The organism is Mycolicibacterium llatzerense (assembly GCF_000878195.1).
Taxonomy (GTDB): Bacteria; Actinomycetota; Actinomycetes; order Mycobacteriales; family Mycobacteriaceae; genus Mycobacterium; species Mycobacterium llatzerense.
This window is the reverse complement of sequence record NZ_JXST01000004.1, coordinates 1-56,049: the sequence shown is the minus strand read 5'-3', so window position 1 is coordinate 56,049 and position 56,049 is coordinate 1. Positions and strand designations below refer to the sequence as shown.

55 protein-coding genes and 3 pseudogenes (1 of these 58 only partly in view) are annotated in these 56,049 nt (G+C 67.0%); 32 read left to right on the top strand and 26 right to left on the bottom strand.

Features of this window, described 5'->3' with window-relative positions; all coding sequences use genetic code 11:
* Together TL10_RS03735 and TL10_RS03730 are read right to left on the bottom strand one after the other, a co-directional pair.
* Positions 1-447: the beginning of a HAMP domain-containing sensor histidine kinase gene (locus tag TL10_RS03735; RefSeq protein ID WP_043984558.1), read on the bottom strand. The gene continues 576 nt to the left of window position 1, outside the view; only the first 447 of its 1,023 coding nucleotides appear in the window; it begins with the start codon at positions 445-447; its stop codon lies off the left edge, out of view.
* Entirely contained in the window at positions 444-1,109 is a 666-nt protein-coding gene (locus TL10_RS03730) for a response regulator transcription factor (RefSeq protein ID WP_043984557.1), read from the bottom strand. Before TL10_RS03730 ends, TL10_RS03735 begins: the two co-directional genes overlap by 4 nt.
* Positions 1,110-1,207: 98 nt before the next feature.
* Between TL10_RS03730 and TL10_RS31915 the strand changes: the two genes are divergently transcribed.
* On the top strand, positions 1,208-1,336 hold the full coding sequence (locus TL10_RS31915) for a hypothetical protein (RefSeq protein WP_267884319.1): 129 nt from the start codon (positions 1,208-1,210) through the stop codon (positions 1,334-1,336).
* Entirely contained in the window at positions 1,333-1,968 is a 636-nt protein-coding gene (locus TL10_RS03725) for a hypothetical protein (RefSeq protein WP_043984556.1), read from the top strand. The genes TL10_RS31915 and TL10_RS03725 overlap by 4 nt, the downstream gene beginning before the upstream one ends.
* A 114-nt stretch (positions 1,969-2,082) precedes the next feature.
* Here the strand turns inward: TL10_RS03725 and TL10_RS29985 are convergent.
* Positions 2,083-2,217: pseudogene (locus TL10_RS29985) on the bottom strand (TetR family transcriptional regulator); the annotation flags it as partial.
* A gap of 252 nt (positions 2,218-2,469) precedes the next feature.
* Between TL10_RS29985 and TL10_RS03720 the strand changes: the two are divergent.
* The gene (locus TL10_RS03720) at positions 2,470-3,711 is read left to right on the top strand and encodes a CaiB/BaiF CoA transferase family protein (RefSeq protein WP_043984555.1); all 1,242 of its coding nucleotides are present in this window, start codon (positions 2,470-2,472) and stop codon (positions 3,709-3,711) included.
* Positions 3,712-3,847: 136 nt separating this feature from the next.
* Here TL10_RS03720 and ipdF read toward each other — a convergent pair whose 3' ends face one another.
* Positions 3,848-4,636: a (5R,7aS)-5-hydroxy-7a-methyl-1-oxo-2,3,5,6,7,7a-hexahydro-1H-indene-carboxyl-CoA reductase gene (ipdF, locus tag TL10_RS03715; protein WP_110788954.1), complete on the bottom strand. Its 789-nt coding sequence runs from the start codon at positions 4,634-4,636 to the stop codon at positions 3,848-3,850.
* Positions 4,636-5,784 carry an acyl-CoA dehydrogenase IpdE1 gene (ipdE1, locus tag TL10_RS03710; RefSeq protein WP_043984554.1) on the bottom strand — a complete coding sequence of 383 codons (1,149 nt, stop codon included), beginning with the start codon at positions 5,782-5,784 and terminating at the stop codon, positions 4,636-4,638. The genes ipdF and ipdE1 overlap by 1 nt, the downstream gene beginning before the upstream one ends.
* A gap of 191 nt (positions 5,785-5,975) precedes the next feature.
* Here ipdE1 and TL10_RS03705 point away from each other — a divergent pair, with 191 nt between their 5' ends.
* From TL10_RS03705 to TL10_RS03685, 5 genes are all read left to right on the top strand, one after another.
* Complete coding sequence (locus TL10_RS03705; protein WP_043984553.1) at positions 5,976-7,100, top strand: acyl-CoA dehydrogenase family protein; 1,125 nt, start codon at positions 5,976-5,978, stop codon at positions 7,098-7,100.
* 14 nt (positions 7,101-7,114) lie between these two features.
* Positions 7,115-8,080, top strand: a complete 966-nt coding sequence (locus TL10_RS03700) for an acyl-CoA dehydrogenase family protein (RefSeq protein ID WP_043984552.1) — start codon at positions 7,115-7,117, stop codon at positions 8,078-8,080.
* Positions 8,081-8,082: 2 nt separating this feature from the next.
* Complete coding sequence (gene ipdE2 / locus TL10_RS03695; protein ID WP_043984551.1) at positions 8,083-9,021, top strand: acyl-CoA dehydrogenase IpdE2; 939 nt, start codon at positions 8,083-8,085, stop codon at positions 9,019-9,021.
* Positions 9,022-9,046: 25 nt separating this feature from the next.
* Positions 9,047-10,213, top strand: a complete 1,167-nt coding sequence (locus TL10_RS03690; protein ID WP_043984550.1) for a pyridoxal phosphate-dependent aminotransferase — start codon at positions 9,047-9,049, stop codon at positions 10,211-10,213.
* 78 nt (positions 10,214-10,291) lie between these two features.
* Positions 10,292-11,107, top strand: a complete 816-nt coding sequence (locus TL10_RS03685) for an Abi-alpha family protein (protein ID WP_110788953.1) — start codon at positions 10,292-10,294, stop codon at positions 11,105-11,107.
* Between the two features lies 1 nt (position 11,108).
* Here the strand turns inward: TL10_RS03685 and TL10_RS03680 are convergent, their stop codons facing one another.
* Genes TL10_RS03680 through hsaA form a run of 4 tightly spaced genes read right to left on the bottom strand, consistent with a single transcriptional unit; the run spans position 11,109 to position 15,169 of the window.
* On the bottom strand, positions 11,109-12,440 hold the full coding sequence (locus tag TL10_RS03680) for an MFS transporter (protein ID WP_043984549.1): 1,332 nt from the start codon (positions 12,438-12,440) through the stop codon (positions 11,109-11,111).
* A gap of 7 nt (positions 12,441-12,447) precedes the next feature.
* Positions 12,448-13,014, bottom strand: coding sequence for a 3-hydroxy-9,10-secoandrosta-1,3,5(10)-triene-9,17-dione monooxygenase reductase subunit (hsaB, locus tag TL10_RS03675; RefSeq protein ID WP_043399985.1), 567 nt, complete (start codon positions 13,012-13,014; stop codon positions 12,448-12,450).
* 46 nt (positions 13,015-13,060) lie between these two features.
* Complete coding sequence (gene hsaC, locus TL10_RS03670; protein WP_043984548.1) at positions 13,061-13,963, bottom strand: iron-dependent extradiol dioxygenase HsaC; 903 nt, start codon at positions 13,961-13,963, stop codon at positions 13,061-13,063.
* A 15-nt stretch (positions 13,964-13,978) separates the two neighbouring features.
* A complete protein-coding gene (gene hsaA / locus TL10_RS03665; protein WP_043984547.1) occupies positions 13,979-15,169 on the bottom strand; it encodes a 3-hydroxy-9,10-secoandrosta-1,3,5(10)-triene-9,17-dione monooxygenase oxygenase subunit in 1,191 nt (396 codons plus the stop codon).
* Positions 15,170-15,323: 154 nt separating this feature from the next.
* Between hsaA and TL10_RS03660 the strand changes: the two genes are divergently transcribed.
* Both TL10_RS03660 and TL10_RS03655 read left to right on the top strand, forming a co-directional pair.
* Positions 15,324-16,385, top strand: coding sequence for a ferredoxin--NADP reductase (locus TL10_RS03660; RefSeq protein ID WP_043984546.1), 1,062 nt, complete (start codon positions 15,324-15,326; stop codon positions 16,383-16,385).
* Between the two features lie 22 nt (positions 16,386-16,407).
* On the top strand, positions 16,408-16,980 hold the full coding sequence (locus TL10_RS03655) for a hypothetical protein (protein WP_043399996.1): 573 nt from the start codon (positions 16,408-16,410) through the stop codon (positions 16,978-16,980).
* Between the two features lie 53 nt (positions 16,981-17,033).
* On the opposite strand, the gene TL10_RS03650 is transcribed toward TL10_RS03655, so the two are convergent.
* Positions 17,034-23,738 carry a BTAD domain-containing putative transcriptional regulator gene (locus tag TL10_RS03650; RefSeq protein ID WP_052506292.1) on the bottom strand — a complete coding sequence of 2,235 codons (6,705 nt, stop codon included), beginning with the start codon at positions 23,736-23,738 and terminating at the stop codon, positions 17,034-17,036.
* Between the two features lie 76 nt (positions 23,739-23,814).
* Positions 23,815-24,255, bottom strand: coding sequence for a MarR family winged helix-turn-helix transcriptional regulator (locus tag TL10_RS03645; protein ID WP_052506291.1), 441 nt, complete (start codon positions 24,253-24,255; stop codon positions 23,815-23,817).
* Positions 24,256-24,340: 85 nt separating this feature from the next.
* Here TL10_RS03645 and TL10_RS03640 point away from each other — a divergent pair, with 85 nt between their 5' ends.
* The gene (locus TL10_RS03640; RefSeq protein ID WP_234711358.1) at positions 24,341-25,105 is read left to right on the top strand and encodes an amidohydrolase family protein; all 765 of its coding nucleotides are present in this window, start codon (positions 24,341-24,343) and stop codon (positions 25,103-25,105) included.
* On the opposite strand, the gene TL10_RS03635 is transcribed toward TL10_RS03640, so the two are convergent.
* Positions 25,066-25,554: an Rv1443c family protein gene (locus TL10_RS03635; protein ID WP_043400002.1), complete on the bottom strand. Its 489-nt coding sequence runs from the start codon at positions 25,552-25,554 to the stop codon at positions 25,066-25,068. The two genes, TL10_RS03640 and TL10_RS03635, sit on opposite strands and share 40 nt — an antisense overlap.
* An 83-nt stretch (positions 25,555-25,637) precedes the next feature.
* On the opposite strand from TL10_RS03635, the gene TL10_RS03630 reads away from it, so the two are divergent.
* Positions 25,638-26,255: a TetR/AcrR family transcriptional regulator gene (locus TL10_RS03630; protein ID WP_043400111.1), complete on the top strand. Its 618-nt coding sequence runs from the start codon at positions 25,638-25,640 to the stop codon at positions 26,253-26,255.
* A gap of 10 nt (positions 26,256-26,265) precedes the next feature.
* On the opposite strand, the gene TL10_RS03625 is transcribed toward TL10_RS03630, so the two are convergent.
* Complete coding sequence (locus TL10_RS03625) at positions 26,266-27,270, bottom strand: bile acid:sodium symporter family protein (RefSeq protein WP_043400004.1); 1,005 nt, start codon at positions 27,268-27,270, stop codon at positions 26,266-26,268.
* Positions 27,271-27,341: 71 nt separating this feature from the next.
* Here TL10_RS03625 and TL10_RS03620 point away from each other — a divergent pair, with 71 nt between their 5' ends.
* Entirely contained in the window at positions 27,342-28,196 is an 855-nt protein-coding gene (locus TL10_RS03620) for a LysR family transcriptional regulator (RefSeq protein WP_043400007.1), read from the top strand.
* 14 nt (positions 28,197-28,210) lie between these two features.
* On the opposite strand, the gene TL10_RS03615 is transcribed toward TL10_RS03620, so the two are convergent.
* Together TL10_RS03615 and TL10_RS03610 are read right to left on the bottom strand one after the other, a co-directional pair.
* Positions 28,211-29,089: a TIGR03620 family F420-dependent LLM class oxidoreductase gene (locus tag TL10_RS03615; protein WP_043400010.1), complete on the bottom strand. Its 879-nt coding sequence runs from the start codon at positions 29,087-29,089 to the stop codon at positions 28,211-28,213.
* 141 nt (positions 29,090-29,230) lie between these two features.
* Positions 29,231-29,695: a MarR family winged helix-turn-helix transcriptional regulator gene (locus TL10_RS03610; protein ID WP_043400012.1), complete on the bottom strand. Its 465-nt coding sequence runs from the start codon at positions 29,693-29,695 to the stop codon at positions 29,231-29,233.
* Between the two features lie 156 nt (positions 29,696-29,851).
* Here TL10_RS03610 and TL10_RS03605 point away from each other — a divergent pair, with 156 nt between their 5' ends.
* From TL10_RS03605 to TL10_RS31615, 3 genes are read left to right on the top strand one after another with little or no spacing between them, the layout of a single operon-like run.
* Positions 29,852-30,274 (top strand): organic hydroperoxide resistance protein, encoded by a 423-nt coding sequence (locus TL10_RS03605; RefSeq protein WP_043400015.1) that lies wholly within the window; start codon positions 29,852-29,854, stop codon positions 30,272-30,274.
* Between the two features lie 37 nt (positions 30,275-30,311).
* A complete protein-coding gene (locus tag TL10_RS03600; RefSeq protein ID WP_081936803.1) occupies positions 30,312-30,863 on the top strand; it encodes a DUF1097 domain-containing protein in 552 nt (183 codons plus the stop codon).
* Positions 30,864-30,906: 43 nt separating this feature from the next.
* Complete coding sequence (locus TL10_RS31615; protein ID WP_231575658.1) at positions 30,907-31,419, top strand: DUF6130 family protein; 513 nt, start codon at positions 30,907-30,909, stop codon at positions 31,417-31,419.
* Positions 31,420-31,651: 232 nt separating this feature from the next.
* Here the strand turns inward: TL10_RS31615 and TL10_RS03590 are convergent, their stop codons facing one another.
* Positions 31,652-33,769 carry an acyl-CoA dehydrogenase family protein gene (locus tag TL10_RS03590; RefSeq protein ID WP_043984544.1) on the bottom strand — a complete coding sequence of 706 codons (2,118 nt, stop codon included), beginning with the start codon at positions 33,767-33,769 and terminating at the stop codon, positions 31,652-31,654.
* A gap of 195 nt (positions 33,770-33,964) precedes the next feature.
* Here TL10_RS03590 and kstR point away from each other — a divergent pair, with 195 nt between their 5' ends.
* The gene (gene kstR, locus TL10_RS03585) at positions 33,965-34,630 is read left to right on the top strand and encodes a cholesterol catabolism transcriptional regulator KstR (RefSeq protein WP_043400021.1); all 666 of its coding nucleotides are present in this window, start codon (positions 33,965-33,967) and stop codon (positions 34,628-34,630) included.
* A 3-nt stretch (positions 34,631-34,633) separates the two neighbouring features.
* The gene (otsB, locus tag TL10_RS03580; protein WP_043400024.1) at positions 34,634-35,377 is read left to right on the top strand and encodes a trehalose-phosphatase; all 744 of its coding nucleotides are present in this window, start codon (positions 34,634-34,636) and stop codon (positions 35,375-35,377) included.
* Here otsB and TL10_RS03575 read toward each other — a convergent pair.
* The gene (locus TL10_RS03575) at positions 35,374-36,474 is read right to left on the bottom strand and encodes an Rv3575c family transcriptional regulator (protein WP_043984543.1); all 1,101 of its coding nucleotides are present in this window, start codon (positions 36,472-36,474) and stop codon (positions 35,374-35,376) included. The two genes, otsB and TL10_RS03575, sit on opposite strands and share 4 nt — an antisense overlap.
* Positions 36,475-36,571: 97 nt before the next feature.
* Between TL10_RS03575 and TL10_RS03570 the strand changes: the two genes are divergently transcribed.
* The 3 genes from TL10_RS03570 to TL10_RS03560 are packed head-to-tail and all read left to right on the top strand — an operon-like array spanning position 36,572 to position 39,139.
* Positions 36,572-37,471 (top strand): metal ABC transporter solute-binding protein, Zn/Mn family, encoded by a 900-nt coding sequence (locus TL10_RS03570; protein WP_043984542.1) that lies wholly within the window; start codon positions 36,572-36,574, stop codon positions 37,469-37,471.
* A gap of 20 nt (positions 37,472-37,491) precedes the next feature.
* Complete coding sequence (locus tag TL10_RS03565) at positions 37,492-38,304, top strand: metal ABC transporter ATP-binding protein (RefSeq protein WP_043984541.1); 813 nt, start codon at positions 37,492-37,494, stop codon at positions 38,302-38,304.
* A complete protein-coding gene (locus tag TL10_RS03560; RefSeq protein ID WP_043984540.1) occupies positions 38,297-39,139 on the top strand; it encodes a metal ABC transporter permease in 843 nt (280 codons plus the stop codon). Before TL10_RS03565 ends, TL10_RS03560 begins: the two co-directional genes overlap by 8 nt.
* On the opposite strand, the gene TL10_RS03555 is transcribed toward TL10_RS03560, so the two are convergent.
* A complete protein-coding gene (locus TL10_RS03555) occupies positions 39,126-39,929 on the bottom strand; it encodes a sulfurtransferase (RefSeq protein ID WP_043984539.1) in 804 nt (267 codons plus the stop codon). The two genes, TL10_RS03560 and TL10_RS03555, sit on opposite strands and share 14 nt — an antisense overlap.
* 24 nt (positions 39,930-39,953) lie before the next feature.
* Between TL10_RS03555 and TL10_RS03550 the strand changes: the two genes are divergently transcribed.
* The 5 genes and pseudogenes from TL10_RS03550 (at position 39,954) to TL10_RS03530 (ending at position 44,834) form a co-directional block, all read left to right on the top strand.
* Complete coding sequence (locus tag TL10_RS03550) at positions 39,954-40,712, top strand: LamB/YcsF family protein (protein ID WP_043984538.1); 759 nt, start codon at positions 39,954-39,956, stop codon at positions 40,710-40,712.
* Entirely contained in the window at positions 40,712-41,647 is a 936-nt protein-coding gene (locus TL10_RS31610) for an MBL fold metallo-hydrolase (RefSeq protein ID WP_043984537.1), read from the top strand. The genes TL10_RS03550 and TL10_RS31610 overlap by 1 nt, the downstream gene beginning before the upstream one ends.
* Positions 41,590-42,768 (top strand): annotated as a pseudogene (locus tag TL10_RS03540) (SLC13 family permease); the annotation flags it as partial. The gene TL10_RS31610 and the pseudogene TL10_RS03540, both read left to right, overlap by 58 nt.
* A gap of 23 nt (positions 42,769-42,791) precedes the next feature.
* Positions 42,792-43,187 carry a nitroreductase family deazaflavin-dependent oxidoreductase gene (locus TL10_RS03535; protein WP_043984535.1) on the top strand — a complete coding sequence of 132 codons (396 nt, stop codon included), beginning with the start codon at positions 42,792-42,794 and terminating at the stop codon, positions 43,185-43,187.
* A 90-nt stretch (positions 43,188-43,277) separates the two neighbouring features.
* Positions 43,278-44,834, top strand: a complete 1,557-nt coding sequence (locus TL10_RS03530; RefSeq protein WP_043984534.1) for a purple acid phosphatase family protein — start codon at positions 43,278-43,280, stop codon at positions 44,832-44,834.
* Here TL10_RS03530 and rlmB read toward each other — a convergent pair.
* From rlmB to carD, 4 genes are read right to left on the bottom strand one after another with little or no spacing between them, the layout of a single operon-like run.
* Positions 44,831-45,772: a 23S rRNA (guanosine(2251)-2'-O)-methyltransferase RlmB gene (gene rlmB, locus TL10_RS03525; RefSeq protein ID WP_043400050.1), complete on the bottom strand. Its 942-nt coding sequence runs from the start codon at positions 45,770-45,772 to the stop codon at positions 44,831-44,833. The two genes, TL10_RS03530 and rlmB, sit on opposite strands and share 4 nt — an antisense overlap.
* A 2-nt stretch (positions 45,773-45,774) precedes the next feature.
* Positions 45,775-47,208 carry a cysteine--tRNA ligase gene (gene cysS, locus TL10_RS03520; RefSeq protein ID WP_162625486.1) on the bottom strand — a complete coding sequence of 478 codons (1,434 nt, stop codon included), beginning with the start codon at positions 47,206-47,208 and terminating at the stop codon, positions 45,775-45,777.
* The gene (gene ispF / locus TL10_RS03515) at positions 47,204-47,677 is read right to left on the bottom strand and encodes a 2-C-methyl-D-erythritol 2,4-cyclodiphosphate synthase (RefSeq protein WP_043984533.1); all 474 of its coding nucleotides are present in this window, start codon (positions 47,675-47,677) and stop codon (positions 47,204-47,206) included. The genes cysS and ispF overlap by 5 nt, the downstream gene beginning before the upstream one ends.
* 20 nt (positions 47,678-47,697) lie before the next feature.
* Entirely contained in the window at positions 47,698-48,186 is a 489-nt protein-coding gene (carD, locus tag TL10_RS03510; protein WP_043400059.1) for an RNA polymerase-binding transcription factor CarD, read from the bottom strand.
* Between the two features lie 358 nt (positions 48,187-48,544).
* Between carD and TL10_RS03505 the strand changes: the two genes are divergently transcribed.
* From TL10_RS03505 to disA, 3 genes are all read left to right on the top strand, one after another.
* Positions 48,545-49,141, top strand: a complete 597-nt coding sequence (locus TL10_RS03505; protein ID WP_192830171.1) for a copper chaperone PCu(A)C domain-containing protein — start codon at positions 48,545-48,547, stop codon at positions 49,139-49,141.
* A gap of 100 nt (positions 49,142-49,241) precedes the next feature.
* Positions 49,242-50,636, top strand: a complete 1,395-nt coding sequence (gene radA / locus TL10_RS03500) for a DNA repair protein RadA (RefSeq protein ID WP_043400064.1) — start codon at positions 49,242-49,244, stop codon at positions 50,634-50,636.
* Positions 50,637-50,666: 30 nt separating this feature from the next.
* Positions 50,667-51,788, top strand: coding sequence for a DNA integrity scanning diadenylate cyclase DisA (gene disA, locus TL10_RS03495; protein ID WP_043400066.1), 1,122 nt, complete (start codon positions 50,667-50,669; stop codon positions 51,786-51,788).
* 2 nt (positions 51,789-51,790) lie between these two features.
* On the opposite strand, the gene TL10_RS03490 is transcribed toward disA, so the two are convergent.
* Positions 51,791-52,588: a hypothetical protein gene (locus TL10_RS03490; protein WP_043984532.1), complete on the bottom strand. Its 798-nt coding sequence runs from the start codon at positions 52,586-52,588 to the stop codon at positions 51,791-51,793.
* 95 nt (positions 52,589-52,683) lie between these two features.
* A complete protein-coding gene (locus TL10_RS03485; RefSeq protein ID WP_043400125.1) occupies positions 52,684-53,301 on the bottom strand; it encodes a carbonic anhydrase in 618 nt (205 codons plus the stop codon).
* Between the two features lie 37 nt (positions 53,302-53,338).
* On the opposite strand from TL10_RS03485, the gene TL10_RS03480 reads away from it, so the two are divergent.
* Together TL10_RS03480 and TL10_RS03475 are read left to right on the top strand one after the other, a co-directional pair.
* Positions 53,339-54,226 carry an iron-sulfur binding domain-containing protein gene (locus tag TL10_RS03480; protein WP_110788952.1) on the top strand — a complete coding sequence of 296 codons (888 nt, stop codon included), beginning with the start codon at positions 53,339-53,341 and terminating at the stop codon, positions 54,224-54,226.
* A 104-nt stretch (positions 54,227-54,330) separates the two neighbouring features.
* Positions 54,331-54,681, top strand: coding sequence for a hypothetical protein (locus TL10_RS03475; protein ID WP_052506290.1), 351 nt, complete (start codon positions 54,331-54,333; stop codon positions 54,679-54,681).
* Here the strand turns inward: TL10_RS03475 and TL10_RS03470 are convergent.
* Positions 54,678-55,652 carry a helix-turn-helix domain-containing protein gene (locus tag TL10_RS03470; RefSeq protein WP_043984530.1) on the bottom strand — a complete coding sequence of 325 codons (975 nt, stop codon included), beginning with the start codon at positions 55,650-55,652 and terminating at the stop codon, positions 54,678-54,680. The genes TL10_RS03475 and TL10_RS03470 overlap by 4 nt on opposite strands.
* 72 nt (positions 55,653-55,724) lie before the next feature.
* Here TL10_RS03470 and TL10_RS03465 point away from each other — a divergent pair, with 72 nt between their 5' ends.
* The gene (locus TL10_RS03465; protein ID WP_043400075.1) at positions 55,725-55,925 is read left to right on the top strand and encodes a hypothetical protein; all 201 of its coding nucleotides are present in this window, start codon (positions 55,725-55,727) and stop codon (positions 55,923-55,925) included.
* Here the strand turns inward: TL10_RS03465 and TL10_RS30515 are convergent.
* Positions 55,922-56,049, bottom strand: a pseudogene (locus tag TL10_RS30515) (IS5 family transposase); the annotation flags it as partial. The gene TL10_RS03465 and the pseudogene TL10_RS30515 overlap by 4 nt on opposite strands.

The following is a 56,049-nucleotide window of genomic DNA, read 5'->3' as shown; positions in this document are numbered from 1 at the left end:
GTCCACCACGTTCTCCAGCACCGCCTGCAATGCGGTGATGGGCGTGCGCAGTTCGTGCGACACGTTGCCGATCAGCCCGCGCCGGTACTCGTCGGCGGCGCCGAGATCAGCTGCCATCTGATTGAATGCCGTTGCCAGCTGGCCGATTTCATCACGCGAGGTGGCTCGGACCCGAATACTGTAGTCGCCCTTGGCCATTGCGCGGGCGGCGGCGGTCATCTGCCGCAGCGGAGAGGTCATGCCGTGCGCCAGAAACTGGGTGAACAGTAGTGAGGTCAGCAGTGCGGACAGCAGCGCGTACCGGAACTGCCAACTCGCGCCGATCCAGAAGGTGAACGAAGCCAACAGGATTGCCCCACCCACCAGCAGTCCCATCTTGATTTTGAAGGACGCGAACGGGTCCAGCGGTCTGGGCAGCCGGTCCCACAGATCGCCGAGGGCGCTCACCGCGGCACCTCGAGGGCATAGCCAACCCCGTGCACGGTCCGGATCAGTTCCGCACCGAGCTTGCGGCGCAACGCCTTGACGTGGCTGTCGACCGTGCGTGTCTCGGCCCCCGACCCCCAGCCCCAGACGTGTTCCAGCAGCGTCTCCCGGGCCACCGCGGCCCGGGGACGTCCGGCGAGGAAGGCCAGCAGATCGAATTCGGTTCGGGTGAGATGGATTTCGTTGTCACCCTGATGCACGCGACGCTCGGCGAGGTCGATGCGGTACTCCCCCATCGACAGCGGCTGGTCTCCGGTCGCCCGGTCCACGCGACGCAGCAACACCCGCACCCGCGCAACCAGCTCGCGCATGCTGAACGGTTTGGTCAGGTAGTCGTCGGCCCCGATCCCCAGACCGATCAGCATGTCGGTCTCGTCGGTGCGCGCGGTCAACATGAGCACCGGCACCGGACGCTCCGCCTGGATGCGCCGGCACACCTCCAGCCCGTCGAAGCCGGGCAGCATGACATCCAGCACCACCAGGTCAGGCTGCGTCGCTGCTGCCGCGGCCACCGCCGAAGGCCCGTCGACGGCCGTCTCCACCTGGAACGATTCGGCCCGCAGCCGGGTCGCGACCGAGGACAGGATGGTCGGCTCGTCGTCGACCACCAGGATTCGCTTCACGCTTTACGACTGTAAGCGCGGTTTGTGGGGCTTACCGGCAGCGATTGTGAAGAAACTGTGCAGACTTGCGACGAGTGCCCGCACTTAGGCTGGCGGTCGTGAAGGAAGATCGTGGTGCTCCGGCGGGCCCGGTTGGAGTCTTGGTACTCGCGTTCGTCGGCGGCACCGTCGGCTCATTCATCGGCGAGTCCACCGCCGAGGCGGTCTATAAGAAGGTATTCGGGTGAACCAGGTCGACACGGGACTTGTTGTAGCTCTATTGGGGCTCGCGGTGATGGCCATCGCCGGCTTCAACGAAGAAGCTGATTACGCGCGCAAGATGTACTGGGTCGGCGCGGTGATCATGGCCACAGCCACTGCCTTCGCGGTGTTACCCCAAGGGCGGATGCCGGCACTCAACGCGGGTGTGGGAATGGCTGGAGCTTCCGTTTTCGTCGCATACGCCCGGACACCATTTCTCCGCATTCGCGGGAAAACACGTCGATTGTTCAGCGACGGCCCTGAGGCGTACGGGTGGGGCCTCAGCACGCCTAAGACGTGGTGGCTCTTCGTTATCGGAGCGGTACTTTTCGGGTACCCGGCATACGACTTCGCCAACCAGCGCTACCCCTACTTGATACTGGGTCTATACATCGCGTTCATGCTGTCGGTCGGCGCACGCTTCGGATATGTCGACCGATTGCTTGACCACTCATTCGCGGCTCGCCAGTACGTGCAGTTCGCGCTCGTCTCGATCCTGACGCTCGGGCTATTCCCCGCGAGCTACCTGGCGATGTACTTCGGCGGTCAGCACTGGATCACAAAAAGTGAAGCGTACGAACGGCATTTGCGCGCACGCACCAGCCGCGAGCAGACGTAAAACTGTCGAATTCGCGTCGAAACCGACAGTTTTGTGTCTGTTCGCGAAAGAAAACTACGCGCGCTGGCTGGACACCGAGATGATCTCGCCGGTCAGGTAGCTGGAGTAGTCGCTGGCCAGGAATGCGATGGTCGACGCGATGTCCCGGACAGTGGTTGCCTTCAGCCCACGCTCAGCGAACATCGCCGCGGCGAGCACGAGAAGCTCGTCGCGCCTGCTCGCGGGTTGACTGGGCGATTCAGACGCCATCACAACAGCCTGGAAACCAAGCGCTTGCTAGGGTAGGTCGGGCCGGTGTTGACTTGGCCACTACGTACACAGAGATCGAGTGCTCACAGGGGTCGCGCACGTTGAGGCGATCGCGGCCCTGAGAGCGGGCGAGGTCACACGCGCGGTTCTCGACCGCGACCGATAGATGGGGTGCGTAAAGCGTCGGGCGCTTCGATTCGAGCCCTATGCTTGCGCGCAGCACGACTTGAAATGGATGAGTAGCAGGAGATCATGAGCACGACACAGCCTGCCCTGGAGGGTATCCGGGTCATCGACATGACCCGCGTCTTCGCCGGCCCGATCAGCGCGCAGATACTGGGCGACCTCGGCGCTGACGTCATCAAGGTGGAGCGGCCGGGCAGCGGTGACGAAGGGCGCGGCTACGGTCTTGCCTCGGTCGAGGGCAAGGATGGCAAGGACCTTCGCCAGTCCGGCTTCTTCACCGCGTCGAACCGCAACAAGCGGTCGATCACGGTCAACCATTCCAAGCCGGAGGGGCAGGACATCCTGCGTGCCCTGGTCAAGACCGCGGACATCCTGATCGAGAATTACAAGGTCGGCGACCTCAAGCGGTTCGGGCTGGACTACGAGAGCCTGAAGGCGATCAATCCCCGCCTCATCTACTGCTCGATCACCGGCTTTGGCCAGACCGGGCCGATGGCGGCGCGCGCGGGCTACGACGGGTTGTTCCAGGCGAGCGGCGGCATGATGGCCGTGACCGGCATCCCCGAAGGCCAGCCCGGCGCGGGACCAGTGAAAGCCGGTCCCAGCCTGGTCGATTTCGTGACCGGCCACAACAGCGCCATCGCGATCCTCGCCGCGCTGAACCATCGCAACAACACCGGCGAGGGCCAGCACATCGACATGGCGCTGCTCGACAGTTCCGTAGCGATGATCTGCCACATCATGCAGGACTACCTCATCAGCGGCGTCCAGGCGGAGCGTCTGGGCAATGGCGGCAACGGCGGCGGACCCGCCGACCTCATCCATGCGCGCGACGGCATGACGTACATTACGGCCGGCAGCGACGCCCACTGGCGGCGCATGTCGGAGTTGATGGGCCAGCCCGAGCTCTACGCCGACCCGCGCTTCGACACCAACGCCAAGCGGGCCAAGATCAATCGCGCGGAGTTGATCGACATCATCAACGTGTGGAGCCGGCAGTTCACGACGGAGGAGCTCCAGGCGAAGTTCGACAGCGTGGGCATCCCGGCCGCGCGCTATAACGATCTGGCGGAGGTCTGGGATGATCCGCAGGTCCAGCACCGGGGCCTGCGCGCGACGACGCCGCATGCATGGGCCGCCGCCGGATCGGTCGACCTGATCGGCAGCCCGCTGGCGGGTATGGGTGCCACGCCAGCGACGATCCGCCTCGCGCCGCCAGTGATCGGCGAGCACAACGCGGAGATACTCGGCGAACTGGGCTACGACGCGGCGCGGATCGCGGGCTTGCAGGAGCAGGCGATCATCTGATCGAGAGGGTCCGCCACCAGGTCAGGCTCGCGAGATCGCGAGCCAGCCGCACATGAAAATGCCCGCCCAATTGCGGCAACATTGTCGCAATTGGGCGGGCAAGTGCATATATCCGAACCTCGCGGCCGGATGAAAACTACGCCCGCTGGCTCGACACCGAAATGATCTCACCGGTCAGGTAACTGGAGTAGTCACTGGCCAAATACGCGATGGTGGTGGCGATTTCCCACGGCTCGGCGGCACGGCCGAATGCCTCGTCGGAGGACAGCCGGTCCAGCAGCGCGGCATCGGCCGACTTCTCCAGGAACTTGTGCCGCGCGATGCTCGGGGACACCGCGTTGATCCGCACCCCGTACTCGACGGCTTCGATTGCGCTGCAACGGGTCAGGGCCATCACCCCGGCCTTGGCGGCGGCGTAGTGCGACTGCGAGTGCTGGGCGCGCCAGCCCAGGACACTGGCGTTGTTGACGATCACACCACCGTGCGGGGCACCGCGGAAGTACCGCAGCGCCGCCCGGGTCGCGCGCATCACCGAGTTCAGCGTGACGTTCAGGACGCGGTCCCACTCGTCGTCGGTCATGTCGACCAGCGGAGTCTCGCCACCGAGGCCGGCGTTGTTCACCAATACGTCCAGGCGGCCCATCTTTTCGACGGCCGACGCAATCAGCGCGTCAACGGCCTCGGTCGAGGTGACATCACACACCACAGCCTCAACCCGGCCCAGGCCAAGCTCCGCCAGCTGATCACGGGTCTCATTCAGACGCCGCTCGTGGTAGTCCGACACCACAACATCGGCACCTTCGAGAAGCGCACGACGCGCGGTCGACGAACCGATGCCTGTACCGGCGGCGGCAGTCACCAGAACAACCTTGCCCTTCAGCAGGCCGTGGCCCTCAACCTCGGTGGGAGCGATTGACAGATCCATCAGCCCTTGGCCTCTCGGGGTAGGCCGAGCACGCGCTCGGCGATGATGTTGCGCTGGATTTCGTTGGACCCGCCGTAGATGGTGTCCGAACGCGAGAACAGGTACAGGCGCTGCCACTCGTCGAACTCGCCGCCGGGCAGCGTCAGCCCGGCCATGCCCTGCACGTCCATGGCGATCTCGCCGAGCTCGCGATGCCAGTTGGCCCACAACAGCTTTGACACGTTGTCCTGACCGGGCTGCTCGACGTCCATGGTGGCCATCGCGTACGACCGCATGGCCTGCAGGCCGGTCCACGACTCGGTCAGCTTGTGCCGGATCAGCGGGTCGTCGATGACGCCGGACGTCTTGGCGACGCCGATCAGGCCTTCGAGTTCACGCTTGTAGCGGATCTGCTGGCCGAGCGTTGAAACACCGCGCTCGAAGGTCAGCGTCGCCATCGCCACGCCCCAGCCCTGACCGGGCTCACCGACGACCAGCGACGCGTCGCAACGGGCGTCGTCGAAGAACACTTCGTTGAACTCGGAGTCGCCGGTCAGCTGAACGATCGGACGGATCTCGACGCCCGGCTGGTCCAGCGGCACCAACAGGTAGGACAGGCCGTGGTGACGCTTTGAGCCCTTTTCGCTGCGCGCCACGACGAAGCACCACTGCGCCCAGTGCGCCAGCGAGGTCCACACCTTCTGGCCGTTGATGACCCATTCGTCGCCGACGAGTTCGGCCGAGGTCGAGACGTTCGCCAGGTCGCTGCCGGCGCCGGGCTCCGAATAGCCCTGGGCCCACAGTTCGGTGACGTTGAGGATGTTCGGCAGGAAGCGCTTCTTCTGCTCCTCGGTGCCGTACGCGATGAGCGTCGGGCCGAGCAGTTCCTCACCGAGGTGGTTGACCTTGTCCGGGGCGTCCGCCTTGGCGTACTCCTCATAGAAGGCGACGCGGTGCGCGACCGACAAGCCGCGGCCACCATGCTCCTCCGGCCAGCCCAGGCAGGTCAGGCCCGCCGCGGCCAGGTGCTGGTTCCACGCGCGTCGCTCTTCGTAAGCCTCGTGCTCCCGACCGGGGCCACCAAGGCCTTTCAGAGCTGCGAATTCACCGACGAGGTTGTCGGCAAGCCATTGCCGGACCTCAGCCCGGAACGTCTGGACCTCTATCACCCTTGTAGGCTAACCTACCAAGCACTTGCTTTGTTAGAGGGAGTTCCGATGAGTGGGTCCGACGGCACCCAGCAGCCTGGTCGGCAGACCCCACCGGAGACCTACACCAAAGAACATTTGGCTAATTTCAAGACTCCGCGGTCAGGGCGAGCGAAGCGACAGGAAAGACAAACGGAGAGACGAGTCGGTAAATGGATCTGACATTCGACGACGAAACCGAGGAATTCCGGGCCGAGGTCCGCGACTTCTTGGCGTCCAACAGGGACAAGTTCCCCACCAAGTCCTACGACATCCGTGAAGGCTTCGAGCAGCACCGGGTCTGGGACAAGGTGCTGTTCGACGCCGGCCTGTCGGTCATCGCGTGGCCCAAGGAGTACGGCGGCCGCGACGCCACCATGCTGCAGTGGGTGGTGTACGAGGAGGAGTACTTCAAGTCCGGCGCTCCCGGCCGGGCCTCCGCCAACGGCACCGCGATGCTGGCGCCGACGCTGTTCGCGCACGGCACGCCGGAGCAGATGCAGCGGATCCTGCCGAAAATGGCCTCCGGCGAAGAGATCTGGGCGCAGGCCTGGTCCGAGCCCGAGTCCGGCAGCGACCTGGCCTCCCTGCGCTCGACCGCGACCAAGGTCGAGGGCGGGTGGAAGCTCAACGGCCAGAAGATCTGGAGCTCACGCGCCCCGTTCGGCGAGCGCGGCTTCGGCCTGTTCCGCTCCGACCCAGAGGCCCAGCGGCACAAGGGCCTCACCTACTTCATGTTCGACCTGAAGGCCGAGGGCATCACGGTCCGTCCGATCGCCCAACTGGGCGGCGAGACCGGCTTCGGCGAGATCTTCCTCGACGACGTGTTCGTCCCCGACGAGGACGTCATCGGCCAGGTGCACAACGGCTGGACCGCCGCCATGAGCACGTCGAGCAACGAGCGCGGCATGTCGCTGCGCAGCCCGGCCCGCTTCGTCGCACCGGCCGAACGCCTTGTCGCGCAATGGAAGGTCGACCAGAACCCGGCCCACGCCGAGCGCGTCGCTGACGCCTGGATCAAGGCTCAGGCCTATCGTCTGCACACCTTCGGCACCGTCACGCGGCTGGCCAGCGGTGGCGAACTGGGCGCCGAGTCCTCGGTGACCAAGGTGTTCTGGTCCGAGCTGGACGTCGCCCTGCACCAGACCGCGCTCGACCTGCGCGGCGCCGACGCCGAGCTGTACGACCACTGGACCGAGGGATTGCTGTTCGCCCTGGGCGGCCCGATCTACGCCGGTACCAACGAAATTCAGCGCAACATCATCGCCGAGCGCCTGCTGGGCCTGCCCCGCAAATAAGAGAGATTCAGACCGTGTTCTTTGAATTGGACGAATCGCAGCGCGATTTCGCTGCGAGCATCGATGCCGCGTTGGGTGCCGCCGATGTCCCCGCCGCGGTGCGCGCATGGGGCGGGGTCGAGAAGGCGGCCGACGCCGCCCCCGGCCGCAAGGTCTGGTCGACCCTGGCCGACCTGGGCGTCACCGCACTGAACGTGCCGGAGGAATTCGACGGCATCGGCGCGCATCCGGTGGATCTGGTTGTCGCCCTTGAGCGGCTGGGCTACTGGGCCGTGCCCGGTCCCGTCACCGAATCCATTGCCGTGGCCCCGGTGCTGCTGGCATCGGATAAGCGTTCCGAGGGGCTGGCCTCCGGCGAGCTCATCGCCACCGTCGCCCTGCCGCCGCTGGCCCCGCGGGCCGTCGACGCCGACACCGCCGGCCTGATCCTGCTGGCCGGCGACGGCCAGGTGCAGGACGCGACCATCGGTGCCGAGCACCAGTCGGTCGACCCGGCCCGCCATCTGTTCGACGTGACCGCCACCGGCGAGGCCCAATCGGCCGACACCGCAAAGGCTTTCGAGTTCGGTGCACTGGCCACCGCCGCACAGCTGATCGGCGCCGGCCAGGCGATGCTCGACCTGGCCGTCGAGTACGCCAAGCAGCGCACGCAGTTCGGCACCGTGATCGGCTCCTACCAGGCCATCAAGCACAAGCTGGCCGACGTGCACATCGCCGTCGAGCTGGCCCGTCCGCTGGTCTACGGCGCCGCTCTGGCGCTGGCCGACGGCTCGCCGACACTGGCCCGCGACGTGAGCGCCGCCAAGGTCGCCGCGAACGAGGCCGCGCTGCTGGCCGCTCGCTCGTCGCTGCAGACCCACGGCGCCATCGGTTTCACCCAGGAACACGACCTGTCGCTTTTGCTGCTGCGCACCCAGGCGCTGCGTTCGGCGTGGGGCGACTCGACGTGGCACCGGACCCGCGTACTGGAAGGGCTGTGACTGTGAGCGAAGAACGGGAGATGCTGCGCGCCACCGTCGCAGCGCTGGTCGAGAAGCACGCGGGCCCTGAGGCCGTCCGGGCCGCCATCGAGTCCGACAAGGGCTACGACGAGAACCTCTGGCAGCTGCTGTGCGAGCAGGTCGGCGCCGCGGCGCTGGTCGTGCCCGAGGAGCTGGGCGGCGCCGGTGGTGAATTGGGCGACGCCGCAGTCGTGCTCGAGGAGCTGGCCAAGAACCTGGTCCCGACGCCACTGCTCGGCACCACGCTGGCGGAACTGGCTCTGCTCGCCGTCGGCGAGGAAGAGCCGCTCGAGGGCCTGGCCGAGGGAACCTCCATCGGCACAGTCGTTTTCGATGCCGGTTACGTCATCAACGGCGACGTCGCCGACGTGGTGATCGCCGCGCAGGACGGCCAGCTGACCCGCTGGACCGACAACACCGTCACCCCGGCCACCGCGATGGACCCGACCCGCCGGCTCGCCGCCGTGGCGCCCGGCAGCACCGCTGCCCTCGGTGCCGACCCCGGTCTGGCGGACACCGCGGCCATCCTGATGGCCGTCGAGCAGGTGGCTGCCGCGAGCCGCTGCCTGGACCTGACCGTCGCCTACTCCAAGGACCGCGTGCAGTTCGGCCGCCCGATCGGCAGCTTCCAGGCGCTCAAGCACCGGATGTCGGACCTGTACGTCAAGGTGTCGGCCGCCCGGTCGATCGTCAACGACGCCATCGCCGACCCGACGCCCACGAATGCGTCGCTGGCCCGGTACATGGCCACCGAGGCGTTCAATGCCGTTGCCGGCGAAGCGATCCAGATGCATGGCGGCATCGCCATCACCTGGGAGAGCGACATCCAGTTCTACTTCAAGCGGGCGCACGGCAGTGCCCAGCTGCTCGGGTCGTCGCGGGAGCACCTGCGTCGCCTCGAAGCCGAAGTTCTGCTCTGACGTCGTCCTGCTTTAACGTCGAAGCATGACCAATCCGGTAGCGCTGCGCGCGGGCATCCCACCGTTCTATGTCATGGACGTGTGGCTGGCCGCGGCCGAGCGCCAGCGCAGCCACGGCGACCTGGTGAACCTGTCGGCGGGACAACCCGCCGCACAGGCACCGGCGCCCATCCGGGCCGCCGCCGCTGAAGCGCTGGCCAACGACAACCTCGGATACACCGTCGCCCTGGGTATTCCGGAGCTGCGTGAGGCCATCGCCAAGTCGTACCTCGACCGGTACGGCGTCGAGGTCGAACCGGACGCGGTCGTCATCACCACCGGGTCCACCGGCGGCTTTCTGCTGGCGTTCCTGTCGTGCTTCGACGTCGGCGACCGCGTCGCGGTGGCCAGCCCGGGCTATCCCTGCTACCGAAACATCCTGTCGGCCTTGGGCTGTGAGGTCGTCGAGGTGCCCTGCGGCCCCGAAACCCGGTTCCACCCAACCATTTCCATGTTGGAGCAGCTGGACCCGCCGGTGAAGGGGCTGATCATCGCCAGCCCCAACAACCCGACGGGCACCGTGCTGCCGGCCGAGGATCTGGCTGCCATCGCCACCTGGTGCGACGACAACTCCGTGCAGTTGATCAGCGACGAGCTCTACCACGGCCTCATCTACGACGGCGCGCCCGCGACCAGCTGCGCCTGGGAGACCTCGCGCAACGCCATTGTGGTGAACAGTTTTTCGAAGTACTTCGCCATGACCGGCTGGCGGCTGGGCTGGCTGCTGGTACCCGAGCCGCTGCGCCGGGCCGTCGATTGCCTGACCGGCAACTTCTCCATCTGCCCGCCGACGCTGCCGCAGTACGCCGCCGTCGCGGCGTTCACGCCGGAGGCCATCGCCGAAGCCGACGCCCTGGTGCACCACTATGCGGAGAATCGGGTCCTGCTGCTCGCCGGGCTGGCCGAGGTGGGCCTCGACAAGCTGGCACCGGCAGACGGCGCGTTCTACGTGTACGCCGACATCTCGAAGTACTCGACGGACTCGCTCGCGTTCTGCGAGAAGCTCCTGGCCGACACCGGTCTGGCGATCGCACCGGGCGTCGACTTCGACACCCAGCACGGCGGCTCGTTCGTGCGGTTGTCGTTCGCCGGACCGAAGTCCGACATCGAAGAAGCGCTGCGCCGCCTGCGTCCCTGGCTCGCCGCGTACTGACGTGCCTGTTGCCGGCCGCTGAGGCGTTTGCCACACAACCACCGAGATCAGACGGCAGCCCGGTACCATCGGTCCGCAATGTCCCAGGAAACCGACAACCCAGAACCGGAAGTTACTGACGACTTACCGGTGAACCGCGAGGGCCTAGAACGGCACGGCATCAAGCTGTCCACGCCCATCGGGGAGATCGCCATCGCGATCTCGACGCCGCGCGGCGGTTTGGCGATCCCGAAGCGATTCGATCCGCTCGGCCTGGCCAACCGCGCCCTCGGCGTCGCGAAGTTCGGTTTCAAGCTGGCGGCCTGGGGCGGCGAGCAGATTGCGATCGCGACCAAGACCACCGTCGAAGCCATCGAGATGTCCCCGGACCGCACTCCGGCGCCGGCGCCGCAGAAGCAGCAAAAGCAGCCCGCCACCCAGTCACTGCACGGCAAGCTCGGCGGCCTGCTCGACCGCGCCCTTGATCAGAGCACTTCCGACGGTAAGACCGAGCTCTATCACCGACTGCTCGACCAGCTGGTGGCCGACGAGGCCCGCATCATCGGCGCGCTGTCCGACAACGAGTCGTCACCGCTGGTGAACATCTACCCCCGGAACCGCAGTGTCGCGACGCTGGAGAACGCGTGCCTCATCGGCCGCACCGCCAATGTCGCCCTGCCGCTGATGGTGCCGCAGTACGTCAGCCACCTGCTGGCGCTCGGGTTGGTCGAGACCGTCCCCGAGGACCCGGATCTGAAGGCCGACTACGAAATCCTCAGCGCGGAATCGATGGTGCTGAAGGCCATCAAGGACGCCTCGCGCGGTCCCTTCCCGGCACGGGTGGAGAAGCTCGCGCTGCGGCTGTCGGAACTCGGGCGCGGGCTGTGGGAAGCCGCGATGCAGGACGGGTCCTAGCTCACCCGACCACTGCTCGCTCGCTGTCGGCGCGGTCGACGTCGGCCAGATCGATCCCCTTGGTCTCCTTGGCGAACGCCAGCGCGACCAGCGTCACCACGCAGGCCCCCGCCAGATACAGCGCGATCGGCACCGATGAGTGGAAGTCCTTCAACAACCGCACCGCGATGATCGGCGCGAGTGAACCGGCGAAGATCGCCGTCACCTGATAGCCAAGGGACACACCGGAATAGCGCATCCGGGTCGGGAACATCTCGGACATCAACGCGGGCTGCGGCGCATACATGAAGGCGTGCGCCACAAGGCCCGCGGTGATCGCGCTCATGATGACGAAGTAGTGCTTGCTGTCCATCATCGGGAACGCGACGAAGCCCCAGACCGCGGTGAGCAGCGTCCCGATCAGGTACACGGGCCGGCGGCCGATGCGGTCGGAGAGCTTTCCCACCAACGGGATGGCCACCAGGTGCGCCGCGTGGGCCACCAGCAGGTACCACAGGATCAACGAAGTGCTCACGCCCGCATGCACTTTCAGATAGGTGATCGAGAACGTGACCACCAGGTAGTACATGATGTTCTCTGCGAACCGCAGACCCATGGCGGTCAGCACCTTGCCCGGGTAGTACCGGAGCACCTCCACCACGCTCAATGACGATGCCTTGAACGCCTCGGCTTCCTGTTGCGCCGCAACGAAAATCGGCGCATCGGTCACCTTGGTCCGGATGTAGTAGCCGACCAGCACCACCACCGCCGACAGCCAGAACGCCACCCGCCAGCCCCAGGACAGGAACTCCGATTCGGGCAGCGCTCCGGTCAGCGTCAGCAGCACGACGGTCGCCAGGATGTTGCCCACCGGCACCCCGGCCTGCGGCCAGCTGGACCAGAATCCCCGGCTCTGCGCGGGACTGTGCTCGGCGACCAGGAGCACCGCGCCGCCCCATTCGCCGCCGACCGCGAAGCCCTGAATGAACCGCAGTACCACCAACATGGTCGGCGCCCAATAACCGATCTGCCCGAAGGTCGGCAGGCAGCCCATCAGGAAGGTGGCCGAACCGACCAGCAACAGCGAGAACTGCAGCAGCGTCTTGCGGCCGAACTTGTCACCGAAGTGACCGAACACCACACCGCCGAGCGGGCGCGCGACGAAGCCCACCGCGTAGGTGACGAAGGCCGCGAAGATCGCGTCGAGATCGCTGCCGCTCTGCCCGAAGAACACCTTGCTGAACACGATCGTGGCAGCGGTGCCGTACAGGAAGAACTCGTACCACTCCACGACGGTGCCGGCCATGGAGGCCAGGACAACCCGCCGCAATCCGGACCGGATCGGCGCGCTCATGGCGCGACTATAGCCAGGTGTCCTCGGTTGTCGTGGTCAAGAACGCTTCCAAATCATCGCGCCATTGCGCCGGGGTGTTCTTGTCCGGCTCGATGCCGGTGTACTCGCCGCGGTAGAACAGCAGCGGACGGGGCTTGACGGCCGGGGGCTCAGACATCGACTGCACCGCGCCGAACACCACGAAGTGGTCGCCGCCGTCGTGCACGGAGTGCACCTCGCAGTCGATGTGCGCGAGCGTGCCGTCGAGCACCGGGGAACCCAATTCCGAAGGGCTCCAACCGATTCCGGCGAACTTGTCCTCGGCCCGGGAACCGAACTGCGCCGACACGTGCTGCTGGTTCTCGTGCAGCATGTTGACGCAGAACTTGCCGCTGGCCTCGATCGCTTTCCAGGCCCGCGAGTGCTTCGTCGGGCAGAACAGGACCAGCGGGGGATCCAGCGACAGCGCCGCGAACGACTGGCAGGCGAAACCGACCGGCACACCGTCATGCACGGTGGTGATGACGGTGATGCCGGTACAGAACTGCCCGAGCACATTTCGGAATGTGCGGGGGTCGATCTGGGTGTCGCTCATGTTCGATGCTCCTCGCGCAAGCGCTCGTCGCTCATGCCGCGCGAGCCTACTTGAACCCGACGCTGAAGTCGTGGCCCCACAAGCTGATGCCGACGCTCTCGCGGGCGATCCAGCTCTCGTCCTCGACTTCGAGTCCCTCGCAACCGAATTCCATGTCGAAGCCACCCGGCGTCTTCATGTAGAAGGACAGCATCTTGTCGTTGATGTGCCGGCCGAGGGTGGCCGACATCTTGACCTTCTTGCGGTTGGCACGGTCCAGGCAGAGGCCGACGTCGTCGGAGTTCTCCACCTCGACCATCAGGTGCACGATGCCCGTCGGGTTGGGCATGGGCATGAACGCCAGCGCGTGGTGACGCGGGTTGCAGCCGTAGAAGCGCAGCCACACCGGGTCGCCATCGGCCGGGCGGCCCGCGATCTGCGGCGGCAGCCGCATCGAGTCACGCAGCCGGAAGCCCAGGACGTTCTGGTAGAACGCCTGAGCCGCGGCGTCGTCATCGCAGGTCAGGACGACGTGTCCGAGGCCCTGCTCAGCAGTGACGAACTTGTGGCCGTAGGGGCTGACGAAACGACGACCCAGGTACTGGATGCCGTAGAACACCTCGAGGGTGTTGCCGGCGGGATCCTGGAAGCTGATCATGCCCTCGACCTTGCGGTCGAGCAGTTCGTCCTTGGTGCCCTCGGAGAAGGCGACGCCATTGGCGGTCAGGGTTTCCTTCAGCTGCTCGAGGGCAGGCGCATCGGCGACCTCCCAGCCCGAGGCCAGCAGCCGGTCCTTCTCGCCCGGCACGATCACCAGGCGAGCCGCGACGTCGTCCATCCGCAGGTAGAGAGCGTCAGGGTTGGTGCCCTCGCCCTCCATCATGCCGAGCACCTTGAGCCCGAACTCGCGCCAGGCCGCCATGTCGGTGGCCTCGATGCGCATGTAGCCGAGGGCCTTGATCACCGTCATTGACCGAATATCCCCTTAGACCATGGTGTCTGCGGGCGGCAGACCGAATTCGTTGTTGCCGAAGATCAGGTAGGCCCGCTCGGGCTCGTTGGCGGCGTGCACCCGGCCGGCGTGGGCGTCACGCCAGAAGCGCTGCAGCGGAGTGCCGTTGGCCAGCGCGGTGGCGCCGGCCGCCTCGAAGAGCCGGTCGACGGATGCGATGGCGCGGCCGGTGGCGCGCACCTGGTCGCGACGGGCGCGGGCCCGCAGCTCGAACGGGATCTCCTTGCCGGCGACCAGCAGGGCGTACTCGTCGGCGATGTTGCCGATCAGCTGACGCCACGCGGCGTCGATGTCGCTGGCGGCCTCGGCGATGCGGACCTTGGCGAACGGGTCGTCCTTGGACTTCTCACCGGCGAACGCCGCACGGACGCGCTTGCCCTGGTGCTCGACGTGCGCGTCGTAGGCGCCGTAGGCCATACCGACGATCGGCGCCGAGATGGTGGTGGGGTGCACGGTGCCCCACGGCATCTTGTAGACCGGGGCGGTGTTGGTCTGGTAGCCGCCGGCGGTGCCGTCGTTCATCGACTTGTACGACAGGAAGCGGTGGCGCGGCACGAAGACGTCTTTGACGACGACCGTGTTGCTACCGGTGCCACGCAGGCCGACCACGTTCCACACGTCGTCGATGGTGTACTCGGTGCGCGGGATCAGGAAGCTGCCGAAGTCGACCGGGCGGCCGTCCTTGATCACCGGGCCGCCGAGGAACGCCCAGGTGGCGTGCTCCGAACCCGAGGACCAGTTCCAGGCGCCGTTGACGATGTAGCCGTCACCGGTCTCGGTCACGACACCCGCACCCATCGGCGCGTACGACGAGGAGATGCGGACGGTGGAGTCGTCGCCCCAGACGTCTTCCTGGGCCTGCTGATCGAACAGTGCCAGGTGCCAGTTGTGCACGCCGATGATCGACGCGACCCAACCGGTGGAACCGCAGGCGCTGGCGATGCGGCGGACCGCCTCGTAGAACTGCGTGGGATCGGCTTCGAGGCCGTCCCACTGGGCGGGCTGCAGCAGCTTGAAGAAGCCGATGTCGTTCAGACTGTCGATAGACTCCTGCGGCACCTGGCGCAGGTCTTCGGTCAGCTGTGCGCGCTCGCGCAGCACCGGCAACAGGTCGTCGATACCGGCCAGCACGGCCTGCACGTCGCGTTGTTCAATTGACGTCACGGATTGCCTCCCGGGGAGTGGTCATCTAGACAGAAGATTAGAACACGTTACGATTTGTGTCGAGCACGGCTCTTCTACAGCAGGTAGACCCGCAAAAGTGGGCTTCTATAACCTGTTCTAGTTACTGACCGTGGGCTGGCTTGAAAGAAGGGTGATGGTTGTGGACGAGCCGCTGGGCAGCCACGTGCTGGAACTTGTGGTGGCCGACGTCGTCGCAGAGACCGCCGACGCACGCGTGTTGGTGTTCACGGTGCCGAACGGCAGCGACATCCCGGCAGACCGGCTGAAGTACTCCCCCGGTCAATTCCTGACCCTGCGCGTCCCGAGCACCCGCACCGGATCCGTCGCCCGCTGCTACTCGCTGTGCAGCTCGCCGTACGCCGACGAGGCGCTGACCGTCGCGGTCAAGCGCACCGCCGACGGCTACGCGTCGAACTGGCTGTGCGACAACGCGCATGTCGGCATGCGGATGCACGTGCTGGCGCCGTCCGGCACCTTCGTCCCCAAGAACCTGGACGCCGACTTCCTGCTGCTGGCCGGCGGTAGCGGCATCACCCCGATGCTGTCGATCCTCAAGTCCGCGCTGTCCGAGGGCACCGGCAAGGTGACGCTGTTCTACGCCAACCGCAATGAGAACTCGGTGATCTTCGGCAAGGCGCTGCGTGAGCTGACCTCGCTGTACCCCGACCGGCTGTCCATCGTGCATTGGCTGGAGTCGGTGCAGGGGTTGCCCAACCCGACCATCCTGGCCACCCAGCTGGCGCCCTACGTCACGCGCGAGGCCTTCATCTGTGGCCCGGCGCCGTTCATGGCCGCCACCGAGGAAGCGCTGCTCAAATCCGGCGCCGACAAGAGCAACGTCCATCTCGAGGTGTTCCAGTCACTGGACTCCGACCCGTTCGCAGCTGTCGTGCTCGCCGAAGATGACAGCGATGAGGGCCCGGCCACCGCAATCGTCACGCTCGACGGCGAGACGCACGAGCTGCGTTGGCCGCGCAATGCCGTACTGCTCGACGTGCTGCTCGACAAGGGACTGGACGCACCGTTCTCCTGCCGCGAGGGACACTGCGGAGCGTGTGCGGTGCTGATGAAGAAGGGCGACGTCGACATGGCGATCAACGACGTGTTGGAGCCGTCCGACCTCGAAGAGGGCCTCATCCTCGGTTGCCAAGCGGTGCCCAAGACGGATTCCGTCGAAGTCACCTACGACGAGTAGCGAACGGATTACTTTCTTGACTGTGAACCGGCTTACTGCAGCAAGTGCGGCCGCTGTGCTGACCGCGACGGCCCTGATGTCCCCCGTGACGGCTGCTGCCGCAGTCAATTCGGCCGACGCCTTCGTGCCGGTCGACGACGGCACCAAGATTCAGATTCACGTGACCGCGCAGTGCTCGGGAGGTGCGTGCACGTTCAACACCGCCACGAACCTGGTGGTCGGGGGCAATCCGGTTCCGCTGCCGCCGAATACGTGGGCTCGCGAGAACATCACGCTGCGCAGCGCCAACCGCGATGTGTACCAGGACGTCTCGTACAGCGCACCGACCGGCGCCCCGCCGATCAACCGTGGCTCGTGGAACGGCCCGGTGAACTCGCGGCAGCTCAAGTCGCAGAACAGCGCCCTCGTGTCGGTCACCTTCAACGGCGGCGGCACGTTCGAGGAGTTCGCGGTCGACGGCACCTCGCTGCCGCTCGACGTCCGGACCGGCAGGCCGAACACCGAGGCCAATTTCATTGCCTGCGCGGACATTCAGGTCACCTACCCAGGGGTGAACCTCACCACGCCGACGGCCTGCGCCACCACCCACTTCTGAGTCGCCGAACGTGAAGTAGATCGCGAACTTTCGCGAATTCTTCGCTATCTACTTCACCCTCGGCGGTCGGTGAGCTCGTCGAAGCGCGCGAGCGCCGCGTCGAGTTCCGCCGCTTCGTATACCTCGACGCGGCTGATCAGCTCACCGTCGACCATGACGACGGCGACCGTCGACAACTCCGCGTAGAGGCCCTCTGCCGAGCTCCCTTTCAGGGTCTGCGTCATGACCGCGCCGAGGTCATTCAGTCGACGCACCGCCTCGACGCAGATGCGCACGTCCGGGACGAGCTCCGACACCGCGTGCAACGACGCCGCCAGATCGGCGCCCTCGGCACCGACGAGAGGACGATGATCGATGTACACCGGATCCATTGTCGTAGAAGGCAATTCGTGGCGATTATACCGGGCATGGCCGCTTGCGATCACCGACCAGGTGCGGGCGTAAGCGGCCGCCTCGCCAGCGAGGTACCGGGCGTCGAGTTCCTGGAAGGCGGCGTCGAAGTCGTCGGGGTCGAAGGTCACGAACGCCGTGATCCGCTCGCCGGCATCGACTTCGGCGACGGTCAGCATGGCCGCGACGAACGGCTCGGGTTCTTCGGCATTGCTTTCGAAGTTGTCCAGAATCAGTGCGAGCCGCTGTCCGCGGGTGGCGACCACGCTCGACGCGGACAGCGTCACTCCGAATTCGGCGATCGCCCGCATGTTCCCGATATTGGCTTCGCGGCCGCGAAGCAGCCCTGAGCTGATCACCGTACGGCGATCGTCGGACACCACGGCGTCAGCGCACATTTCGCTCATCGTGGCCCAATCACGGTCCGCGAAACACTCGAAGAAAGTCTGATGAACGTGGCTTGCCGTGTTCTCCAACAGTGTTGCAGGCGAATGTAATCCGTCGAACCGCGCGAGCGCAGCGTCTAGATCTGACTCGCCGAAGAGTTCGGCACGGCTGATCAGCTCGCCCTCGACCAAGTAGACGTTGATCATCCGCCACTCGACGCAGAAACCCTCTGCCGAGGTCCCTTTGAGGGTCTGAGTGACGACCGCTCCCATCTCGCTCAGTCGGTGCACAGCGTCTACGCGGGCGTGGACGTTCGGCATTTGGTCAAGAACTGCACCCACAGCTGCTGCCATTTCAGCCGCCTCGGTCGAGATGAGCGGTCGATGGTCGACATTGACCGCATCCGGTGTGGTCGCGGGCAGCTCGTGTCGATTGAGCGCCGCATACGCACTGACGATGGTTGACCAGGTGGGTGCGCAGGCGGCGGCTTCACCCACGAGGTAGCGAGCATCGAGTTCGGCGAAGGCGTCGTCGAGGTGATCGACGTCGAAGACCACGTGCGCAACCAACTTGCCGTCTGCGTCGACCTCGACGACACCGAGCATCTCGGAGTAGTACACCGCGGAGTCTTCGCCTTGCCTCGACATCCGAAAAATGCGGAGGGCGAGGTACGAACCGCGGGTCGCGAAGGTGCTCGACGTGAGGAACCCGTCCTCCATCAAGTCGGCGATGACTTTCAGATTGTCTATTTCAGCGTCCCGCCCCCGTCGAATCCCGGCATTCAAACCTTGCCGATGATCGTCAAGCACGAAGTCGTCGGACAACATCGCCGCCATCGTGTCCCAGCTGCGATCCAGGAAGAGAGCCCAAAAGCGTTGGTCCACTTGGTCTGCCTGGTTGTCGAGCCCTGGCGGCGTATCGAGCCGGGGCGGCGTATCGAGTTCCTCGAACTTCGCCAGCGCGGCGTCGAGGGCGTCCTCATCGAACATCTCGCTGCGGCTGAACCGGTCACCGTCGATCGTCATGAGGTGGATTTCGCGCCACTCGGCCTCGAACCCTTCACGCGAGGTGCCCCTCACCGCGTGCGTGATGACAGCGCCGAAATCGGTCAGCAGGTGGACCACTTCAATGCGGAAACCGATGTCCGGCACCTGATCCCAGGCCAAGAGGGTGTACTCCTTGACACCTCCGGGGGCGTACGAAGCGATCAGCCGGTTGTCGATGCTGACCATGTTGCCGGTCGTTTCGGGTAGCTCGTGCCGGTTGAGTGCGGCGTAGGCACGCACGACTGCCGCCCAGGTGTGTGCGTGCGCAGCCGCCGCGCCGGCGAGATAGCGGGCATCGAGTTCGGCGGTGGCAGCGCCGAGATCGTCGACGTCGAACACGACCATCACGGCGATCTGGTTGCGGGAGTTGATTTCGACGACGCCCAGCATGTCGTTGCGGAACTCCCCGGAGTCACCGCCGGCGCCCGAGGCGCGCACCAGGATCAGGCGCTCCTGCCGGGTGGCGACGACGACGAACGTCATGCCGGTTATCCCGGCATCGGCATAGGCGCGCAGGCTGGCGATCTCGGCATCACGACCATGCCGGATCCCGGCGTTCACGACCCGCCGGCGATCGTCGACAACGAGGTCGTCGGCCAGTACCTCCGCAACCGCAGTCCAGTCGCGCGCCGCGTACGCGTCCAAGTAATGCTCAGCCGCTTGGCTCGCAGCGTTTTCAGACTGAGACTCCCGTTGCGACCGGCCCTCGAGCCGGGCGTACTGCGCATCGAGCTCGGCGACCGCGGCGTCCATATCCTCAGGGTCGAACCACACGTGGAACGTGACCCGACCTTCGTCATCGACGCCGTACACCTGAAGAAACTCATCCTGCGGCGCCCCAGCGCTGACGTCGGCCGTACCTACCCGCACCCGTGCGAGCGCCAGACGGTCACCCCGCACGGCAACCACATCGTGCGCCAACCGCATGGCCCCCGACTCCAAATCGCGCCGCGTCTGATGGGTCACCTCAGGCAGCGAGAAGTCACCTCGCTTGAAACCGACCAGCTTTCGCCGGCTCTCGACAGAGGCGTCGGGCGCGATCATCCTCTCGAATTCATCCCAGTCCCCGCGATCATGTGCCGCCATCACAAGTTCGCTCATGCGGACCGCTGCGGTGTGCACCTCGACGGCGGGCAGTTCAGGCTCAGCCGGAACACTCACCAGGCCAGGGCCACCAAGGAGAGCGTGGGCCCGTTCCGCAAGTGCCGCAGCGCCTTTGCGCTCATACAGAGCGCCGGCGCGCTCGGCCGCTGCGCGCGCCCCCGCGGCATCGCCACCAGCCGCCAGCACCATGGCCAGGCAATCGCAGGCATCACCATGATCGACCAACGCATCGGTGCGCTCAGCCAGGGCGACCGCTGCCTCGGCCGCCTGCCGGGCCGCCTGGTGGTCACCGCCGCGCGAGAGCAGCTGTGCCCGTAGGGTGCGCCAGGCGATCGACGCCTTCAGCGCGTGTCCGGCGAGCTGCTCACTCTCCGTGCACAATTCGTCGGCCTCGGTGTCTCGTCCGAGCATCAGGCAGGTGCGGCCCAGGAGCGCAGCGGTCTCGGAAGTGTCGATATCGAGGCGGAGTCGGCGAAAACCGTTGTAGGCCTTACGCAGATACCGTTCGGCAGCGTCCGGCTCGCCAGCGACCAGCTCGACGATGCCGGCGAATTGCTCAACCTCGAGGAGCGCATGCCGCAGTCCCAGTTCGGCGACGGTGCGCCGGGCAGAGTCGATCATGCGCCGAGCCGCAGCACCCCGCCCGCGGAACGCCTCCAACACCGCCTGGCATCGCATCGAGGTGGCCTCGACTGCCGGTGACTCGGTTGTGATCCGAAGCAGCCGAACCACATCCAAACACCGCCCGCCGGCGCGCGGAACCGGATTCGGTCCCCATAGCGCTGCCAGTGGCGCACCCGCCAGTACCGCGTTCACCCGGCGGTGATCACCCGAACGCCGGGCCGCGTTCAGTGCATCATCGAGCGCCACCTCACAGTCGCCGATCTTGCCGAGCCGGGCCAGACACCCCGCTCGGACGTTGTGCGCCTTGGCTTCCCCGGCCGCGTCGTCCAGTCCGGCCAGCCTGCGGGCGGCACCGTCCAGCGCCGATTCGATCTCGTCCAATCGCTCGGGGTGGGTCAGCATGGACAGCTGACCGTCGAAGCAGGTCGCCCAGGCGGCCAGACGCACGGAATCAACTGTCGCCGCTTGTAATTGGGAAACGACACCCGCAGCCGAAGCCACATCACCGGCGGCCAGCAGAGCTTCGCAACGCGCGATCAGCAGCTCGGCAACCTGATCGTCCCGGTCGGGCAATTCATCATCGAGTTCTTCCAACGCGTGCAGGGCATGGTCGTACAGATCGGCGGCACCCTCGTAGGCCAGCCGGGTCATGGCCTGGTCGGCGGCCCGCCGGCAGTACTCGACAGCCTTGGCCGCGTTGCCCGCCCACGCACACTCGAAGTAGTGATGAGCCAGCTCGGCCAGCAGTTCCTCTTCGGCACCGGATTCGGTCTCCAAGGTCGTGGCGATCCGCTGGTGCAACCGCATGCGCCGTACCGACGGCAGTTCGGCGAGCAGCGACTGGCGGACGATGGCGTGGTTGAACCGGTAGCACCCACCGGACTCTTCGATGATGATGCCGGCGCGGCACGCCTCGTCGAATGCGTCGATCAGATCGTCCCCCACCACCCGCTCGACCAGATGCACGGAGAACCGGCTGCCGATGACCGCGGCTGCCGCTAGTGCCTTGTTGGTCTCCGCCGGCAGTCGGGACAGCCTGCGGCTCACCGCTTCTCGAACTCCCTGCGGCAAGGTACCGGGCTCCCAATGGCCGCCGCTCTCCTCGACGTGGCGCAGCGCCTCGATGAGGAAGAACGGGTTGCCGCCGGTCACCGACGCCAGCGCACGGGCCAGCTCTTGGTCGTCGTACCCGGCCTCGGCGACGTACGCGGTCACGTCGTCCTCATCGAGGCCGGCCAGCGCGAGCCGGTGGGCCGTCCCGTCCCGGTGCAGGTCGGCCAACATGGCCGCCAGCGGGTGGGAACGGTCCAGATCGGTACTGCGATAGGTGCCGATGATCTGCACCCGGGCATGGTCGCCGAACCGGAGGAGGTGCCTCAGCAGCAACAAGGTGGGCTTGGCGGCCCAGTGCAGGTCATCGAGGATCAGTACCACCGGCGGGCCGGCCGACGCTGCGCCCAGCACCGCCACGACAGCGTCGAACAGGGCATAGCGCTCGGTGTCCGGGTCGGCACGTGTCGGCGTCGCCATATCGGGCAGCACGTCGGCAAGTCCCGGCACCAGTGCCAGGAGCGCCTCGACGCCGCGCAGCGCACGCAGCCGAGCGGCACCCAGGCAGGGCACCAGCGAACGGAGCGCTTCAGCGAACGGCTGATAGGGCGCGCCGAGGTCCTCGTCGCAGCGGCCATAGAGCACCAGAGCGCCCTGGGCATGGGCCTGCCGGGACCATTCGCCGGCCAGACGTGTCTTGCCGACACCCGGTTCGCCTGCGATCAGCACAGCGTCGGTGGTGCCGGTGAGCGCCGTCTGCCATACGGAAAACAGTTGTCCCAGTTCATCGCCGCGGCCGACGAACGGTCCGCGCCCGGCCAGGACGGCGGGCAGGGCCGGCCGCTCGATCGACTCGTCGTTCGCGGGCTGGTCCGAGGCGATGCCGGCGGCATCGAGGCGGAGCTCGAAAACATGCTCGGGGCGGACCAGGTTCTTGAGCTGCCGCATTCCGAGATCGGTGAGGACCACGTCGTCGGACAGCGAGTCGATGACCAACTCAGCTGTCGCGCCGGAACACAGGACCTGGCCGCCCAGCGCTATCGACCGCAGGCGGGCGGCGCGGTTCACCGCCCGGCCGAAATAGTCACCATCGCGAAGCTCTACCTCCCCGGTGTGTAGTGCCACCCTGATGCGCATCGGGTCGGCCGGCGCCCAGGGCTCGGCGGCCATGGCTTGCTGCAACTCGACGGCGGCCGCGGCCGCCGCGGACGGACGGTCGAAAACCGAGAAGGTGGCGTCGCCCTCGCCGCGGGTCTTGATCAGTCTGCCCCCGTGTGACGTGACAACCTGCCCGACGAGTTCGTCGTGCCGAGCCAACGCCACCGCCATCGCATCGGCGTCGGCCTCCCACGCGGCCGTCGACCCCTCGATGTCGGTGAGTAGGAACGTCACCGCCCGGGTTCCTGCCTGAACATGTTGCGCCGCAGGTATTTCCAGAGAACTGTCCTGCGCAACGATCGCCGCTTCGAGTCGGCGAAGGCTCGGTCCGGGATCGACGCCGAGTTCGTCGGCAAGCAGCGCCCGCGCACGGCGGTAGGCGCCGAGGGCCTCGCCTTGCCTACCGGCGCGATACAGCGCCAGCATCAGCTGGCCCCAACGCCTTTCACGCAATGGCGCGTCGGCCACCGCAGCCTCGAGTTCGCCGATGATCTCGGCGACGCGGCCTGCGGCCAGCAGCGCATCGGCCCGGTCCTCCACCAGCGCGGCATGGCTTTCGAGCCACCGCGTCTTCTCCGACGTCCCCCGGCGTCCGTCCGGCAGTTCTGGAATACCGCGCCAGAGAGTGACTGCCTCGTCGAAGCGAGTGACCGCCTCGCCGGTGTCACCGGTGGCCGCGGCATCGCGGGCCGATCGGGCAGCCGATTTGTACCGGGCGGCATCGACGTCGGTGTCGGCCAGCGTCCAACCTGATCCCTGCGTCAGGATCAATCCGTCACCCAAGGCACGACGAAGGGCCGAGATGTGGGTCTGCAGAGCCTTCGCGGCAGTGCGCGGGGACTCGTCTCCCCACAGCAACTCGAAGAAGGTGTCGGCCGATACGACGGAGCCACAGTGCAACCCGAGCATCGTGAGGATCGCGCGCGGCTTGGCGCCCGGAATCGTGACGGGCGTGCCGTCCTGCCGGACCTGCAGAGGTCCCAAAACCCCCAGCTCCACGGCTTGAAGAGTAATCACATCCGCCATCGTCGGTACGGCGATTCAACGCGGAGTCAAGGTCCAGTAAAGAGCCGGCTCAGTCGAGCAGCTCGCTCAGCCGTTGCAGCGCGTCGACGACGCCATCGACGTCGACACCGATGGCCTCGTCGATGTAGCCGTTGACGGTCGCCAGCGCGGCATCCAGCCGGCGCAGGGCATCCGCGCCGGCGTCGGTGGGCCACAGTTCCCAGGCGCGGCCGTCGCTCTCGCTGGGCCGGCGTTCGACGAACCCCGCCTTCTCGAGGCGTCCGACCATCGCGGTGACCGCCGACTCCCGCTGGCCGAGCTGAGCCGCGACGAGCGACTGCCGGCACCCGGCATGACTCGCGATCAGCATCAGCGCGGCAGCCTGCGCTGTGGTGATGCCGGCCTCTTCGACGAACAGCCGGTCGGCGGTGGTGCGCAGCCGCTGCGCGACGGTCTGCAGCTGGAAATACGCGCGCCGCCTGCCGGCCGGCGACCTGTTCTTCGAACTCACCCTTGCATTATTACTTCACTAGTGAAGTAATTGAGGGATGACACGAGTGATCGACGCGTGGTCCCAACAACCGAACGAGTTGTTCATGCGCCAGCCATGGCTGCAGCCACTGCTGCGCTGGACCCGCCAAGAAGATCTGCCGGCCCTGCCCATCGACGTCACGCTGAAAGCGATGGACGACGCCGGCGTCGAGAAGTCGCTGTTGTGTGCGTGGGTCGGGCCGTACGGCGCACTCATCGACAATGACGAGACGGCGGCACACGTCCGCGCACACCCCGACCGATTCGCGGGCGTCGCCTCCGTGGACCTCACCCGCCCGGTCGAGGCGGTCCGTGAATTACGGCGTGCGGTAACCGATCTGGGCATGGTGGCCCTGCGCGTCGTCCCGTGGTTGTGGAACCTGCCGCCCAACGACCGCCGCTACTATCCCCTGCTGCAGGCCTGCGTCGAACTCGGCATCCCGTTCTGTACGCAGATCGGGCACACCGGCCCACTGTGCCCGTCCGAGCCCGGCCGGCCGATCCCCTATCTGGAGACGGTCCTACTCGAATTCCCGGAACTCGTGGTCATCGGCGGCCACGTCGGAGCACCGTGGATCGACGAAGTGTTGTTCCTGGCCATGAAGTTTCCGAACTTCCACATCGACACCTCGGCCTACGCCGCGCACCGCCTGCCCCCGGCACTGGTTGATTACCTGCGCGGATCCGGCCGCACCCGAGTGCTTTTCGGGACCAACTGGCCGATGCTGTCCGCGCAGCGCTGCCTGGAACGACTCGACGAGTTGAACCTCGACACCGAGGCGCGCGAACTCTATCTCGGCGGGAATGCGGCCCGGATTTTCGGCGTCTGATTCGCCACCTCGGATCGAATCAGCTTGTGCCACCGGCGATGCCGGTAGCGGAAGATGCCGGCTGCGCCCAGCGCGACCACACCGGTGAACCACCCGGCATCGATGTCGATGGTGTCGGCGTACCGGCACCGCCCCGGGCCGATCGACTCGGCGTGCAGAGTGTGATTCCACGACCTGATCCGCCCGCCGTACTCATGGGTGCGAATGGTGTGTGTGGCCTCGTCGACCGACAGCACTTCGATGGTGTGCCGGTAGGCGGGCAGCACGTGAAATGCCATGAGCCAGCCGGTCCCGCGCTCCCCCGCGTGCAGAGGTTCGGTGCGGCCGGCGAGCGCCGGTACTCCGAACAGACCTCGGCACAGGTACAAAAAGGTCGCCGGCAGCTGCATGTCGCGCCACACGCGTTCCAGGTCGGCGGCCAGCTCGGACTCGATGTACACCGTCTTCACGATGACGCTCCTTTGAGTTAGGGTCACCTAATCATCAGCCGGTGAGAAGCCGGTGACTACTCGCTTTCCGCGCGGAGGTGACCATGGCACCACCGGACCGGTTTCGCGCCCGCAAGCAGCCGAAACAACAACGATCTGCCGAAACCCGGCAACGAATCCTCGATGCGGCTGCTCGCGTTTTCGCCGAGTTCGGCTACCGCGGCGGCACCACCAATCGCATTGCCGAGGCCGCAAACATCTCGATCGGCTCGCTCTACCAGTACTTTCCGAACAAGGACGCGATCCTGGCCGCGCTCACCGATGCCCACATCGATGCCGGGGCGGCACTGCTGACGGCACGGGCGGCGGCGGGGGTACCACCCGCGCTCGAGGACCAACTGCGGCTGTTCACGCGCGCGACCATCGACAACCACCGGGACGATCCGCATCTGCACCAGGTGTTGTTCGCGGAGGCACCCCGGTCTCCCGCGCTCCTGGCCCGGCTGCGCGATGCCGAAGAAACCGCGGTGGCGGCCGCATACGCGCTGCTCGCCCGACATCCCGAGGTTCGGGTCCCCGATCTGAAATTCGCGGCCCGGATGACAGTCGCGACCATCGAGTCGCTAACCCACCGGCTCATTGCCTGCACGCAGCCCGCCGACGCACAGCAGTTGGAGGATTCGATCGTCGCGATGCTCGCCGCATATCTGCGGGGCGACTGACGATTTCGGTTCAGCTCCGCGCGGCCGCGAGATCCCGTTCCGCCGCCGCGGCGTCGGCCTGACGTCCCCACCGAGCGGCCAATGTCGCGCAGGTGATGAGCTGAATCTGGTGGAAGATCATCAGCGGCAACACAATCAGGCCCACCGGGTGTCCGGCGAACAGCACGGTGGCCATCGGTAACCCGGTCGCGAGGCTCTTCTTCGATCCACAGAAGATGATCACGATGCGGTCGGCGCGGTCGAACTTCAACAACCGCGCCGCCCCAGCGGTGATGCCGAGCACCACCGCAAGCAACACCACGCTGACGGCGATCACCGCGAGCACATTGGAGACCTTCATTCCCGTCCAGATGTGTTCGGCCATACCGGCACTGAACGCCGCGTACACGACGAGGTAGACCGAACCACGGTCGACGACCTTGGTGAGGGTGGTGTGAGACAGCACCCGGTGCAGTTTGGACCGCAGCAGCTGACCGGCGAGGAACGGCAGCAACAGCTGCACAACGATCTCCAGGACGGAGTTCGCCGACACCGTGGCAGCGCCGGTGGTCTGCATCAACAGGGTCACCAACAGCGGGGTGAGGAAGATGCCCAGCAGGTTCGAGGCCGATGCGCTCACGACAGCCGCCGCGACATTGCCACGGGCGATCGAGGTGAATGCGATGGACGACTGCACCGTGGACGGCAGCAGACACAGATACAGCATGCCGATGTAGAGCTCGTCGGTCAGCACCGACGGCACCAGCAGCTTCATCGCCAGCCCGAGCAGCGGGAACAGGACAAAGGTCGCGGCCAGCACCGTGGTGTGCAGCCGCCAGTGCTTCAGCCCCTCGAGCGCCTCACGCGGGTGCAGGCGGGTGCCGTACAGCAGGAACAGCACGGCGATCGCGACCTTGGTCGCCGTTTCGACTGCCTGACCTGCGTCACCACGGGCCGGCAGCAGCACACCGATGGCCATCGCCGCGAACAGCCCGAGCAGGAAGCCGTCGATGCGGAGCTTGGCGAGCAGGTTCACGGGAAGAACGTACTGCTCTACCAACTCATAGCGCTAGGCGATAGATCTGATATCTCTAACCGGATATTGTGATGAATGTGTTCGACCCCGAACTGCTGCGCACCTTCCTCGCAGTCGACCGCGCCGGCGGATTCACTGCCGCCGGCCACCTGCTGGGGCTCCGTCAATCAACGGTGAGCGGCCATATCGCCCGGCTGGAGCAGTCCGTCGGCCGCGAGCTGTTCCGGCGCGATACCCGTAATCTGGCGCTCACCGCCGACGGCGCGGCGATGGTCGGCTTCGCGCACGACATCCTGGACGCACAAGCCAAAGCCGACCGCTATTTCTCCGAATCGCAACCCACGGGCCTGATCCGGCTCGGCGCCTCCGACGATCTGGTCGGCCGGATGTTCTCCGACGTGCTGGTCGAGTTCAGGCGGTCCTACCCCGGCGTCGACCTGGAGCTGGTGGTGGGCCTCAGCGAGAACCTCAAAACCCGAATGGCCGCAGGCGAATTGGACCTCATGGTGGCCAAACGGCTGCCCGGCGAGCAACACGGCGAACTGCTGTGGCGAGACCGCCTCGTGTGGGCCGGCCGGCCCGGCCTGACCGACATCACCGACCCGGTACCGATCGTGACCTACCCACCGCCGAGCCTGACCCGCCACGTCGCACTACGTGAACTGGAACGCGAGCGCCGCAGCTGGCGGATCGCCTGCGTCAGCGACAGCCTGCTCGGCCTGCAGGCCGCGGCACTTGCCGGACTCGGCATCATCGCCCATTCCGAATCGGTTCTGCCGCAAGGGCTTCAATCGCTCACCGACAGCCGACTGCCCAATCTCGGGCACCTGGAATTCGTCCTGCTGCACCGGCGCAGCACGCCGTCCGAAGCCGAGGTCGCGCTGCACGACGCCATCGTCGCCGGCGCACATCGCATGCGGCGCTGACAGTCTCGAGGCGGTCAGGGAAGGATTTCGAGTGCGTCGGCAAGTGTTTCGTACGTCCGAAATATCGCGTCGTCATACACCTGAAGCAGTACGTCAGGCATGGCCTCATACGGCGTCGCCCGCTCGCCGATGACCTGAATCTGCACGTGGTCAGCACCCGCATCCAGGTGCGCTCGCAGGCCACGAACAACCTCGGCGGGCGTACCGTGCACCGCCAGAGCGTCGATGAGGCGGTCACTGCCGTTCAAGGCAAGGTCCTCGTCGGTAAAACCCAACCTACGTAGGTTGTTCCGGTAGTTCACCAGGCCCAGATACGGATGTTTGATGCGAGGCCGCGCCAGGTCGCGCGCATGGACTGCATCGGTATCGACGACCACCTTTTGTTCGGGCGCAAGGAATTTCCGCGGACCGAGTGCCGCACGGGCCCGACGAGTATGTTCCGCCGTCACCAGATAGGGCACCGCGCCACCGGTGCGGTCATGCGCCAGCTGCATCATCTTCGGCCCGAGAGCGGCCAGGGCACGCCGATCCCGCGGCAGCGAATAGGTGTCCAAATCATCGAGGAAGGACCGCATCGCCGCCATCGGCGTGCCATAGCCGACGGTCTGTTCGGGATGCCCTACGCCGATCCCGATCAGCAATCGATCCGGGAATTTCTGTTCGATACGCCGATACGCTTCGGCAAGTCGCACCGCATCCCCGTTGTAGACGTTATAGATACTGGTACCTACGACCAGGCGTCGAGTTGCCGCCAGGAGGTCGTCAACACCGCCGAGATCCACATCGGGGCCGCCTAGCCACACCGCCGAGTACCCAAGCCGCTCAATCTTTTCCGCCATCTCGGGCGTGGTTACGTGGGCGGGCTGCCACAAGCCGTATTGTCCGATGTCCACGTGAGCCTTTCGATTCGATGAGGTCGCCTGGACATCGTGGCGCGAATTTTCTGGACTTACGAGTCCACTATCTTTCGTTGCCGAATCTGGAGTTTCGAGCACCGGCAGGCGCGTCCCCGGCGCCGGAGACGTGCCCCCGGGTCACCGGGAGTGCGTCTGCGCATGGTCACGAAGGTTGTCCCGCAGGGTGACCACCGCCTTTTGCAACTTGTCGAACTCGTCGGACGGCAAGCCGGTCGCTGCCACCAGATTCATCGGCAGTGCCTTCTCACGCAGCGCCCGGCCCGCATCAGTGAGGCTGACGATGACCTGACGCTCGTCGGACGGATCGCGCCGGCGGCGCACGTATCCCTGCGCTTCGAGCTTCTTGAGAATCGGCGTCAGCGTATTCGACTCCAGGAATAGGTTTTCGCCGAGGCCGCGGACGGTTTGATGATCGTTCTCCCAGAGCGCGACGATCGCGATGTACTGGGTATATGTGACGCCAAGCTCGTCGAGGATCGGTTTGTACGCCTTGCCGTAGGCGAGATTCGCCGAGTAGATCGCAAAGCACATGAAGTCGGCAAGCCGGGGACCGGCGGCCTCAGTTGGGCGCTCGACAGCCATCGACAACTCCTGACGCGTTCAGTGACATCCGAAGCGATTTTATCGCATGCGATTCAATCGGACAGGTTGACATCTCGACCTCTTGCGATAGTCTCATCGCATCCGAGTTAATCGGATGCGATCAATCTCCCAGCCGCCCTACCCTAAAGGAGCCACATGAACACCAGCACCCAGGACGCCGTCCTCTACACCGGCAAGACCCACACCACAGGCGGCCGTGACGGATACTCCCAAAGCTCCGACGGCCGGCTCGATATCCGCCTCGATCCACCCGGCAGCAATCGGGCCGGCACCAATCCCGAGCAGCTGTTCGCGGCGGGATGGTCCGCGTGCTTCATCGGAGCAATGCACATCGCGGCCGGCAAGACGAACATCAAACTGCCGGCCGATACCGCTGTCGACGCCGAAGTCGACCTCTGCAGCATCGACGGCGCCTACTTCTTACGGGCACGCCTGAACGTCAGCCTGCCAGGCATCGAGCGGGACACAGCCCTGGCCATAGTGGACGCCGCACATCAAACCTGCCCGTATTCCAAAGCCACCCGAGGCAACATCGACGTCGTGCTCAGTATCGCCTGAGCGGACTCGGCAGCACATCGAAATGTCAACTCCGCCAATGGCTCAACTGCTCATCGGCGACGCCCCGACCAACAAACAGGAGAACCACGTGACCGTCACCTCAACCGGCACGGCGAGAACGACCGCGATCCCGTTTCACTCCATCACGCTGATAGTCGCCGGCGTCGCGGCCGTCGTCACGTTCGGCACAGGTTGGGCGATGCTCTCAGCACCTGCGATGTTTCTCGGCTGGGTCGCCTACGGCGTCACCGGCGACACCGTGCGTCACCGCTACGCCAATCTGGGGGCGTACGTGGTCGGCCTGGCCTTCGGCGCCGGCACGACACTGGTGATCAATCACCTGCAGCCGTCACTCGGTCTGGCCGCCACCGGCATTGCGATATTCGGCCTGGTTGCCATCGTCATGTGTCTGCGAGCGCTGCCCATGTTCAACTATCCGCCCGCGTACTTTCTCGGGATCACCAGCTTCTTCTATGCGGGGCACGCGCCGACGGTCGCAACAGTGCTTGCGCTCGGGACGGCGGGAGCCATCGGAGCTACCGGCGCAGCGCTTTCCGACTACTGTCAGAGCCGCTTTCTCGCCCGGTGAATCACCGCACCCGCCAGTGCCAGAAATTCAGGAGGGAACACGAATGAAAAAGCTGCCGCACCTCATGGGCTATGCCGTCATCGCGACCACTGCGGGGCTCATCGCATCATGTGGCACGACGGTCGACCGCTCGGACCACACGGATCACGAGAGTTCTTCTCCCCCTTCGGCTGCGCGCACCCCGGGAGCACACAGCGCCGCGGACGTGCTCGGCCCTCCGGGAGTGGTGCCGCTGACCACGCCGCAGCCGCCGGCGAAACTGATCGTCGATCCGCCAGTTCCCGAGGCCCTCGCCAAGGGACAGGTGTTCATCCAATACCGTGCCGAAAACCTGCGCATCGAACCGGTTTTCGGCCCCGAAGCACTCAAGGTGACCCCGCGCATCGGCCATATCCACGTCGTCGTCGACGGCGCCCCATGGCACTGGGCGGACGCCAGCGGTGAACCGGTGATCCTGGTAGGTCTGCCACCCGGACCACACAAGGTGGAGATCATCCTCGCGGATGCCAACCACCATCCACTCGACCACGTGGTCACGAATTTCCTGGTGCCCTGACCTCAGCCGCGGCCGCTAGCCGAGATCGACGAAATGGTCGCTTACCGAACGGGCGGGTTCACACGGTCGTCGCAACACTCATGAATGTGAGGGGTTGCGGCGATCGTGTCGTTTTCGGGGGAACGTGTTCGGCGTGATGATCAGCTAGCAAAGCTGATTGATGAGGGTGTGTCGGTGCCACGACATTCCGGCAGCGGGTCGGCCTGACCCCGCGGGACTTCCGCAGGGGCCGCTAGCGCGGCAGACCCAGCAGGCGCTCGCCGGCCACGGTCAACAGAATCTGCTCGGTGCCACCGGCAATCGACAGGCAGCGGGTGTTAAGGAAGTACCGGACGTCCGGCGAATCCTCGATGCCCGCACCGTCGTGAGCTTCCATGATCGTCTCGGCCAGGGCCTGGCGGTAGCGCACACCGATCAGCTTGCGCACGCTCGACGGGGCACCCGGGTCGTGGCCGCCGACGGCCATCTGCGCCGTCAGCTGATCCAGCAGCGAACCGACCTGGGCCGCAACGATCAGTGCGCCAAGGCGTTCCGCGTCGGCGGCGTCCAGCTCGCGGTCGCCGAGCACGTCCAGCAAGTGCTCCATGCCCTTGTCCAGCGCGCCACCGGCCGCCATGGCGACGCGCTCGTTGGCGAGCGTGGTGCGGGCCAGCGCCCAGCCGCCGTCGACGGGGCCGATCACGCAGTCGTCCGGCACGAACAGGTCGTCCAGGAACACCTCGTTGAACAGCGCCTCGCCGGTGATCTCGCGCAGCGGACGGATGTCGATGCCGGGCGAGCTCATGTCGACGACGAAGTAGGTGATGCCCTTGTGCTTCGGCGCGTCAGGGTTGGTGCGCGCCAGGCAGATTCCCCAGTTGGCGCGGTGCGCGTTGGAGGTCCACACCTTCTGGCCGGTCAGCTTCCAGCCGCCGTCGACCTTGACGGCCTTGGTTCGCAGGGCCGCCAGGTCCGAGCCGGCGCCGGGCTCGCTGAACAGCTGGCACCAGTACACGTCACCGGTCAGGGTGCCGGGGATGAAGCGGTCGATCTGCTCAGGAGTGCCGTGGCCCAGGATGGTCGGCGCGGCCCACCAGCCGATCGAAATATCCGGGCGCACAACACTTGCGGCACTGAGCTCGTCGTCGATCACCAGCTGCTCGCCCGGCGACGCGGCGCGACCGTACGGCGCGGGCCAGTGCGGCGCCATCAGTCCGGCCTCGGCCAGCGCGGCCTGGTGCTTCTCGACGGGCAGCGCGGCGATCTGGGCCACCGCGGCGGCGATCTCGGGACGGGTCAACTCGGCTTCGCCGGTGTCGACGTGCAGCTGGCGGCGCAGCCCCGAGCGGGTCAGCGCGGCCACGCGGCGCAGCCAGGTGCCGTGGCCGCCGAGGATCTGCGCGGTGGCGTACGAGCGCCGCAGGTACAGGTGCGCGTCGTGCTCCCAGGTGAAGCCGATGCCACCGAGCACTTGAATGCAGTCGCGCCCATTGTGTTTCGCGGCGTCGATGGCAGCCGCGGCGGCCACCGCCGCGGCGATGGACAGCTGCGTGGCATCACCGCCGATAGCGGCCTCGGCGACGTCGCTCGCGGCGACCGCGACCTGCTGCGAGCGCAGCAGCATCTCGGCGCACATGTGCTTGACCGCCTGGAAGCTGCCGATCGGCTTGCCGAACTGCTCACGCACCTTGGCGTATTCGGCAGCCGTCTGCAGCTGCCAGCGGGCCAGACCGGCGGCCTCGGCGGCCAGCACGGTCACGGCCAGGTCGGCCACCGGCGCGTCGATGACGGCCGCGGCGGCGCCGTCCAGCTCGACCCGAGCCAGCGGGCGGGAGAAATCGGTAGCCTCGAGCGGCGTGACCGTGATGCCGGGCGCGGTGGCGTCGACCAGCAGCCAGACGTCGCCGGCGGGCAGAATCAGCAGGCCGTCGGGCAGGGCGCCCAGCACGAACTTGGCGGTGCCGGTCGCGGACTGGCCGTCGAAGGCGATGTCGGAGCTCAGGGCCAGGCCGGCGGTGCGCTGCCCGGCGGCCAGCGCCTCCAGCAGCGCGGCGTCGGAGATCACCAGAGTTGCCAGCGCGGTCGTGGCCACCGGACCGGGCACGAGTGCGGCGGCGGCTTCATCGACCATCACGCACAGGTCCGCGATCGATCCACCGGCGCCGCCGAGGTCCTCGGAGACCGCGACACCGAAGGTCCCTAGTTCGACCAGACCGTCGTACGGGCCACGCCAAGAAGCTCCGGAATCCCCCGCCCCGCCCTCCAAAGCCCGGACCGCATCAATGGAACCCGACGCGACAGCCCAGCTACGGACCATTTCGCGGACCTCGGCCCGCTCAGAGTCGATAGTTGTGGAAGTGATGGACACCATGCGCTCCTAGCGTTTGGGCGAGAAGAACACGCTTCTCACTAGAACGTGTTCTAATGGTGACAGCAATCAGACGTCAAGTCGATCGCCATTACAGCAGGACACTTGGGTGTCCCGGGGCGCCTGGAGGTGGGAAATTACCGCACACTTTGCGTATCGTTTTCACCCAATGCGCGACCCGAAGGAGCTGACCGCCGCATGCCGACGCCAGCAACACCTGAATCCGATTCCGCCGTTCGCCCGAGGGAGGTGACGACCATGGCTGTACTCGCCGAATCCGAACTCGGATCCGAAGCGCAGCGCGAGCGCCGCAAGCGCATCCTCGACGCCACCTTGGCCATCGCCTCAAAGGGCGGCTACGAGGCTGTTCAGATGCGTGCGGTGGCAGAACGCGCCGACGTCGCCGTGGGCACGCTGTACCGCTACTTCCCGTCCAAGGTGCACCTGCTGGTGTCTGCGCTGGGCCGCGAGTTCGAGCGCATCGACGCCAAGACCGATCGCGCCGCGCTGACCGGCGGCACGCCGTACCAGCGGCTCAATGCGATGGTCGGCAAGCTGAACCGGTCGATGCAGCGCAATCCGCTGCTGACCGAGGCCATGACACGCGCATTCGTGTTCGCTGACGCGTCCGCGGCCGGTGAGGTTGATCACGTCGGCAAGCTGATGGACTCGATGTTCGCCCGCGCCATGAGCGAGGGCGAGCCCACCGAGGACCAGTACCACATCGCCCGCGTCATCTCCGATGTGTGGCTGTCGAACCTGCTGGCCTGGCTGACCCGTCGCGCGTCGGCCACCGACGTCAGCAAGCGGCTCGATCTGGCGGTGCGCCTGCTGATCGGTGACGGGGAGCAACCTAATATCTGACCGGTGCTCCCGGCTGATCTGATCGCGGCGCTCGACACCGTCGCCGCGACGCCCCGACTGCTCGTCACCTCTGATTTCGACGGCACCCTGTCGCCGATCGTCAACAACCCTGCCGACGCGCGCGCGTTGCCCGCCGGGTCTGCCGCCCTGCTCGCGTTGGCGGACCTGCCGCACACCTTCGTCGCGCTGGTCTCGGGCCGTGCGCTGGAGGTCCTGCGCGAACTCTCCGGCATGCCCGCGTCGGTGCATCTGGTCGGCAGCCACGGTGCCGAGTTCGACACCGGGTTCACCCAGACCGTCGACGGCGCGCTGCTGGCCCAGATCGTCGATTCGCTCACCGAGATCGCAAGTCGGTATCCGGGCGTGAATGTCGAGACCAAACCCGCCAGCGTCGCCCTGCACGTGCGCAACGCCTCGGCTGACGACGGCGCCGCGGCGCTGGCCGCCGCGCGCGCAGCCGGCACGCAATGGACCGCCGAAGCCACCGAGGGCAAGGCGGTGCTGGAGTTCGCGGTGATCACCACCAACAAGGGCTCGGCCATCGATGTACTGCGGGAGCGCGACGACGCGACCGCCGTGGTGTTCCTGGGCGACGACGTCACCGACGAGAAGGCCTTCGCCCGGCTGCGCGATGGCGACGTCGGCGTGAAGGTCGGCCCGGGGCCGTCGGCCGCGCAGTACCGCATCGACTCCCCCGAGGACGTCGCGGAGGCGCTGGCGTACCTGGCGGGGCGCCGCGCGCGTTAGGCCGGTGGGCCCGAGGTGCGGCCGCGGACCAGCTCGGTGTCGAGCACCTCGATCGCCGGGATCCCCGACCGCGGCGGATTGTTCAACAGGTATCCGGCCCGCCGGCCCTTCTCCAGGCTCGGCTGGGCCACGGTGGTCAGCCCGCGGGCCAACGCCTCGGGGACGCCGTCGAATCCGGTGACGGTCATCTGGCCCGGCACGTAGATGCCGCGGGACCGCAGGTGGTCCATGGCAGAGAGGGCCAGCACGTCGGCGGTGCACATCAATGCGGTGATGCGCGGATTGGCTTGCAGCGCAACAGCAGCAGCGGACCCGCCGGAGCTCGGTAAGTGCTCGTAGGTCTCCACCACGGTCAGGGCATCGGGGTTCAGCCCGGCGCCCGCCATCGCGTCGCGGACACCGAGAATGCGTTCGCATTGCACGTGAAAATGCTGCGAGGTGAGCCGCTCCGGGTCCGCGACGGCCGACTGCGCATCGCCGTGCGGCCAGTGCCGCCCGAGCCGCATCGTCAGTAGGCCGATCTCCCGATGACCAAGTCCCACAACATATTCCGCGATCTCCCGCATGGCCGCCCGATCGTCGATGCAGACCCGGGAGGCACCCTGGATATCCTTGGGCTGGTCGACGATGACGATCGGGACGCCGCGCTGTTGCACCACCGCCAGGTAGGGATCGTCGTCGGAGGCGGCGTAGACCACGAACCCGTCGACCCCGGCGGAGAGCACTGCCGCGGCGCCCTCCTCGACCGACCGATTCGGGCCGGCCGCCACCAGCAGCAGGCCCTGCCCGGCCTCCTCGCACGATTCGGCAAGCCCGGCAACGAAATCCAGCGCCGCCGGGTCGCGGAACGAGTAGTTGAGCGACTCGGTGATGATCAGTCCGAAGGCGCCGGCCTTTCGGGTGCGCAGGGAGCGCGCGACCGGGTCGGGGCCGGCGTAGCCCATCTCCTTGGCCGCGGCGAGCACCCGCTCGCGCAAGTCGGCCGAAAGCTGGTCGGGCCGGTTGTAGGCATTGGAGATCGTGGTGCGCGAGACCTTCAATTCGGCAGCCAGCGAGGCCAGGGTGGCCCGACGCCTCGGGTTGGGACTCCTCGGCATCTTTGTGACGCTAGCGCATCCGATTCGCGCCGCAAGGCAACGGTGCACTAGATTTATTGCAAACGGTTTTCATTAACACTAGCCCGCAGGAGCCGCCATGACCCGGACCAGCCTCATCGCCCTGTCCGCCCTCACCGCGCTGACCATCGCCGCCTGCGGGTCGCAAGGCGACTCCGCCCGTTCGGCGAAGGTCGTTGCCACCACCAACGTGTGGGGCAGCATCGCCACCGCGGTCGCCGGCGGGCATGCCGACGTCAAGGCGATCCTCACCAACGACGCCGCTGACCCGCATTCGTTCGAAGCGAGCCCGGCCGACGCCGCAGCCATCGCCGACGCCACCTTGGTCGTCATCAACGGCGGCGGCTACGACCACTGGGCCGACGACGTGTTGAAGAACCACAAGAACGTCACCACCGTGGATGCGTACTCGCTGCTGCCGCACAGTGCGGCGGGCGAGGCCAACGAGCACGTCTTCTACAACATGGCGGTGGCCAAGGCGGTCGCCGCCAAGATCGCCGACGACCTGGCCGGGTCCGATCCCGCGCACGCCGACGCCTACCGGGCCAATGCCGCGGAATTCGGCAAGAAGACCGACGAGATCGCCGCGACCGAGCACGCCATCGGGCAGAAGCATCCCGGCAGCGCGGTGGTCTCCACCGAACCCGTCGCGCACTACCTGCTGTCCGCCGCCGGCGTCGTCGACCGCACCCCGCACGGGTTCGCCGCCGCCGCCGAAGAAGGCCACGACCCCGCCCCGGCCGACGTGGCCGCCGTGCTCGACCTGATCAACGGCCACCAGGTCGACGCGCTGGTGGTGAACAAGCAGACCGAGACCGCCGTCACCAAGCAGCTGCAGGATGCCGCTCGCAAAGCGGCACTGCCCATCGTCGAGGTCACCGAGACGCTGCCCGCCGGACAGGACTTCCTGACCTGGCAGCGCCAGACCGCCGAGGCGCTGGCACACCAGTTGGATACCGCACCCGTTGCGGCGCGATAAGCCGAGATAATTTGTAACCCGTGCCTACTGATCCCTCGCCCACCACGGCGGTCGCCGAACTGACCGGCGCGCGGCTGTCATTCGGTGACCGCGTGCTGTGGGACCGACTGGATCTGACGGTGCGCCGCGGCGAGTTCATCGCGGTGCTCGGCCCGAACGGCACCGGCAAGACCTCACTGCTCAAGGTGCTGCTACGCCAACAGCTGCTGACGGCCGGCCGGATGACCACCACCGGCGCCATCGGTTATGTCCCCCAACACCGCTCGCTGGACACCGGGCTGACGCTGCGCGGCCGCGATCTGGTCGGGCTCGGCTGTGACGGGCACCGCTGGGGTTTCGCCGGCCCACGGAAGCGGGCACAGCGGCGCGCCGTGGTGACCCAGGCCCTGGGCCAGGTCGACGGCGCCCGGCTGGCCGACGTCCCGGTGTCGGTGATGTCCGGCGGCGAACTACAGCGAGTCCGCATCGCGCAGGCCCTGGCCTCCGATCCCGCGCTGCTGCTGTGCGACGAACCGCTGCTCAACCTCGACCCGGCCAACGCGAAGCTGGTGTCGGGCCTGATCGACCAGCGCCGCAGGGACGCCGGCACCGCCGTCTTGTTCGTCACCCATGAGGTCAATCCCGTGCTGCAGTACGTGGACCGGGTGCTGTACCTGGTCGACGGCCGCTTCCGGATCGGCACCGTCGAGGAGGTCATGACGTCCGAGACGCTGTCCGCGCTGTACCGCGCCGACATCCAGGTCGCGCGGATCGGCGGCCAATACGTCGTGGTCGGCCAGGACGGTGCGGGCGTCGACAACTCTGAGCATGCGAGCGGGCATTGTCATGAATGAGGCTGTGAATGCCTTTTGGAACCCCGCGCTGACCACGGACCTGCTGAGCCGTGACTTCGTCCAGCAGGCGGTGCTGGCGGCGGCGCTGCTGGCGTTGCTCGGCGGCCTGATCGGTCCGTTCATCGTGATGCGGCAGATGTCGTTCGCAGTGCACGGTTCCAGCGAGCTATCCCTGACCGGCGCCGCGTTCGCGCTGCTGACCGGGCTCAACGTCGGCCTCGGCGCCTTGGTCGGAAGTGCCCTGGCGGCAATCCTTTTCGGCATCCTGGGGCAGCGGTCGCGAGAACGGGACTCGGCCATCGGCGTCGTGCTGGCCTTCGGCCTGGGCCTGGCTGTCTTGTTCATCCACCTCTATCCCGGCCGGACCGGCACTAGTTTCGCGTTGCTCACCGGGCAGATCGTCGGCGTCGGCTATTCAGGTCTGACGCTGCTGGCCGTGGTCACCGTGCTGGTGGTTGCGATCCTCGCGGCCTGCTACCGGCCGCTGCTGTTCGCCACCGCCGACCCGGAAGTGGCTGCCGCACGTGGGGTTCCGGTGCGGGCGCTGGGCATCGTGTTCGCCGCACTGGTCGGCGTCGCGGCTGCCCAGGGCGTGCAGATCGTCGGGGCACTGCTGGTGATGTCGCTGTTGATCACTCCCGCCGCCGCGGCGGGCCGGGTGTTCAGCTCCCCCATCACCACGATGGTGGCGTCGGTGGTGTTCGCCGAGATCGCCGCAGTCGGCGGCATCGTGCTGTCACTGGCGCCGGGCGTCCCCGTATCGGTCTTCGTGACGTCGATCTCGTTCGGTATCTACCTGCTGTGCTGGGGCGCGGGACGAGTCAGTCGCCGGTAGCCACTGCTCGGCCCGGCTCGTTGCTCCACTGCGACCACGAGCCGGGGAACAGCGCCACCACTCGACCCGCAGCCGCCAGCGCGGCCACCGCCACCGCCGCGGTGACGCCCGATCCGCAATAGACAGCGTCCACGTCGGCGCCGTCGGTGCGCAGCGTGCCGTCGGCGGCCAGCACGCTCGGCAGATTGACCGCGCCCGGAATGTGCCCAGCCACGGGATCGATGGGTTCGACGTCGCCGCGGAACCGTTCCGGCGCGCGGACGTCACCCAAACGCGGCCCCAGCGCAGCGGCCTCATCGGCGGTCAAGGTGGGCATGGCACCGGCGTAGAGATCCTGGTGGGTGACGGTGACGTCGCCCGGTTCCGGTTCGACGTCGCCGCGGTCCAGTGGCCCGCCGGAGGTGGTCCACGCCGCCAGCCCGCCGTCCAGGATGCGGACGTTCTCGATGCCCGCGGCGCGCAGCACCCACCAGGCGCGAGCCGAGCCCGCGCGGTTCCAGTCGTCGTAGATGACGGTCGGCACGCCCTGGCGCACACCCCACCGGCGCCCGGCCTCCTGCAGCGCGGCACCCGACGGCAGCGGGTGACGGCCCCGCCCTGTCACGGTGTGGTCGGACAGCTCGTCCTCCAGCGAGACGTACACCGCGTCGGGAATGTGCCCGGCCAGGTAGTCGTCGCGGCCGTCGGGCTTGGCCAGCTGCCAGCGCACGTCGAGCAGCGTCACGTCGCCGGCGGCGATCAGCTGGGCCAGACCGAAGGCGGTGATGAGAACGTCGTCACGAGTGGACATGGCGGCAAGCCTAGGCTGGCAGACATGTCAGCGGTGGACCTCAATGCCGATCTCGGCGAAAGCTTCGGGGTGTGGCGCCTTGGTGACGACGACGCGATGCTCGATCTGGTCACCAGCGCCAACATCGCCTGCGGGTTCCATGCAGGCGACCCGGCCGGGCTGCTGCGGGTCTGCCGGGCCGCCGCCGAACGCGGCGTACGGATCGGCGCGCAGGTGGGCTACCGCGACCTGGCGGGCTTCGGCCGCCGCTACATCGACGTCAGCTCCGAAGACCTCACCGCCGACGTGATCTACCAGATCGGTGCCTTGCAGGCCCTGGCCCAGGTCGCCGGGGCGACCGTCAGCTACGTCAAACCCCATGGCGCCCTGTACAACACGATCGTCACCGACCATGCGCAGGCGCGCGCGGTGGCCGCCGCGGTGCATGCCGTGGATCCTTCGCTGCCGGTGTTGGGGCTGGCCGGTTCGGCATTCTTCGCCGCCGCCGGCGAGCTCGGATTGCGCACCGTGCCCGAGGCTTTCGCGGACCGCTCGTATCGCCCCGACGGACAACTGGTGCCGCGCACGGGGCGCAATGCGGTGCTGCACAACGTTTCGACCATCGCCGGTCGGGTGGCATCCATGGTGACCGCGGGACGGGTTGCCGCCGTCGACGGCTCCACCATCAAGATCACCGTGAATTCGATTTGTGTCCACGGCGATTCGCCCGGCGCCGTCGACATCGCCCGCGCGGTCCGCGAACGCCTGACCGCAGAGAACGTACAGATCGAGGCCTTCTGCTGATGCGACTGAAACTTGGCCGGCCCGACCTGGCCTCCTATAGCCGCTACTTCGATCAGCCTGCCGCAGACGTCGGCTCGCCGCTGACCGTCACCTGGGCGGGCGTCACCACGATGCTGGTCACCGCGACGGATCCGGCCGGTTCGACGTCAGCCCTATTGACTGACGGATTCTTCTCGCGGCCGAGTCTGCTGTCGGTGGGATTGGGCAAGTTGAGCCCGGCACTACCTCGCATTGATGGCTGCCTGCACCGGCTCGGCATAGACCGACTGGATGCGGTGCTGCCGGTGCACACCCACTTCGACCACGCCATGGACTCCGCGGCCGTCGCAGCGCGGACCGGCGCGAAACTGGTCGGCGGTACCTCGGCCGCCTTCATCGGCCGCGGCGGCGGGCTCACCGACTCTCAGCTGACCGTTGCCATCCCCGGCGAGTCCATCGCCTTGGGCGCCTTCGACGTAACGCTGTTCACCGGTCACCACTGCCCGCCCGACCGGTTCCCCGGGACCATCACCGCCCCGGTGGTGCCGCCGGTGCGGGCGTCGGCGTACAAGTGCGGCGAGGCCTGGTCGACGCTCATCGCGCACCGCACCAGCGGGCGCAGCCTGCTTGCCGTCGGCAGCGCCGGGTTCGTGCCGGGCGCCCTGGCCGGGCAGCACGCCGACGTGGTGTACCTCGGGATCGGGCAACTCGGCCTGCAGCCCGAGCGGTATCTCGTCGACTACTGGAACGAGACGGTCCGCACCGTCGGCGCGCGCCGCGTGGTGCTGACGCACTGGGACGACTTCTTCCGGCCCCTGCATGTACCGCTGCGCGCCCTGCCCTACGTGGGCGACGACCTGGACGTCTCGATGCGGGTGCTGGGCCGCCTGGCCGCCGAAGATGGCCTGCCCCTGCATCTTCCGACGCTCTGGCAACGCGCCGACCCCTGGCTGTGAACACCGCTCTGCAAGAGGTCGGCCGACTGCTGCCCGTGGTCGGATTCCTGGCCGCCGTCCTGGTGCTCGCCAAACTCTGCGACGACGAAGGGCTGTTCCACGCCGCCGGCGTGTACATGGCCCGGCACAGCTGGGGCGCAGGACAATCCGCGGCCCGGCGGCTGCTGGTCACCGTGTTCCTGATCGCGGCCGGGACCACCTCCGTGCTGAGCCTCGACGCCACCGTCGTACTGCTGACGCCCGTCGTACTGTCGACCGCACGCACGCTCGGGGTGCCGGCGCGGCCACACGGCTATGCCGCGGCGCACCTGGCCAACACCGCGTCGCTGCTGCTGCCGGTGTCGAATCTGACCAATCTGCTGGCGTTTACGACCGCGGGCCTGAGCTTCACCAGGTTCACCGCGGCGATGGCGCTGCCCTGGCTGGTCGCCGTAGCGGCCGAATTCGTGTTGCTGCGGTGGCTGTTCCGGCGTGAGCTGCGGGTCGCCATGGTCGACCGGCCGGCCCCACCCCCGCCGGAGATCCCGTACTTCGTCCTGACCGTGTTGATCCTGACGCTCATCGGCTTCGGCGTGACGTCGCTACTCGGACTGGCACCGGCGTGGGCCGCGTTCGCCGGCGCCGCGGTGCTCGCGATCCGGGCCGTCGTCCGCGGTCACGAGACGGTCTTCGGCATCGTGCGGGCAGCCAACGTGCCGTTCCTCGTCGCAGTGCTGGCGCTGGGTGTGCTGGTGAGCGCGGTACTGGACCTCGGCCTGGGTGACGCGGTGTCTGCGCTGCTGCCGCACGGCACCACGCTGCCGGCGCTGCTCGGCATCGCCGCGGTGGCGGCGGCGCTGTCGAATCTGATCAACAACCTGCCCGCGGTGCTGGTGCTGCTGCCCCTGGTCGCCGCCGGCGGCCCGGTCGCGGTGCTGGCGGTGCTCATCGGGGTGAACATCGGCCCCAATCTGACCTATCCCGGATCATTGTCGAACCTGTTGTGGCGCAATGTGGTCCGCCCAGAGATGACCGCGCGGGCCCGGGAGTTCACGGCCGTCGGGCTGGTCACCGTGCCGGTCACGCTGGTTTTGGCCGTGACCGGATTATGGTTGGGCTGTTCGTTGTTGGGGATGCACTGAATACCGGAAGGGCTTGGCAGATCATGGCCGACAGCTGGAACCAGCAGATCATCGATGAATTCCGCGCCAACGGCGGCCAGTTCGCGAACCTGACGCTGCTGGTCCTGCACACCACCGGCGCCAAGAGCGGTCAGCCGCGGGTGAACCCCGCAGCCACCTTCGACAGCGACGATAAGCTGTGGATCGTCGGCTCCGCCGGCGGCGCGGACGCCGACCCGGCGTGGGTGCACAACCTGCGGGCAAATCCCAACGCCCACATCGAAATCGGCACCGACGAATACGACGTCGTGGCGCGTGAACTGCCCCGTGCGGAGCGCGACGCCGCCTGCGCCCGCATCGTCGAGCGCGCGCCCGGATTCGCCGAGTACGAGAAGAAGACCGACCGCCTCATCCCGGTGTTCGAGCTGCAGCGGCGCTGAATCAGCGCGGTTACCTGAACGAGAACAGCGCGCGTCGATTCGTAGCCGGGCGGCGTTGCGGCCGAGCAGGCCAGGCGCTTCGTAGGCAAGATGGCTGTCGTGGACGTGAGCCGCAGAACGCTGATTGTGGGAGGTACGTCGGCTCTCGTCGGCGCGGGCGTCGGAGCCGGCGCCACCGGGTACTTCACCACCAAGCGCACCGGCCCGGTGCTGTGGCAGCGCGCTGACCGCAGCGGCGCACCACCGGTCATGGGATTGCACACCCAGTTCGGCGCCGACGCAGCTACCGAGGCCGTGGTGTCCTGGCACACCGCCGCCGCGGTCAAGAACCCCCGCATCACGGTGGGCACCCCCGACGGCGGGTTCGGCAATGCCGTCGCAGCCGAGACCGTCACCTACCGAGACGCGGCCTCCCGCACCGAGATTCGCGTCCACCATGCACGGTTGACCGGCCTGGCACCCGACACCGACTACGTCTACGCCGCTGTACATGACGGCGCCAGTCCCGAGCTGGGCACAGTGCGTACCGCACCCCGGGGCCGGGCACCCATCCGTTTCACCAGCTTCGGCGATCAATCGACCCCCATGCTGGACGCCAAGGTGACGGCATCCTTCGGCAGCGACCACGTCGGGTCCCCGGCCGCGGGTGACATCACGACCGCCGTCGAGCGGGTGGCCCCGCTGTTCCACCTGGTCAACGGCGACCTCTGCTATGCCAACCTCGCTCACGACCGGGTCCGCACCTGGTCGGAGTGGTTCGAGAACAACACCCGGTCAGCGCGGTATCGACCGTGGATGCCGGCGCCGGGAAACCACGAGAACGAGTTGGGCAACGGCCCGATCGGCTACGGCGCCTACCAGGCCTATTTCGGGCTGCCGGACTCCGGTTCGGATCCCGAACTCCGCGGCCTGTGGTACGCCTTCACTGCCGGCTCGGTCCGCGTGATCATCCTGGCCAACGACGACGTGTGCTACCAGGACGGCGGCAACTCATACGTGCGCGGCTACTCGGGCGGAGCCCAAAAACGTTGGCTGGAACAAGAACTCGAGCGGACTCGGAGCAGCAAAGAGATCGATTGGGTGGTGGTCTGCATGCACCAGACAGCGGTCTCCACAGGCAACAAGACCAACGGCGCCGACCTGGGCATCCGCGAGAACTGGCTGCCCCTGTTCGACCGATTCAACGTCGATCTCGTGGTCTGCGGGCACGAGCACCACTACGAACGCAGCCATGCACTTCGCGGCACTTTACCGACCGACACCCTGACGCCGAATCCGGTTGATGCACAATCTGGTTCGATCGATACCAGCAAAGGCACGGTACATCTGGTCATCGGCGGCGGTGGTACGTCGATTCCGTCGAACGCGATGCTCTTTCCCGAGCCGCGATGCCGCGTCCTCATGTCCGTGGGCGAGGTGAACCCCGGCACCGGAAGAAAGACGCCGAACTACACCGAGGAAGCGGCGCCCTGGTCGGTGTTCCGGGACCGGGAAAATCCCTGCGGCTTCGTGGCTTTCGATGTCGATCCCGGCCAGCCTGGCGGCAATACGTCGATGGACGCCACCTACTACGCGGTGAGCGGTCCGTTCGGCGAGGTCCGGGCGGTCGACAAATTCACCCTCACGCGGCCCCGCACCGACCGTTAGTCCCTTCGCTGCCGGGCGATTTCGGCGAGCACCACACCGGCTGCCACCGACGCGTTGAGCGACTCGGTGGGTCCGGCCATCGGGATCGAGACGATGTGGTCGCAGTTCTCCCGCACCAGTCGCGACAGGCCCTTGCCCTCGGAGCCCACGACGACGACCATCGGTCCGGAGGCGTCCAGCTCGTCCAGCGTGGTGTCGCCGCCGGCGTCGAGCCCGACGACCGTCAGGCCGGCATCGGCCCAATCCTTCAGCGTCCGATTCAGATTCGTGGCCCGCGACACCGGCAGCCGGGCCGCCGCGCCGGCGCTGGTGCGCCAGGCCACCGCGCTGACCGACGCTGAACGCCGCTGCGGGATCACCACGCCGTGCCCGCCGAACGCCGCCACCGAGCGCACGATGGCGCCCAGGTTGCGCGGGTCCGAGATGTTGTCGAGCGCGACCAACAACGCCGGCATGGAGTCGGTGGTCGCGGACTTCAGCAGATCGTCCGGATGGATGTACTGGTACGGCGGCACCTGCAGCGCGATGCCCTGGTGCATGCCATTGCTGGTGATGCGGTCCAGGTCGTGGCGCTGCACCTCGAGGATCGCGATGCCGGCATCGCCTGCCCGAGTGACGGATTCGGTCAGCCGCTCGTCGGCCTCGGTCCCGAGCACGACGTAGAGCGCGGTGGCGGGCACGCCGGCCCGCAGGCACTCCACCACCGGGTTGCGGCCGACCACGACCTCGACATCGTCGGTCTTCTTGTGCCGCCCCTGATTCGAGCGCGCAGACTTCTGCGCAACCTTGTACGCCTTGTGATTCGGGCGCTGGTCGGCACGCGGGGTTGCGCCCTTGCCCTCGAGGCCGCGACGGCGCTGACCGCCGGAGCCGACGGTCGGGCCCTTCTTGGTGCCGTCTTTACGAATTGCGCCGCGGCGCTGGGAGTTTCCAGCCATCGTCAGGCCCCATCAGTCAGGGCCCATTGCGGGCCATCAGCGGTATCGGTGACCTCGATGCCGGCCAGCTTCAGCTGGTCGCGGATCGCGTCGGCGGCGGCCCAGTCGCGGTTCTCGCGCGCCTCGGTGCGGCTCTTGAGCGCCCACTGCACCAGGGCGTCAACAGCATTCAGCGCGGCGGACGTCTCGTCGCGGGTTTCCCAGCGCTCATCGAGCGGATCGCAGCCCAGGATGCCCATCATGGCCCGGATCGACGATGCAGCCTCCATCGCGCCGGTGTGATCACCGGCGTCCAGTGCCCGGTTGCCATCGGCGCGGGCGGCGTGCACCTCGGCCAACGCCGCAGGCACCGCCAGGTCGTCATCCAGTGCGGCCGCGAACTTCTCGGTCCAGGTACCGACCTCGACGGCACCCACCCGGGTGCGGACCCGGTGCAGGAATTCCTCGATGCCGGTGTAGGCCTTGGCCGCGTCCTGCAGTGAGTTCTCGGAGAACTCCAGCATCGACCTGTAGTGCGCGCTGCCCAGGTAGTAGCGCAGCTCGGCAGCCCGAACCCGTTGCAGCACAGCCGGAATCGCCAGGACGTTGCCCAGCGACTTGCTCATCTTCTCGCCGCCCATGGTGACCCAGCCGTTGTGCAGCCAGAATCGCGCGAACTCGTCACCGCAGGCGTTGGCCTGGGCGGTCTCGTTCTCGTGATGCGGGAAGATCAGGTCCATACCGCCGGCATGGATGTCGAACTCGGAGCCGAGGTACTCCTGGCACATCGCGACACACTCGGTGTGCCAGCCGGGGCGGCCCCTGCCCCACGGCGTCGGCCACGACGGCTCGCCGGGCTTGGCGCCCTTCCACAGGGTGAAGTCCCGCGGGTCGCGCTTGCCGGTCGCCACGCCCTCGCCCTGGTGCACGTCGTCGATGCGGTGGCCCGAGAGCTTGCCGTAGTCGGGCAGGCTCAGCACGTCGAAGTAGACGTCGCCATTGGCGGCGTAGGCATGCCCGCGCTCGATCAGTTTCTCGATGACCTCGACCATCTGGGTGATATGTCCGGTCGCCCGCGGCTCAGCCGACGGCGGCAGCACCCCCAGCGCGTCGTAGGCGGCCGTGAAGGCCCGCTCGAAGGTGGCGGCCCACTCCCACCACGGCCGGCCGGCGTCGGCAGCCTTGTTGAGAATCTTGTCGTCGATGTCGGTGACGTTCCGGATGAACGCGACGTCGTAGCCCTTGGCCGTCAGCCAGCGCCGCAGCACGTCGAACGCGACGCCGCTGCGCACATGGCCGATATGGGGCAGGCCCTGCACAGTTGCGCCACACAGGTAGATGGATGCGTGTCCGGGCCGCACCGGGGTGAAGTCCCGCACGGCACCGGTCATGGTGTCGTAGAGCCGTAGGCCCTCGAGACGGTGTTCGGTCACGACGGGCCAGCTTACCGGCCTAATCGAGCGAGACCACCAGCGCCGTCGCAATCGCGGCCAGACCCTCGCCCCGGCCGGTCAGCCCGAGGCCGTCGGTGGTGGTCGCCGAAACCGAGACAGGAGCGTCCAGCAGCGCCGACAGCACCTGCTGCGCCTCTTCCCTGCGGGGAGCGATTTTCGGGCGGTTACCGATCACCTGGACCGCCGCATTGCCCACGCGGAAACCGGCAGCGGCCAGCAGCGTGGAGACATGTTTGAGCATGTCGGCGCCAGTGACGCCGCGCCATTCGGGACGGTCGGTGCCGAAGACACTGCCCAGGTCGCCGAGGCCGGCCGCACTCAGCAGAGCATCACAGAGTGCGTGCGCGGCCACGTCGCCGTCGGAGTGCCCGGCACAGCCGTCAGCACCTTCGAATGACAGGCAGAGCAGCCAGCACGGCCGCCCTGCCTCGATGGGATGTACGTCGGTACCGAGACCGATACGGAAGTTCACTGCTGCGTTGGGACCGGCGTTCAGGACGCCGCGGCGAGAACCTCGTCCAGGATGGTGGAGGCCTTCGCGTCATCGGTGTTCTCGGCCAGAGCCAGTTCACCGACCAGGATTTGACGAGCCTTGGCCAGCATGCGCTTCTCGCCGGCGGACAGACCGCGCTCCTGATCACGACGCCACAGGTCGCGAACGACCTCGGCGACCTTGTTCACATCACCGGAGGCCAGCTTCTCCAGGTTCGCCTTGTAACGACGGGACCAGTTGGTCGGCTCCTCGGTGTGCGGGGCGCGCAGCACCTGGAACACCTTGTCGAGGCCTTCCTGACCAACCACGTCGCGAACACCGACGTATTCAGCGTTTTCTGCGGGTACTCGAACGGTCAGATCGCCCTGCGCAACCTTGAGGACGAGATATTCTTTCTGCTCGCCTTTGATGGTCCGGGTTTCAATCGCCTCGATCAATGCTGCACCGTGGTGTGGATAAACGACGGTGTCTCCGACCTTGAAAATCATCAGATTCGGGCCCCTTTCACATAGCAATGTTAGCACGGGCGTCGGACACCCGCGGATCAACAATGCAGGTCAGGGGCCATGCAGATGCGTGAAAGGGGTTGACAGCACGGCATTTACGTGCAGTGGCGAGGGCCACATTACGGCCGAATTGCACCCGATTCACGTCCCATTCACCGGTCATTCGCGGCCGGAAATACGCCCGAACCAGGCCGATAGCGGGCCTCCGCTACCGCCGCCCACGGCCACCTACTACTCTGCATAGTCGAACGCCGGACCAGTCCGGGGAGCACAGCAGACATACCCAAGGCCGTCACGCGCATCGCCGCTGGCGCCCAAGCAGGAGGCTTGAGTGAACCGCATGAAATCGCGCACTTCTGCCGTCACGCTGGCCGCCTTCGGGCTGGCCACCGCGGTGACGCTCACCGGCTGCAGCGCTGGCCAGGTCTCGCAGAGCGCGAACCAGCTGCCTGCGGTCAACGGCACCGCCACCAGCATCGGTGACGAGAAGGCCGGTGTGGACCTGCGCAACGTGTACCTGCGCGCCCCGCAGACCCGCGACTTCGTCAAGCCCGGCACCATGGTCGAGCTGCTGTTCGTCGCCACCAACAAGTCGCCCGACAACCCCGACAAGCTGGTCGGCATCACCTCGGACACCGGTGAGGTGCTGGTCAACGGCGGCACCACGGTGCCCGCCGGTGGCGTGCTGCTGGTCGGCACCCCGGACGGCCAGAAGCAGACCCTGCCGCGCTCCGAGGACGCCACGACCTCCATCGCGATGGTCGCGCTGACCAAGCCCATCTCGAACGGACTGAACTACAGCTTCACGTTCAAGTTCCAGAACGCCGGCGAGAAGACCATCGAGGTCCCGATCTCCGCCGGCGAAGCCCCGCGCCGCGAGGCCGGCGCCGGCGAAGCCGCTCCGGCACCCGCCGGCGGCGGCGAGGGCCATCACTAACCTCGCGCCGTTCCTCGGAGCCACCTCCGGTCGCGCTGCGGGTTGCACCCACACCGCCGGCCTGACGCAATCTGTCGGTACCAACGACTAGGTTCGCGGCATGGCCAGAACCGGTTCGAAAGTACGTTCGCAGTTTCGGTGCTCGGAGTGCCAGCACACCACGGCCAAATGGGTGGGGCGCTGCCCGGACTGCGGCACCTGGGGCACGGTCAATGAAGTAGCGGTTCTGAGCTCGCTGACGCCCGCGACGCACCGCGCTGTCGCACCCACCTCCCCTGCCGTTCCGATCAGCTCGATCGATCCGGGCACCACCAGGCATTTCCACACCGGGATCAGCGAATTGGACCGGGTGCTGGGCGGCGGCGTGGTGCCGGGTTCGGTGACGCTGCTGGCCGGTGATCCCGGCGTCGGCAAGTCGACGCTGCTGCTCGAAGTCGCACATCGCTGGGCCATGTCCGGGCGACGGGCGCTCTATCTGTCGGGAGAGGAATCGGCAGGGCAGATCCGGCTGCGCGCAGAGCGCACCGGTTGCACCCACGACAACGTCTACCTGGCCGCCGAGTCCGACCTGCAGACCGCGCTCGGCCACATCGAGGCGGTCCAGCCCACTTTGGTGGTGGTGGATTCGGTGCAGACCATGTCGACCGCCGAGACCGACGGCGTCACCGGCGGCGTGACGCAGGTCCGCGCCGTCACCGCCGCGCTCACCATGGCCGCCAAGACGACAGGCATCGCCATGGTCCTGGTCGGCCATGTCACCAAGGACGGCGCCATCGCCGGGCCGCGCTCGCTCGAGCACCTGGTGGACGTGGTGCTGCACTTCGAAGGCGACCGCGCCTCGACGCTGCGCATGGTCCGCGGCGTCAAGAACCGCTTCGGCGCGGCCGACGAAGTCGGCTGTTTCATGTTGCACGACAACGGAATCGAATGCGTCGCCGACCCGTCGGGGCTGTTCCTCGACCAGCGGCCGGCCCCGGTGTCCGGCACGGCGGTGACGGTCAGCCTGGACGGCAAGCGGCCGCTGATCGGCGAGGTGCAGGCACTGATCGGCTCGCCCTCGGCCGGCTCGCCGCGCCGCGCGGTCAGCGGCATCGACTCGGCCCGCGCGGCCATGATCACCGCGGTGCTGGAGAAGCGGGCGCGCCTGCCCGTCGGTACCAACGACATCTACCTGTCCACGGTCGGCGGTATGCGGTTGACCGACCCGTCATCGGATCTGGCGGTGGCACTGGCCATCGCGTCGGCGTACACGGACCTGCCGCTGCCGGCCACCGCGATCGCCATCGGCGAGGTGGGTCTGGCCGGCGATCTGCGCCGCGTCACCGGCATGGACCGCAGGCTCGCCGAGGCCGCCCGACTCGGCTTCACGACAGCCGTGGTGCCCACCGGAACCGAGTCGCCACCGCGCGGTCTTCGGGTCCTGCCGGCCGAGAACATCACCGCGGCGTTGCGGGTGTTGCGCAAGATCACAGAGAATGTGGACCGGACCGGGTAGAGCCCGGCCGGAAACCCGAGGAGTACACCGATGTCGGTGAAATCGGCCAATCGGTCCGGACGGGGCAACGTCGTGCACCTGGCCCGACCCACGCTGCGCGAGACGTTGGGCAAGCTGGCGCCCGGAACGCCGCTGCGAGACGGTCTGGAGCGGATCCTGCGTGGCCGTACCGGTGGGCTGATCGTGCTGGGCTATGACGACAGCGTCGAGGCCATCTGCGACGGTGGCTTCCCGCTGGACGTCCGGTTCGCGCCGACCCGGCTGCGCGAGCTGTCGAAGATGGACGGCGCCGTCGTGCTCTCCAGCGACCTGACCCGGATCCTGCGGGCCAACGTTCAGCTGGTGCCCGACCCCTCCATCCCCACCGACGAGTCCGGCACGCGGCACCGCTCTGCCGAGCGCGCGGCCATCCAGACCGGATTCCCGGTGGTGTCCGTCAGCCACTCGATGAGCATCGTGACCGTCTACGTGGCCGGTGAACGCCACGTCGTACCCGAAACCCCGACCATCCTGTCGCGCGCCAACCAGACCATCGCGACCCTGGAGCGCTACAAGTTCCGGCTCGACGAAGTCAGCAAGCAGCTGTCGATGGCCGAGATCGAGGACTTCGTGACACTGCGCGACGTCATGACCGTCGTGCAGCGCATGGAGATGGTCCGCCGGATCAGCCTGGAGATCGACGCCGACGTCGTCGAGCTCGGTACCGACGGGCGTCAGCTCAAGCTGCAGCTCGACGAACTGGTCGGCGACAACGATGCCGCCCGCGAACTGATCGTCCGCGACTACCACGCCAACCCCGACCCACCGGCCGCCGATCAGGTGACCGCGACGCTCGAGGAACTCGATGCGCTGAGCGACAACGAACTTCTCGACTTCACCACGCTGGCAAGGGTTTTCGGCTATCCGTCGACGCCAGAGGCACAGGATTCAGCGATGAGCTCGCGCGGCTACCGCGCCATGGCGGGCATCCCGCGCCTGCAGTTCGCACACGTCGACCTGTTGGTGCGCTCGTTCGGATCGCTGCAGGGCCTACTGGCCGCCAGCGCCGACGACCTGCAATCGGTGGAGGGCATCGGGTCCATGTGGGCCCGCCACATCCGCGAGGGTCTGTCGCTGCTCGCCGAATCGACCATCGCCGACCGGCTGGCCTGAGATCAGTTGGCGGGACCGGGCAGCGTCGGCTCGCCGGGCGCCGGTGCAGCCGGCGGCGGCGGAGCCTCGCCCGCAGGCGGTGCACCCGGTCCGGGCTGCTGGGCCTCGGACAGCACGAACGGCACCGGAGCCGACCGCAGGTTGCCCAGCTGGACCACCAGGTTGTAGGTGCCCGGCCCGATCGCCTGACGCGGCAGCGGGCAGTTGGGCGCCGAGCCCATGCCGGTCCAGGTCACCTCGGTGGTCACCTGCTCGCCCGGCTTGAAGGCGCGGACCAGGGTCTCGTTCGACGGCGCGCAGTCCAGGTTGGACCACAGCCGGTTGTTGTCCAGCGAGTAGACGTACGCGGCCAGCACAGCGGCACCGACGTCACGCTTGCACTCGACCAGCCCGATGTTGGTGACCACCATGGTGAACTTCGGCTGATCGCCGATCACGTAGTTCGGCTGGTTGGTGATGCCCTTGGCCGCGAGCGTGGTGTCTGGGCAGTCGTCGCCCGCCTTGAGCACCGGCGGCGGGGTGACGGCGGTGGTCGGGGTCGGCGTCGGCGCGGGAGACGCGTTCGGCGGCGGCTCGATCGGACTCTTCACCCCGGGCGTCTCGCCGGGCAGCGGTGTCGCGGACGTCGACGTCTTCGCGGTGGACTGAGTCTGCTTGGAGTCGCCGGTGCCGTTGCTGAAGACCACGACCCCGATGATCACAACCAGGAGCAGGACGACAGCGCCGACACCGATGGCCAGCATCCGCCGTCGCCAATAGATTTGGGATGGCAGCGGGCCATGCGGTTCTAGATCCGGCACATTGTCACGGTAAGGGCACGAAACGTAGTGCGCCCTGACCCGGTGCGGCGTGTCGCCTGTGAACTGCGGTGTTGTTCGCCACGTCGGCTGGCCGACTACTCGCCGATGTCACCGACGTGGTCGCGCTTGGTGACCCGACCCTCGGCCAGGTGATAGGTCGCACCGACGATGGCGACCTTGCCCGATGCCAGCCGTTCGGCGATCATGTTGGACCGCTCGCTCAGCAGACGCACCGTTTCGTTTACGTGCTTGGCTTCGAGCTCGTCGACTTCGGTCAGCCCTTCGCGCCGGCCGACGAGGATCGACGGGGTGACGCGCTCGACGATGTCGCGGACATACCCGCCGGGCACCGCACCGTCGTCGAGCGCGGTGATGGTGGCCTTCACCGCGCCACAGCTGTCGTGGCCGAGGACCACGATCAGCGGTACTTCGAGGACTACGACGGCGTATTCGATGGACCCGATGACCGCGGAATCGAGGACGTGGCCGGCGGTGCGCACCACGAACATGTCGCCGAGGCCCTGATCGAAGATGATCTCGGCGGCGACGCGACTGTCCGCACAGCCGAACAGCACTGCAGTGGGCTTCTGACCACCGGCCAACTGCGTCCGACGCTCGATGCTCTGGCTGGGATGCGCTGGTTCACCGGCAACGAATCGCTCGTTACCCTCTCTCAGTGCTTTCCAGGCGTTTATCGGGTTCGAGTTGGGCATGCCGCCCATTGTGCCCTCAACACATAGACGCCGCGCAATGAGTTCAGGGCAAATTCTCATCCCTGCCGACGAGCTGCTGGGTTGGTACCGCACAGCACAACGCGACCTGCCGTGGCGCGCCCCGGATGTGACTGCCTGGCAAATTCTGGTCAGCGAATTCATGTTGCAGCAGACCCCCGTGTCGCGGGTCGAACCGATCTGGCCGGACTGGATCGCGCGCTGGCCCACCCCGTCCGCGACCGCCGCGGCCGGCGCGGCTGACGTGCTGAGGGCCTGGGGCAAGCTGGGTTATCCGCGCCGCGCCAAGCGATTACACGAATGCGCAGAGGTCATCAGCACCGAGCATGGCGACGTGGTGCCCCGCGACGTCGAGACCCTGCTGACGCTGCCGGGCGTCGGTGCCTACACCGCGCGGGCCGTCGCCTGTTTCGCGTATCAACAGGACGTCCCCGTGGTCGACACCAATGTGCGCCGGGTGGTGGCCCGCGTGGTGCGCGGCGTGGCCGACACCCCGGCGCGCACCCGCGACCTCGAAGACGTCGCGGCACTCCTGCCGAAAGACGGTACGGCGCATGTGTTTTCGGCGGCACTCATGGAGCTCGGTGCGATCGTCTGCACTGCCCGCAATCCGAAATGCGGGATATGCCCGTTGACGACCTGCGCCTGGCGAAGCGCGGGCCATCCGGAGATGGACACGCCGACGCGTCCGGTGCAGAAATACGCCGGCACCGATCGCCAGGTTCGTGGCCGACTACTGGATGTGTTGCGCGGCAGCGCAACTCCGGTAACCCGGGCGCAATTGGATGTAGCCTGGCTCACCGATACCGCGCAACGTGACCGGGCACTGGACTCACTGCTGGTCGACGGACTGGTCGAGCAAACGGCCGATGACCGATATGCGCTGGCAGGCGAGGGCGAGAACTGACCCCGACTGCCGGTTTACATGAGAACGGCATGAAATCACGCGCTTTCCGATGAGAACGGCATGAGTCAGTACCACACGCCGTCATCCTCGGATAGAACGGAAGCATGACCGCATACCGAATTTCAGGTGAACAGAGAGTTAACAACCGTCGTCGCGGCCTCGTCATCGCTGGAGCCGCGGCAGCCGCCTTTGCCGCAGTGGCCATCTCGCCCGCAGTGGGCACGGCGTCGGCGCTGCCGACCGGCGGAGGGTCCGCCGTCGACACCATCAACGAGCTGCAATCCCGCGGCTACCACGTCCAGGTCAACACCAGCACCTCTGGGCCGCTGTCCGCGTGCTCGGTGACCGATGTGCACGGGTTGTCGGGCACCAACGTCGACAACCGGGGCCAGCGAATCAACTCCGGCCAGTTCGACACCGTGTACGTCAACGTGCAGTGCCGGCCGCAGGGCTAACCATCCCGTTGTGACGCAAGCCCAATCGGGCAGGAGAACCGTCGCCGGTAATCCGACGGATTGACGCCGACAACGCGCCGGAAATGGTGCCGCAGCAGAGTTGCGGTACCAAATCCGGCCTTGTCGGCCACCCGGTCCACATCGAGATCCGTCTCCTCGAGCAGCCTGCGGGCGTAGAGGACACGCTGGTCTGTGACCCACTGCATGGGCGTCCGCCCGGTCTCCTCGACGAAACGTCGCGCGAACGTACGCCCCGACATGCTCGCCCGTTTGGCCAGGCTGTCCACCGTGTGCGGGACACGCAGGTTGGTCAGAATCCAATCCAGATGGGGCGCAAAGCCTTCCGAGCACCGCACCGGGATCGGCTGCTCGATGAACTGACGCTGCCCGCCGTCACGCTGCGGCGGCACCACCATGCGCCGCGCGATCTTGTTGGTGATCTCGCTGCCCAACTCGCGGCGCACCAGATGCAGACAGGCGTCGATGCCTGCCGCGGTCCCCGCGCTGCTGATCAGATTCCCGTCGTCGACGAACAGGACGTCGCGATCGACCCGCGCGGTCGGGTATTGCCGGGCCAGCCGGTCCGAGTGCATCCAGTGCGTGGTGCAGGCCCGACCGTCGAGCAGTCCGGCAGCGCCTGCGACAAAGACTCCTGAGCAGATGGTCAGGATGATCGAACCGGAGTCCGCGGCGGTGCGCACGGCATCCAGCGCCGACTGCGGATAGTTGGGACCCGCCACCGCCGGAATGGCGACCAAGTCGGCCCCCAGGAGCTGGTCGATGCCGTGGTCGGGAATCAACGATGCACCGACCGAGGTCCGTACCGGCCGCCCGGCCTCCGGTCCGCACACCTTGAAATCGAAGTTGGGCACGCCATCGCCCGATCGGTCGATGCCGAACACCTCACACACCACGCCGAACTCGAACGGCGCGACCCCGTCCATCACCAGGACCGAGACACTGTTGATCATGGCAGCATTTTATCGAATGCCGTCCGAACTGCCACTGTTTATTCGGTTGCCCCCGATTCGACAATTGTTGACATGAACACCGTCCTGACCCTGGTCGCGATGGTCGCGATCATGGTCGCCCCATTCGCACTCGGCGCCGCGCTGAGCGCCATCACCCGAAATCCCGGTGCGCGCAATGGTTTCGGCAACTTCAACTGGACCGACGTCGGCGACAGCCGCGACCTGGACCGCGCCGCGCACGACCTCGCCGCGGTGCGTTCCCGGTTCGACTAGGGCGTGTCTCCCAATTTGAGAGTTCCCACGCGGGAGTGGATGACGGCGCAGGCCAACAAGACACCGCCGAGGTAGGTCAGGGCATATTTGTCGTAGCGGGTCGCAACACCGCGCCACTGCTTGA

What these genes read in the sequence shown, in the direction of transcription:
- TL10_RS03470 (WP_043984530.1), bottom strand. Translation starts at nt 55,652, where the DNA reads ATGATCAACAGTGTCTCGGTCCTGGTGATGGACGGGGTCGCGCCGTTC.
- kstR (WP_043400021.1), top strand. Translation starts at nt 33,965, where the DNA reads ATGCCGACGCCAGCAACACCTGAATCCGATTCCGCCGTTCGCCCGAGG.
- radA (WP_043400064.1), top strand. Translation starts at nt 49,242, where the DNA reads ATGGCCAGAACCGGTTCGAAAGTACGTTCGCAGTTTCGGTGCTCGGAG.
- TL10_RS03630 (WP_043400111.1), top strand. Translation starts at nt 25,638, where the DNA reads ATGGCACCACCGGACCGGTTTCGCGCCCGCAAGCAGCCGAAACAACAA.
- TL10_RS03680 (WP_043984549.1), bottom strand. Translation starts at nt 12,440, where the DNA reads ATGAGCGCGCCGATCCGGTCCGGATTGCGGCGGGTTGTCCTGGCCTCC.
- TL10_RS03605 (WP_043400015.1), top strand. Translation starts at nt 29,852, where the DNA reads ATGAACACCAGCACCCAGGACGCCGTCCTCTACACCGGCAAGACCCAC.
- carD (WP_043400059.1), bottom strand. Translation starts at nt 48,186, where the DNA reads ATGATTTTCAAGGTCGGAGACACCGTCGTTTATCCACACCACGGTGCA.
- ipdF (WP_110788954.1), bottom strand. Translation starts at nt 4,636, where the DNA reads ATGGATCTGTCAATCGCTCCCACCGAGGTTGAGGGCCACGGCCTGCTG.
- TL10_RS31610 (WP_043984537.1), top strand. Translation starts at nt 40,712, where the DNA reads ATGCGACTGAAACTTGGCCGGCCCGACCTGGCCTCCTATAGCCGCTAC.
- TL10_RS03475 (WP_052506290.1), top strand. Translation starts at nt 54,331, where the DNA reads ATGACCGCATACCGAATTTCAGGTGAACAGAGAGTTAACAACCGTCGT.
- TL10_RS03465 (WP_043400075.1), top strand. Translation starts at nt 55,725, where the DNA reads ATGAACACCGTCCTGACCCTGGTCGCGATGGTCGCGATCATGGTCGCC.
- TL10_RS03590 (WP_043984544.1), bottom strand. Translation starts at nt 33,769, where the DNA reads ATGGTGTCCATCACTTCCACAACTATCGACTCTGAGCGGGCCGAGGTC.
- TL10_RS03610 (WP_043400012.1), bottom strand. Translation starts at nt 29,695, where the DNA reads ATGGCTGTCGAGCGCCCAACTGAGGCCGCCGGTCCCCGGCTTGCCGAC.
- hsaC (WP_043984548.1), bottom strand. Translation starts at nt 13,963, where the DNA reads ATGACGGTGATCAAGGCCCTCGGCTACATGCGCATCGAGGCCACCGAC.
- TL10_RS03575 (WP_043984543.1), bottom strand. Translation starts at nt 36,474, where the DNA reads ATGCCGAGGAGTCCCAACCCGAGGCGTCGGGCCACCCTGGCCTCGCTG.
- TL10_RS03705 (WP_043984553.1), top strand. Translation starts at nt 5,976, where the DNA reads ATGGATCTGACATTCGACGACGAAACCGAGGAATTCCGGGCCGAGGTC.
- TL10_RS03685 (WP_110788953.1), top strand. Translation starts at nt 10,292, where the DNA reads ATGTCCCAGGAAACCGACAACCCAGAACCGGAAGTTACTGACGACTTA.
- TL10_RS03620 (WP_043400007.1), top strand. Translation starts at nt 27,342, where the DNA reads ATGAATGTGTTCGACCCCGAACTGCTGCGCACCTTCCTCGCAGTCGAC.
- TL10_RS03640 (WP_234711358.1), top strand. Translation starts at nt 24,341, where the DNA reads ATGCGCCAGCCATGGCTGCAGCCACTGCTGCGCTGGACCCGCCAAGAA.
- TL10_RS03690 (WP_043984550.1), top strand. Translation starts at nt 9,047, where the DNA reads ATGACCAATCCGGTAGCGCTGCGCGCGGGCATCCCACCGTTCTATGTC.
- rlmB (WP_043400050.1), bottom strand. Translation starts at nt 45,772, where the DNA reads ATGGCTGGAAACTCCCAGCGCCGCGGCGCAATTCGTAAAGACGGCACC.
- TL10_RS03550 (WP_043984538.1), top strand. Translation starts at nt 39,954, where the DNA reads ATGTCAGCGGTGGACCTCAATGCCGATCTCGGCGAAAGCTTCGGGGTG.
- TL10_RS03505 (WP_192830171.1), top strand. Translation starts at nt 48,545, where the DNA reads ATGAAATCGCGCACTTCTGCCGTCACGCTGGCCGCCTTCGGGCTGGCC.
- TL10_RS03555 (WP_043984539.1), bottom strand. Translation starts at nt 39,929, where the DNA reads ATGTCCACTCGTGACGACGTTCTCATCACCGCCTTCGGTCTGGCCCAG.
- TL10_RS03600 (WP_081936803.1), top strand. Translation starts at nt 30,312, where the DNA reads ATGGCTCAACTGCTCATCGGCGACGCCCCGACCAACAAACAGGAGAAC.
- TL10_RS03480 (WP_110788952.1), top strand. Translation starts at nt 53,339, where the DNA reads ATGAGTTCAGGGCAAATTCTCATCCCTGCCGACGAGCTGCTGGGTTGG.
- TL10_RS03560 (WP_043984540.1), top strand. Translation starts at nt 38,297, where the DNA reads ATGAATGAGGCTGTGAATGCCTTTTGGAACCCCGCGCTGACCACGGAC.
- TL10_RS03535 (WP_043984535.1), top strand. Translation starts at nt 42,792, where the DNA reads ATGGCCGACAGCTGGAACCAGCAGATCATCGATGAATTCCGCGCCAAC.
- TL10_RS03720 (WP_043984555.1), top strand. Translation starts at nt 2,470, where the DNA reads ATGAGCACGACACAGCCTGCCCTGGAGGGTATCCGGGTCATCGACATG.
- TL10_RS03530 (WP_043984534.1), top strand. Translation starts at nt 43,278, where the DNA reads ATGGCTGTCGTGGACGTGAGCCGCAGAACGCTGATTGTGGGAGGTACG.
- TL10_RS31615 (WP_231575658.1), top strand. Translation starts at nt 30,907, where the DNA reads ATGAAAAAGCTGCCGCACCTCATGGGCTATGCCGTCATCGCGACCACT.
- disA (WP_043400066.1), top strand. Translation starts at nt 50,667, where the DNA reads ATGTCGGTGAAATCGGCCAATCGGTCCGGACGGGGCAACGTCGTGCAC.
- hsaB (WP_043399985.1), bottom strand. Translation starts at nt 13,014, where the DNA reads ATGAGCGACACCCAGATCGACCCCCGCACATTCCGAAATGTGCTCGGG.
- TL10_RS03570 (WP_043984542.1), top strand. Translation starts at nt 36,572, where the DNA reads ATGACCCGGACCAGCCTCATCGCCCTGTCCGCCCTCACCGCGCTGACC.
- TL10_RS03485 (WP_043400125.1), bottom strand. Translation starts at nt 53,301, where the DNA reads ATGCCCAACTCGAACCCGATAAACGCCTGGAAAGCACTGAGAGAGGGT.
- TL10_RS03660 (WP_043984546.1), top strand. Translation starts at nt 15,324, where the DNA reads ATGGTTGTGGACGAGCCGCTGGGCAGCCACGTGCTGGAACTTGTGGTG.